Origin of the sequence: uncultured Methanobrevibacter sp. (assembly GCF_902801725.1) — an archaeon.
Lineage (GTDB): Archaea > Methanobacteriota > Methanobacteria > Methanobacteriales > Methanobacteriaceae > Methanocatella.
The window spans coordinates 1-57,671 of record NZ_CADCJB010000005.1; the positions used below are offsets into that span (position 1 = coordinate 1).

Sequence of the window (57,671 nt, forward strand, 5' to 3'; positions counted from 1 at the left end):
TTGCATTATTTCCGAAGATTTTAATATTTTTATCTGTATAAATAGAAATATTTTCATAAACTGCATTTTTAGTAAAGCTCAATGAATCTCCATCGTTCATTCCATCAATCATTTTTTGAATGTCTGCACTGGAAGTTCCTTCAGGTACAGTCCATTCAGTTCCGGTTTTAGCCAAAATGGTATCGTAATCAATTTGGATGTCTTTAGGTGCATCAATGCCAGTGTATGCAACATAATTTGGGGAATTTGTAGAACTGTCACTGTGGGTTCCCATTATGTCTTCAGGGCTTTGGTAATCTGATTTTGATTCAGCAACATAATAAACGAATGTTGGAGGGTAAGGCAAGTTATCTAAAGCAAAAGTATTTTCACCAACGGTAATGTTGGCATATCCTCCACCTAATAATAGGCCGATTCTTGATTTTTGCATTTTATTGCCTTTTATGTTTATATTTGATGATCCGTAACATGAAATTGAACTAATTGTACAGTTAATTAGTGTATTATTGGCAGCTGTGTGTCCTTTGGAATGCATTAAATAAATACCTTCTTTAGAACCGATTACTGTATTGTTTATTACTTTAACATTAGGTCCAGACCCATGTCTCACATCAATACCGTGGTTTACAGCATTAATTACTTTATTATTTTCTATTGTAGTCCTTGCAGAACCAAAATTTAAAAATCCAGTTACAGCTTGATTTTTAATTGTATTTTCCTTTACAATTCCGTCAGCACATAATTGGAAATATAATCCCCAAGAAGATCCGTCAAGAACGTTGTTTTTAAATGTTAAATTATTTGCATTCATGGCATAGACTAATGCGTTAGAATAAGCGTTTGTACTGTTTTCTCCACCGATTATTGTTAATCCATTAATGGTTACTCCAGTAGCTTTTACAACATATAATGTTGCAAGATTTCCAATTGCATATCCTCCCTCTGCAGTATCTTTCCATATTATTTCAGGTGTGTTGTTTTGTGAAGGATTGTCGTATCCAATTAATTTCGCACCATTTCCGTTGATTGTAATGCTTTTATTTACATAAATACATATGTCTTTATATTCTCCAGCTTCAAAGTTTAAAGTATCTCCATCGTTCAAACTATTTATCTTTTCTTGGATAGTTGCACTATCTGAGCCTGCTGTAACAGTTTGTTGTGAAGAAACTATATTTTCGTCAGTTTGTGTAATTGCTATATTATCAGTCTCTTTTAATTGTGCATCTTCAGTGATTTCTTCTGCAGATACAACGCTTGTACTTAATACAATAACGAAAACTAATAAAATAGCTAATACTAAGCTCTTTTTATTCATTTTTTTCACTTTTAAATTACTTTTTTGATTGCTTAATAAAAATTAAAATTAAAAAAATTATCGATAAGCAACTAATTATATATTGTGTTTTTTATCATATTTAAATTGAAATGTCTTTATTTTTAAATATAACATTGTTAAAAATATTTGTAGGGATATTGTAGCTTTTAAATTCGGATTTTTACAAATATTTTAATAAAGTTTATATATTGGTGTTGGATAATATTTAATTATATAATCAATATTTATCTTAATTCATTTCGTTGCTTTTTAATAGCAAAAATAAGTTAATTTAAAGTTAAATTTACATCAATATTAAAATAGTTTCATATTATAGTCTTTAAGCTATTGATTATTTTAATCGTTAATTTAATGTGTTGATTATAATTGTATGTCGGGGAGAATGATATGAATAAAAAATTTTTAAATATTTTGTTCATATGTTTAATTAGTTTATTCCTCATATCTGCTGTCAATGCGGCCAATAGTTCAAAAGTCAATGAAACTATTGGTTCTGATAATACTTTTTATCAAATAAGCTCTGATTTATCAAATGATGATGTTCAGAAAATGTTTGATAATTCAAATGATGGAGATACATTCGAATTCAATGACAAGGAATATAAGAATATTTCTTTAGTTGTTGATAAAAAATTGAATATTGTCTCTAATAAAAATTCAGTAATTTATTCAGCTAACCAAATTACTGAAAAGGCTAAAGATTTGGGAATATCTAATTCTTTCGGATTTTACTTTACCTCAAAAAGTTGTGGAAGTGTTTTATCAGGAATAACTATTGTTGCTTCCAATAGTGATTATGGAATTGTTGTTGATTCTTCAGATAATTCAACAATTAAAAATGATAACATTGTTGGCGGAGGCAATGGCATTTTAGTTAAAAATGCTGATGGAATAAAAATTTTAAATAATAATATTTCAAAGGCTCAAAATAATGGTATCAGAATAGTTGATAGTAAAAATTCTATTATTTCAAAAAATGTTTTGTCTTATAATAAAAGATCAGGAATTGAAACTTCTGATATTTATTATTCACATATAACTAACAACACTATTCATCACAACAAATTCAACGGAATTTCAATGTTTAATAAATCTGTTGGTAATGTTATTAAATATAATAAGGCTTATGAAAATCCAAACGGCATTTATATTGATTCACAATCACGCAATGATGTTGTAAATGCAAATTCATTCACTTCAAATCGCCGCAATACCAATTATGAATTGGGAGCATTTGAAAGTGGTAATGGTTTATTATTTGGTGCAGACTTCAAAACATCTAAGGAAGGTGACCCTTCTCGATTGGAAGTAAAATACAATGTTTTAGCACATAATGAAGGTTATCAGGCTAAAAATAATCCTGATTTGCCTACATTTAAATTGGGCGACAACTGGTTTGATTCAACGGATGATGTTAATACATTTGTATGTCCTATGCTTCTTGCAGGAATCATGAAAATGGGAACTGTATCTTTTAAAAATGGTATTGGCCTTCAAATGTATGACACTAAAGGTAAGCCCGTAAAAGAATTCGGAACTTTTGATACTAAGGTTAATGTTAATGGGAATCAATATACTGCAAAATTTGTCAACGGTAAAGCTACAATTGATGCTAATTTAGACCCTGATACTGAATATGACCTTGAAGTCATGATTGGTGGTCAACCGGTTAAATATAAATATAAAACTGCATCTGGTGAAAAGGAGGATAATCAAGACTCTAAAACATCAGATACAACTGATGGCATGAGGGGTGCATCTGGTTCAAGTTCAAAAACTTCAACTGGTGATGTTGTCGAAGGGGTTTCTAAAGGAAATTCTCAAAATGGAAATTCTACAAGTGCACATTATTCTAGTAATAAAAATTCAGGAGTTTTTGGAATGAATGCTTCTGGAACTTATCAAGATTCTTCAGATAATGGTCAAAATGCACAGACAAATGGTGATGTTAATTCTGGAGATGCGAGCAATGGTGAAGTATCTGAAGAAGGAAAAGCATATGAAATAGTTCCTCCAAGTAAAATCTCTAATGAAGTTACGGATACTTCTGGTCTAGTAGTATTGAGTATTATTTCCATTATGGGAATGCTTGTTTATGGATACTGGAGGAGAGACGAATTTGAATAATATTTTCCTTTTCTTTTTTTTATTTATTAATGAGTTTCAACAAAATTAATTTTAATGATAATTCAAAATTCTATAAAGTTAAACTCTAGTAAAAAATTTGAAGTAATCGATATTACTTCCCAAATCAATGATTTGATCGAAATAAATGATGGGATTATCTCTATTTTTTCAAAACATTCCACTTCTGCCATTGTAGTAAATGAAAATGAGTCAGGCCTTTTGGATGATTTGGAATTCACATTAGATGTTCTGATTGATGATAAATTTTCATACCAACATGACAGGATTGACAACAATGCAAGATCACACTTGAAGTCATTTTTGCTGTCTTCAAGCGAATGTTTGCCAATCAGAAATGGAAGGCTTGGTTTGGGTACATGGCAGTCAGTTTTTTTCATAGAATTAGATGGGCCAAGAAGCTCAAGAACAATAACTTTGACAATGGTTGGTGAATAATTGCAGAAATGGACAGTAATATTAATTGTAGTAATAATTCTTTTGTTAATTTTAATAGCTATATTAAGTAATTACGATACAACTCCTGTTGCGAACAATTACTCTGAAATTGAAACACAAATGAGAAAATTGTGGTATTAAAAAAAGAAGTGGAGAATTCATTTGTTAATGAATTCTATTTCAAAGGCGATTACCGGATATTCAAGGGTAAAGTTGCTTATTACTTCAGGAGAAACCTCCCCAAAGAAACCTTTGATTGTACCTTTTTTACTTTCACCGGTAACGTCAGCCACTCTGCCTTCAATGAATGTTTTGTTTTCGCTGTCGCTTATTTCCATACTGTACCCCAAATTAGTTAAAACACTGCTAATCACGGATTTAATCTCGGTAAAGTTAGCAGTGGAATGACAAATCAATGCTGCCAGCTTTTTAGAAGATCTTGTTTTATTTTCTTTGGTATCATCAAGATATAAGACGTCCCCTATTTCAAATATTTTTTGAGGCAGGTCTTCATGTTTGTTGTCTTCTAAAAATTCCATTAGGCTGTTGATTAAACTGGTTCTAATCATTGTCCTGTCGATTGTAATAGGTCTTGCAACTTGCACATGTTCTTCTTCTGGCTGATTCATCTTTTCGTAATGGGCTTCTTCGTTTGTAAGCATGAGGCTCATAACTTCCTGGAAACCTAATCCGACCATTACTTCACGAATTGTGTTTTCTGCTTTGAACCAATCATTTTCATAAGCAACAGTATTGATTTCAGGCAATTTTGCTTCAACGGAATTTATGTGATATTGGACTGCAATATTTTCAACAACATCCACTTCATGCAAAATATCAACTCTGTAAGCAGGAATAATTGCTTTGACTTCATTGTCGTCGATGATTTCAGCATCAAAACGTGCTTTCAATAATAATTCTTTAATATCTTCTGCAGTAAGCTCGGTTCCACCAATCAATTCATTGGCAGTATTTACATGAACGTTCATTTCTTGAGGAGTTAAATCTGGAGTTTTTATTGTTTTGTCAGCATATCTGACTTCCATTGATTTGATTTTACCACCTACTTCTGCAAAGGAGCAGCAGATAATATTTAATGCCTGATTGACTGCTCTTTCATCAGTTCCGGTTACATCTACAATGATATTTTTTGTATCTTCCTTGATTTTAGTCAACTCACCGTTGATGATTGGTGGCATGGAAAGAATTTGATTATCGCAATCTAAGATTAATGGATATTTGTCAAAGTCCTGGATTAAATGAGCATAATCCTTACCTTTGTCATGTTCAGTCAAGATTTCCTCAGGTGTCATTTCACTGTCTTTTTCCAATGGGACGAATGCATTGGCATCTTTAGGGGTTGCGATATATTTGTATGGTGCATTAACAACATCTGCATTGTGAATACCAATGGCCACTTTTTTTCTGTCCCTTCCGATTACCCAATGAAGGTTTTCCTGGAAATCCATGATGTATTTGAGTTTATCGCCAGTAAAATCAACATCATCGATTTTAGCAAATCCGATATATGGTCTGATTTGAGCAACATCACTTTCCACTTCCACATATTCTCCGGATTCTTCAACTTCATAGTTCGGAAAACCGATTTCCTGACCGATAAATCCTTTAAAAGATCTGGCCACTCCTTCAACTGATAAGTTGTCAGGCCTGTTAGGGAAGAACTCAACTTTAATTTCCTCATCATCAAAGTCTTCAATATCACTGGACATCATTGGCAATGTGTCTATTAGTTCATCTTTTTCCATATCTATTCCCAAATCTTTTAAATCTTGATATTTAAATGTAATAACTGGCATTTGATAACTCCATTAATTATTTTTTATAATCCAAAAATTAGAATGAAAAATAGAGATTCAATAACAAAATGAAGAGCTCTATGTTCTAGTACGCCCATATTGCGTATAAATACAGTATGGCTTACATCAATTACGAAATGAATAAGGGCTGCTAGAATTCCGATAATAGGATTCAAGAAAACTATTGATAAAACGATAAAATGAAATCCTGCTTCCATTGTTTCATGCGCTAACCATGTTTGCCATGTTGTTTTAGTGGTTTGTTGAATTAAACCGCCTAATATGATGTAGAAGTTATTTAAAACCTTCCACATTAGTTCGGTATGTAATACGTCACTTATAGCCAATACGATTGCAACATAAAACCATATCAAGTTCATTTTTACACAGTCCTTTTTTTTTAGATTTATAATATTAATAATTTGAATTTATTATATAATATATTTATCTATAATGTTGTATTTTACTTAATATTTTTAAATAATAAACAACATATTTAATAATATTATTTTTACTTAATTATTTTAGGAGAAAATATATGTCAAACGAAGAGATTCCTAAAGACTATGATTTCAAAAAAGAAAAAGTATGGGAGCAGAAATGGGAAGATGAAAACATCTACAAGTACATTGGAGATGGGTCTCGTCCTAGATATATTATCGACACTCCCCCGCCATACCCAACAGGAGCTATTCATTTAGGCCATGTCCTCAATTGGGTTTATATTGATATGAATGCAAGATACAGAAGACAAAAAGGATTTGATGTCTTATTCCCACAGGGATGGGATTGTCATGGTCTTCCTACTGAAGTGAAAGTGGAAGAGACTCACAACATTAAGAAAAATGATGTTTCAAGAACACAGTTCAGACAATATTGTATTGATTTAACCACCAAAAACATTGCAAGCATGAAAAAAGACATGAAAGCAATGGGTTACTCACAGGATTGGACTCGTGAATTCGTTACAATGAATCCTGAGTACATGAAAAGGACTCAATATTCATTTTTAAAAATGTATGAGGATGGTTTAATCTATCAGGGAAAACACCCTGTAAACTGGTGTCCTCGCTGTCAAACAGCTATTGCATTTGCGGAAGTTGAATACTCAGACAATACTACCTTTTTAAACTATGTTAACTTCCCTCCTGCAGTTGATGATTCTTATGAAAATATCGTATCATCACAGGCATCCGGAAAGCAGGCCGACCCTTCTGAGGAAGGTATTCTGATTGCAACTACACGTCCGGAATTAATGTCCGCTTGTGTGGCTGTTGTAATTCACCCTGAAGATGAAAGATACACCCATCTTTTAGGAAAATATGTTGAAGTGCCTTTATCACATCAAAAAGTAAAAATCATTGCAGATGAAGAAGTGGACCCTGAATTCGGTACCGGTGCAGTAATGATTTGTACATTTGGGGATAAAACTGATGTAAGTTGGGTTCAAAAATATGATTTAGATGTCATTGACGTTATTGATGATGCAGGCAAATTGACAGCTGCTGCTGGAAGATATGAGGGAATGGACCTGCAAACCTGTAAAAAACAAACAATTGAAGATTTGGAAAGTGAGGGATATCTGTTAAAAAAAGAACAGGTAGACCAGAATGTAGGTCAATGCTGGAGATGTAAGACTCCTGTAGAAATTCTTCTTAAGGAGCAATGGTTTGTTGCAGTAAGAGATTTAATTGAAAAAACCAAAGTCGCAGCAGATGAAATGAACTGGGTACCTGAACACATGAAATCCCGTATGGTAAACTGGGCGGATTCCATGGAATGGGACTGGTGTATCTCAAGACAAAGGATATTTGCAACCCCTATTCCTGTATGGTACTGTAAGGACTGTGGAAAAGTTATTCTTCCTGATGTTGAAGACTTGCCTATTGACCCTACAGTCGATAAGCCTAAACATGCATGCGAATGCGGTTGCGAAGAGTTCGTACCTGAAGTGGACGTTCTGGACACCTGGATGGATTCATCAATTTCTCCGTTATCCATTGCAGGATGGCCTGATGAAGATTATATCAATCATTTCCCATCAAATATCCGTCCGCAAGGACATGATATCATTCGTACCTGGGCATTTTACACTACTCTACGCTGTATAGCTTTAACAGGTCAAAAACCGTTCGATGATATTGTAATAAATGGAATGGTATTCGGTGAAGATGGAAACAAAATGAGTAAATCAAGACCTGAATTTGTAGTTGGACCGGAAGAAGTTATTGAAAAATACGGTGCAGACCCATTAAGAACATGGGCCGCTAACAGCGTACCTGGATCTGATGTAATATTCGATTGGAAAGACATCAAGCACGGATACAGATTCTTAAGAAAATTCTGGAATGCATTCAGATTCATCAGCATGCAGATCTTTGATGAAGAAGTTTCCTATGATGAAGTTAAGGATAATCTCGGACCGATAGACTTATGGATATTGTCAAAGCTCAACAACTTAAATAAGAAAGTGGATGCTGCATTTGCAGACTATAACTTTGCAGACACAATAACATCCATTGAAAGATTCTTCTGGCATGATTTCTGTGATGAATACATTGAAGCTGTAAAATACAGATTATACACAGATGTTTCAGATGAATCACGTAAAGCTGCAAAATACACTTTAAAGACTGTTGTAGAAACTTCTTTAAAATTATTAGCTCCAATTGCACCATTCTTCACAGAAGAGGTATACCAATACTTCTCTGATGAATCAATACATACCACACTCTGGCCTGAAGTATATGAAGAATTAATCAGTGAAGATATGGAAACAAAAGGTGAAACTACTGTTGAGTTGATTGATGAAGTAAGAAGATTCAAATCAGCTTCTAAAATCCCATTAAATGCGGAACTTGCTGAAGTAAACGTTTACACTTCTGATGATTCATTAGTTGAAGTATTCAATGAGTTTGATGCAGACATTAAAGGAACTTTAAAAATCAGTAATTTGGCAATCAGTTCCGGAAAACCTGAAGTCCATGAAAAAATCATTGAAGTGGAACCGGACATGTCTCAAATCGGACCTACATTCAAAGGCGATGCAGGCAAAATCATCGGTTACTTAAAATCAACTGATATTGATGAAATCGGTTCTGTTTTAGATGAAAATCATGAACTTTCAATCGGCGATATTGTAGTTCCAGAAAGCATGTTGAATATCAAAAAAGAGATTGTTGGTGCGTCAGGTAAGAAAGTTGACATCCTGCAATCTGAAAACTTAGACATGATTGTTGAAGTAATTAGATAATTACTTCTTAAATTTTCTTTTTTTTAAACCCCGTAAAAGTTTTTGTTTCAATTCAATATCCCATTTTTATCGTTTCATTTTTTTTTAATAATGCGTAAAGGCATTGTATGGCTATGGAAAATATTTGATTTTACTTAACTATTTTTTTAAATAAATCCTGAAAGAATTTTTAGGTTTTTGCAGTCTGAAAAATCGATAAAAACAAGTTTAACATGATGTCAATCAAATCATTGGATTTAAACATTATTCTGCTTTTTTTCTTAGATATTGTAATAACTATTGGAGATATTTTATTTAAATATTGAACAATATGCTTATATGGCAATAGTTATAAATATAATTGTATAATGACTTATGAGGTTAAAACTAATGAAAATTAAGCATGTGGTAATCTTATTAATATTGGCATGTTTTTTGATTTCGCTTTCAAACGTATCGGCGAATGATGATCTGAACATGAAAAATATTAGTACGGTTGATGAAAAAATTGATTTGGAAGTTTCAAAGGATATTGAAACTATTGACGATTTGGACAGAGAAATTCAAAACGCAAAGCCCAATTCAACAATTAAGCTAGAAAATGACATAATGGTCAATCAGGATACAAAATGTAAAGGTCTTGAAATATCAGAAAGGATAACTCTCGACGGTCAGGGCCATAAGATTGACGGAAATTCATCCAATATGGACTTTTTATTAAGGGTTCACGCTGATGGTGTTTCCTTAAAGAATGTTGTTTTTACCAATTGGGACTTGACATATTCGTTCAATCTCATCGAATGGATAGGAGCCAATGGTGAGATGAAAAATTGTACTTTTATCAATAACACTGCACTTTATGGTGGTGCTGTTGACTGGACAGGAATAAACGGTTTTTTAATCAATTCTACATTTATAAACAATACTGCTGAAAATGGAGGCGGATTGTACTGGTATGGTATAGAAGGAACTATAGCCAATTGTATCTTTTTCAACAATACTGCTGAAATTGGTGGTGCAGTATACATTACCGGAAGGGATACAAAATTGGACGCTTCCAAATTTAGAATTAATTCTGCTAATGATATGGGCGGAGCAGTATATGCTGAAGGACTTAACTTTGTTTTGTCAAAATGTGATTTTGCAAACAATACTGCAATTAATGGTGGTGCTTTTTATTCAATTGCCTATCCTAATCTGATTGATTCATGCAATTTCACAGATAACAGTGCTGATGAAACTGCAGGTGCTATTTATCTGGCATCAGACAATAATACCGTAAAAAATTCAATATTTAGAAATAACTCTGCTGCTAGCAATGGTGGAGCAATATACAGTGATGTAAACGATGAATTATTTGTATTGAACTCAAAATTCAATAATAATTCAGCTGAGGAATTTGGTGGAGCCATAATGGTGGATTCCTATGCAAATATTGTCAATTCAACATTTGATGGTAATAATGCAACAACTGGTGGTGCAGTATATTCTGATAGTGAAACAGAATTTACAAATTCAACATTTTCAAACAATCGTGCTGAAAATGGTGGTGCAATGGCTGTCAATGATGGTTCTATTGTCAACACAGCATTTGTTAAAAACTTTGCAAATCAAACTGGTGGAGCTATCTATGTTTCAGGCGATTTTAATCTAGATAAAGTTTATTTCAACAATAATACTGCAGGCAATGGATCAGAAAATATTTATTTGGATGATGCACATGTTACCATGGTCATGAACATGACAATTGGCATTAAAAACATTACTTTTGGTGATACTCTAAATGTTAAGGTTACATTGCCAAAGGATATAACAAAAGGAATGATTAAGGTTAATGTAAATGGTAAGATATATAAGACTAACTTAACAAGTAATCAGGCAACAGTAAATGTTGCTAACTTGAACAGCGGGTCTTATAGTGTTTTGGTGTTTTATGAAGGCAGTGAATTTAACTCCACTACATTTGATTATGAAGTGGATGTTTTCCAAAGACCGGTTGTAATAAGTGCAGCTAAAAAAAGCTTTGTAATCAATTATGCAGGTAAGTATTCCGTTGTGGTTAAAGGTAAAAACGGAAAAGTTATTGCTGGTCAAAAAGTGTCATTTTACATCAACAATAAAAAAATCAAAACAGTCACTACCAGCAAGAAAGGTGTTGCAGCTATTACACTTGCCGCAGGTAAGTTGAGATCACTCAAGGCAGGCTACAAGACTTTGAAGGTTACCATGTCAAGTAATTTCAATCCGAATTCAAAATCAGTTAAAATAACTATCAAAAAGGAAAGGACAAAGGTTGTTGCCAATAAGAAAACATTCAAAAAGTCACTCAGGATTAAAAAGTACACAATCCAATTGAAAAACAGCAAAAATAAGGTCATTAAGAAAGCTGTGGTATACTTGAAAGTAAAAGGTAAAACTTACAAAGCAAAAACCAATTCAAAAGGAAAAGCAACCTTTAAGATTACTAAACTTTACAAAAAAGGTAAGTTTACAGCTAAAATTACCTTTAAAACTAATAAATATTACATGGGTGTAAGTAAAAAGGTTAGATTAACTATTAGATGAGGTCATTAATATGAAAGGAAAATTGGTGGTTATTTGTTTGTTGTTATTTATTTTATGCTCAATTTCAACAGTTTGTGCTGAAGATACTAATGACACTCAAATAATGAGGGAAAGCGATGCGATTGATAATTTGGAAGTCTCCAATGATGCAGTACTGACAGACTCTTCAGGTGATCTTCAAAAGATTATCAGTTCAGCATCTCAAGGTTCAACAGTAAAATTAAACAGTAGTTATTCTCCGGCAAGTAATATAGACATTGATAAATCATTGACTATTGACGGAGCAGGAAATACAATACATTGTAACAAAGGTTCAATTAAGTCATCAAGCGGTTATATCACATTGAAGAACTTGAAGTTTGTAGATGGAAATACACACGACGGTGGGGCTGTATACATTACAGGTTCCGCTAAATTTACTATTATTAACTGTACATTCATAAACAATAAAGCAAGCAGTTATGGCGGTGCAATTTATAATAATGTCCTTGATACTTTAACTATCAAAGATTGTAAATTCACAGGAAACGAGGCAGGAGTCTCAGGAGGCGCAATTTACTCAAAAGGAATTGTTGAAGTTGATAAATCAGTCTTTGAAAAGAATCATGTAAGAGTTGATGGTGGAGCTATTAAAAGTGAAAAAACAGTTGACATATCAAATTCAGTATTTAATTTAAATTATGTTTCTCTTAAAGATGCTCCAGCATATGGTGGTGCTATTAATGCTAAAAAAGATACTTTCATTGATAATTGTACATTTAATGGAAATTCTGCAAATACTGGTGGTGCAATTTTTTCATATGGTGATTTGATAATTGAAAATTCACAATTCATTAATAACACAGCTAAAAAAGGAGGTGCTGTCAAAGTATCCAGTGACAGTTATGTCTATATTGAAAAATCAACCTTCAAAAAGAATATTGCTACAGATGATTGTGGAGGAGCAGTATATTCAAACAAAGGAGTGCATATTGGAAATTCCGTTTTTGAGCTCAACACAGCAAAAGCAAAAGGTGGAGCTATTCAAACTGAATACGTCCAGTTCTCCGGAAAAAACACATTTACAAACAACTCTGCAAAAGACCATGGTGGTGCAGTCTACACAGATAAAATAGGAACCACCAACAGCAACTTAATTTTCAGCGGCAATCATGCAGACAGTGATTTTGGTGGTGCAATATACATTAACAAGAAATCAGGTGATGTAAGATTTTATTCATCCGTATTTAAAAACAACCATGCAAATGCCGGTGATGGTGGAGCTATACACTCAGACAGCGGTTCAACCAATCTTTTCTTTACCAATTGTACTTTCACATCAAACTATGCAAATGGAGGTAAAGAAAAACGTTATGGGGGAGCAGTACGTTCCAAAGGCAGTATTAATGTAAATAACTGTACATTTAAAGATAATTGGGCTGAAAACCATGGTGGAGCAATATATACAGAAACACTAAGTGAAATTAAAAATTCAGTATTTATATCAAATCAGGTTAAAAAAGAAAAAGGAGGCGCAGTATATATAAACAATGCATGCACCATGACAATTTCCGGTAATTACTTTGAAAAGAATGGTGGAGCTGCATCACGTGGAGGAGCCATCTATACTGATTCTATAAATGCACATCTAAAATTGACCAACAATGCATTCATTGAAAACTCAGCTGGCGACCAAGGACGTTCAGTTTTCAACTCTGGTTATTATGATGACGTATCAAATAACTGGTGGGGTTTAAATGGAGTTGGAATTGGAAATCAGCTAAAAGAATATCACAGGATTGGAAAAAATACTGATAGAGGTGACTCCAAACCTCTCACAGTTTCCATAGTTGCAGACAAAGATGTTTACAGTGGTGTCAAAACTACAATTAAGGTTTCATTTACAGGTCCTGTAACATATTATGTTTTAGACACATTGAAATATTCATCAAACAAAAAAGGCGAGTTCATAACCAAGAAAATCAATGCAAACTCACTTGATTTGATTTATGTTCCGAATGAAACAGGAACTCATAAGTTTGATTTTACAATCAACTCCCAGAAACTGTCCTTTAATATGAATGTTAAATACATCAGCGTATATGGTTATGATATCACAAAGACTTTCGGTGATGACCAGTTGTATTCAGCTGTATTCAAGGATAAAAACGGAAAATACCTTGCAAAAGGAACAAAGGTCACATTCATTGTAAACAATGCCAAGTACATAAGTACTGTCGGTGATGACGGAGCTGCAATCCTTTATACTACATTTGAACCAGGCACATACACTGTAAAAGCAGTGAACGATGCAACTGGTGAATCATTCACAAACAAGATTACTGTGACAAAAAGGAATGTGACATATAACATCAATGATCCTTACATAATTAAGGTCAACGCTTCAGCAAATCAGACTGTAACATTCAAAATTGGAAGCAAAACATTCACAGACAAAACTTCAGAGATGGGAATAGCTTGCTTCGCTTTGAATGTGACTGCAGGTAATTACATGGTTGAAACAACATTTGCCGGTAAAACCATCAAAGATTATATTACTGTAGCAAACAAATATTCCGTCATTGATTTGGGTCTTAATGGCACAACATACGGTGCACTGCTACCGATATATTCAAATGAAACATTTAAAATGATTTCGGATGGTGCAATGTATTCCGTTCTTGGAAAAGATACCTACAGATATGTTATGGGAAACGGTGAAGCATTCATTCTATACAACGTCACTGTTTCAAATTCACAGGAACTAACAGAAGTATTTAGAAAAATGGTACGCACAGACTATAAAGTCGACGTCACAATCATAAACTTCAAGAAAAACACATATAAGGTTACAGAGAACTTCTGGAGGGATACTGAATGGTATTATCTTAGCCATCTCACACACGGTTCATTAATCATTCACGGTAACGGTTCAACACTTGTGGATGACTACAAGCACAATTTCATAGGTATGGAACCGGGTTCAAACCTCATGGTGGACAATCTCGAATTCAAGAAATTCTACAGAGTGTTTGCAAATAGCGGAGAAGTGTACTGTGAAAACTGTACATTCACAGAAAACAATGCAAAATTCTGGTCAACAGCAACCCCAGGTTCTGTAATCTACAACAAGAACAAGGCAACATTCAAGAACTGCATATTCAATAAGAACGACAACAGTGGAAGTGGTAGCGGTAAACTTGGAGGCGTTTTATATGCCGATAAGAATTCCCTAACAAACTTCATCAAATGTAGCTTCAAAACCGACGACGATAACATTAGAGCAAAAGCAAAAAGTATGGTTGTCATTTATGACGATGTATGGGACACCTATAATCATCTCGTAGAAAACAGTTACTTTGACGAGAACTCCAGCGTATCCGTCAGATCAATATACTCTTTAAAAAATAATGCAACCAAAAATTTCTACATAAAAAATATGAGTGATTTGAATGAGTTTAACAGATGGGTAGAGGGTATAAACAATGTGACATTATTCAACGTTACTTTAAGTAAAGGAGAATATATCTTGTCTGCCGATGATATTAAAGAATATAGGAAAAGTACTGAATGGCGTGGAGCATCGATGGATAATATGGTAATATGGAATATTATATGGGACAAGGCATTTTTAGATCTCAAATCAAAACCAGTAATAATCAACGGTAACGGAGCTACCATAAAACTTACAGGAAATGGCATTTCTGATGATTATCACTTTGCATACGTTCCGAACTACGGGTCTCTCACATTGATAAATCTTACATTATCTGGATTCAATACAGCAATCCTGAATTATGGTACATTCACAGCAATTAACTGCACATTTAAAGACAACAAAATCAAATATGCAATGAAAAATGGTGATTTCGGTGGTGCAATTAGAAACTTTGGTAATGTATACTGCTACAATTCAGTGTTCAAGGACAATGCAGCCAATAAAGGTGCTGCATACTACAGTGATGGAAAAGGTACAAATGGAGTATTCTTCAACTGTGAATTTACAGGAAACTTAATTAAGTCCAATTTGGTATGGAAAAACAATAACAAAAATGATTTTGAAATCGATAAATTGTCAGTAGTCAAATTGGTAAACTGCAAAGGATGCTCCCCATCTACAATAAACACTGAAGATGGAGGAATTTATCTCGTTAGGGAAAATTTAAACAATGCTGTCTATAATGCTGTTGTAGATAATATGGCTTCATTAATGAAAGTTACAAAAATCGTTAACGGAAACACAAAATATGATGTCATAAACATTACAATGCTTAAAGGTGATTACGGTGTTATGCCTAATTCCAAAAGTCTCTTCAAGGCGGATTATGGATTACTCATCATCAATGGTGGAGGCGCAAGAATATTCGTTCAGAATCAACATGATGATGATACAACACAGTTCCTCGCCCTAGCTCTCCGTGGAAATGTACATCTCAATAATCTGATTATTGAAGGATTCAATATCGCTATTGACAATTTAGGAAAAGTGACAATACTCAACTCTGTATTCAACAATAATAAGGTAGACTACAAATTCAAGGATGATTATGGCGGTGCAATTGTAAACAAAGGTATCTTGAATGTTTTTAATTCCACATTTACAAACAATTATGCTAAATATGGTGGAGCTATTTTCAACAAAGGAACTGCCAAAGTCATAAAGTCAATCTTTTCGGATAATACTGGTTATTCATCAGTTAAAAATCTAGGCAATAAAATCGACATCTACAATGATGACGGTTCTCTTGAAGATGTTATCATATTTGGAAAAGACCATAGAAACTTTGAAAAACATCCGATGGCATCCTGGAGAAAGGATTTGCTTGAAAGTAGTTTTGTTGTACTTACCGCAGCAATTTCTGCCGGTGCAGGATGGGGTATTGCAGCAACAGGGCATGCCCTTGCTCCATTAATATCAATGGGTGTTAATGCAATAATAGGTGGTATTTTAGGCGGAGCTTATGGTGCAATATATGCAAATGATCATCATGATTACAGCACCTTCTGGAGTGATGTATTGAAAGGTGTCGGAAGAGGACTGCAATTTTCACCATTTGGTGGTGCAATTAATGGTATTGCAAAAGGAGGAGCCATGAAAGTGGCAGTAGTCCAGTTATTTGGAAAAACAGCTGCTAAACTTGATAAAAAAGCAATCTCTATTGTGAACAACAATCAAAAACAGAATAAAATCGTGTACTTTACTTAAATGAATGTCTCGCCTTTAAACAGGCGAGCAATTCATTACTTTTTTTTATTTTTGGATTTAGTCAAATATAGCTTTAAAATCAACTACTTTTTAATATAGTATTATTGTGCATGCATCATCACTTTTAACATGGGTGATTCATTGCATTGCTGACAGTAATTTAGTTGCATTTAGGCATGTGCATTTAACATTTATCAGTTTCAACTGTTTGAATGCATTGTCCTAAAACCAGTTAAATTAAATTAAAGGAGATATATTATGAAAATGATATTTGCAATATTGATGTTTGCAGTAGTATTCGGACTTCTCATTGGTGGAGTTTCTGCTGAAGTGGAACTTGTGGAACTACCAACTATGATATGGACACAGTTGTAAATATGGTAAATTCAGTGAAAGACTAAATTGTTTGAATGTAACTTTTTTGTGAATTTTTTGGTCGCATCAGGTGGTGTGGTCGGCACTATTTTTTTAGATATAATTTTTTACATAGTATTTATGCTTTTTTTTTAAAAGTTGTTTATCCTTATTTTTGATATATTTTACATAAGTGCGGTTTTCTTTAATGTTTATGCATTATTATTTAAATCTAATTCAATGAAATTTTGGATTTAAAATTTAACAATTAAATATGTGAATTTATAAATTATACTTATGGATGTTTTTTTGATTATTTATGAATTCGTCATTGCAATTTTAATATTTGGAGTATTATTTATTGCTGGAAAATTTATTTCTAAAAAATTAAAAGCCAGTAACAGTAGGATTTTAAATCCACTTGAATACTTTCCAGAAGAAGAAGTTCAAACATTAAAACAAGTTTTTTACTTGGTAATGATGTTAATCTTCTTTGTTTTCATAATATATATAATTGTAGTACGAGGAAATGATTTTATAGGTGTTGCTGTTGTACAGCTGATTGTGTCATTATATATTGCATTCACTTTAGATTACAGTTCCTTGAAGAATAAAATATTATTCTTCCTGTTAATACCATATGAAGCTATAGCACTCTTTGTTTTTAATGAATCTCTTGTATTCTTGCCAATTTATATAATGCATGTTCTTGTTTATGCATATTTGATAAAGGTATATTTCGATAAATTTAGGAAGTATACAGAGACAAATAGTCTTGGAATTACTATTATACTTTTATTCTCAATTATTTTTGTTACTTTCCTTGTAACATGCATTGCAGAAAGTGTTGATCCTTTAAGTTCATTGGTCATGGTTTCAAATGCATTTACAAGTAATGGTTATGCAATACTTGGAAGCACAGGTGTTGGTAAATTGACTGCATTGATTTTAGTTTGGAGTGGATACACTATATCTGGTGTAGGTACTGCAACATTAACTGCCGCAATTTTAATAAGACATCATAAAAAACGTGAAAATGAATTAAACAAACGTTTGGATGAATTAGAATCATTAATTAAAAATAATAAATAATAAGAAATGGATTATACTAATATCCATGTCTTATTGTATTCTTTGATATTTTTTGAAGTTATGTCTGAATTATTTTTTTAATTCAGCTAAGTTTTCTTTTAATAGTTTATAAATGTTTTCTGCACCAATAATCTCATCATCACTGACATTCCAGCTTGAAGGGTACAATATGAATGGTTTAGATTGGTCTCCACCGGCTCCGCCGTGGCTTCCAACCAATTCCTCAAAGGCACATACTTCATCAGCTTCCTGGTCATAAAAACTGTTGACAAGAATATCTGGAGTGTGTTCAAATGAACTGGTTCTTTTTAAATGTCTAACAATGTTGTCTCCAAATCCTTCAAGAGGGTTTTCTCCTTCAATTTCACCGCTGTCCAAGTAATAGGTTCCGTTTTTTCCAATAGCCATATCACCGTGTTCTTGTGATTTAACTAAAATAAATCCTACATATTCATTGTTTATGATGCCCGGTATCAATTTAGGGAAATAGTTATTAAGTTCCTCGTATGTTAATCTTTGGCTCCATTGAGTCAAATAAATCATTGCAAGATTGCCTGATGCCAATACGATTACTTCAGAGTCACTTAATTCCTGTTGTTCTTCTTTTTCTTTTTTAATTTTTTTCTTGTCTCTTGAAAATGGAGAAGATCCTGCAAAGTGGTCCTCATTTGAATTCAGTTTTGCAAACATGGTCATGTCTTCAGGAAGTAATGATTTGACAAAATCCTCAAATGTTTTACCATATCGTTGGGTAAATGTAGCCCCGTTTGTCTGACCATGGTCTGATTGAATGACAAACTGATAGTCTCTAGGACAATATTTGTTCGCATCAGTTAAATGCTTAATTTGTTTGTCCATTTCTCTTAAGGCAAACCATGCGTCATTGTCCCGAACTCCTGAGTGGTGGGCAATTTCATCATAACCCAGATATGTTGAGTATGCAACATCAACATCTCCAATCATCATATCTCCGATTAATGTTGAAGTATTAATTTCCCTCATAAATACGTTGGTGGCTGCCCTTGTTGGAATGTATACTATTCCACGTTTTATTCTTGGTCTGATGTTTTTCACTGAGTGTACAATCTGTGACCAGATTTCACGTATTATGTCTGCAAGAAACAAAGCAATTATACGTGCAAAATTACTTGGATTGGAAAATACGGAGTACCATGCCTTATTGTATAATTTTTTAAAGTCCATTATCTTACTGAAAGTAAATATTACATTGTCGGTATCTCCTGAAAATAAATTTGATCTGCTTGCTCCATTATCAACAAGCAATCCATTTCCATCTGAAATCCTTTTTTCTAATTCGGGTACTTTACTGATTCCTGAACACTGCATCATCTGATTGCCATTGTTCTTTTCTATCCATCTGAATGCAACAATGTCTTCATTATTTCCATGAAGGATTCCTGCTTGACTGGCACCAGTTTGAGAAGACAGGTCAGTTTCCCACATTCTAAGCTTGTAATGACCACTGTCAATCATTTTTTTGATATGGGGCATATCTCCTCTTTCAACTGCTTCACATAAGACTTCGTAGGCAAGCCCATCAATTTCAACGATTATTACTCCTGGATAATCTTTAATTTCAGTTTTTCTTTTCTTTTCAGCATCTCTTAATACAGACCGGTAATATGAACTGTCGTCTTCGATTGTTATTAATGCTGAAAGTATGGTTGTAACGGCAGCCATACCCAATGGGGCAAGAATAATTGCACCACCATTAATTTCTATTCCAAAAATTGGTGCGAAAATCTGAAGTAGGAGTCCGTTTAATATCAGTGTTCCGAAACCGAAAGTTATAACTAAAAAAGGCATTGCTATTCTTGTTAAAATAGGCCAGAGTATTGCATTTATTAAACTGATAAATAGCACTAAAAGGATTATGTTATCAAATTCACTAGCTTCAACTCCTAATCCTAAAAAACTTATCAGATATATCCCTAAGACATTTCCAATAAATACAATTAAACTTCTTTTAAAATTTCTTTTTGGGGTTTGTTTTTGGTCAATAATTTCCATAGTAATCCCTTGTTCCTTATTTATATCTAATATTTTCAAAAATTTTCATTCAGTTCATATTGGTAGCTTTCCAGTGTAGTGCTCTATTGTATTTTGAGCATCATCTAATTTAACTCCTGTTTTCTCTTCTAGTGTGGATTTGACATTGCTTAAATTAGCATTATCTGTATAATTCTTTGCTTTTGACTGTAAATCTCCACTTAGATTTCCTACGGTATTCATTGCCTTATCTAACTCAGTGGTGTCTGAAAAAACCTTTTTGTACTGTACTGATTTGGCCATGTGAATTGCCATGTCCTTGTCATTGCAGCAGATTACGATATTGTCGTAGGTGGTTTCATTAGATAATGGAATGCAGTAAAATTTGCCGTTATAGTTTATTTTAATAATATCAAATATGTGGATTTCCAATATTTTATCGGCATTTATCACATAACATGTATAACCGTCAATATTTTGCTTTTCTCCACTTGTTATTACCTTATTCAGGGCATTAAAGCCTAGTTCACTTACTTTGATAATATCTTTGTCCTCGTGGTTGTTGTATGTGACTAATATTCCGTTGTTCCAGTGCCATATTTTGGTGCCCTGGACTTTCCCGTCATATTTAGTTTGATTGGCCGGAACTTCTATGGTTGTTCCATTTGGAGTAATATCGATTCTATCATAATGTACTGTAGTCAGCATTATTATAACAACGCCCGCAACAATGATTAAAATTATCATGCTAATTATAATTATTTTTTTTTTATTATCCATTAGTAATACTCTCCTTGTTTTTAGCGAGTAATAAGTTATTTTTTCTAAACCAACATTCAGCCGATTTCATGTTAAAACCATTAAAAACATGAATAAAACAATCATTAATGTTAATTAAAGTTTGTATTTCATTGCATATAAAAATTAATGTAGATAACTAAATTTAAAAAATATTCATTAAACTAAAAACAATTTATAAATATTACTTTTTAAATAAATAATTAATATCTCTTTAAGGGATTCAATAAATTTTGTTAAATGGTGTTAATATGGATGTAATAGATATAATTAAGGATTCTTTCATATTCCCATCAAAAGACATGAAAACATTGTTAATTTATGTTTTACTGTCCCTCATTGCAGGAGCATTTTCTTTAGTTGGAATCTTAGTATATATACTGGGATTCATTCAACCTGAATGTTTCATGTGGGGTGGTATGGCTATCGTTGTTTCAATGTTAATTGGATGGGTAATGTATGGTTATTCGGTCAGTGTTATCAAATCTGGAATTGATCTTTCTGATGAAGTTCCTAAGTTTGAATGGTGGGAAAATTTCATCATAGGTTTTGATAATTTTATTGTCACAATCGTTTACTTTTTAATTCCTGCTTTTATCACTTTAATTGTAGGATATATGGCGAATATTTATGATAATTTATTTATAGTTAGCAGAGAAATTTATTTACAGACTCACTATGCTTATATGGGATCTTCCAGTGCTGTTGCATTTAATACAATATCTCAGGCATTGGCCAATTTAGTGGTTTCTTTAGCTATCACTCTTACTGCTGCTTTGGTTGTATTTGTAATCTTTTCATTTCTCCAAACTATGGCTGAAGCAAGATTGGCAAATACTGGTAGTTTAAGTGAAGCTTTAAATGTATTTGAAGCGGCAAAAGACATAGGAAGAATTGGTATAGGTAAAGTAATAATTGTAATCATATTAGTTATTGTGGTTACTGGTGTTGTTGAGATGGTTTTTTCAGCTTTATTTAATATTGTGCCGATTTTATCAATTCTTTCAATTATAGTAACTCCGTACTTACTATTCTTTGCTCAAAGGGCTGTTGGATTATTATATTCTGATATAGCTTAATATTTTAAGCTATAACTTTTTCTTTTTTTTTTGAAAATATTAAATCAAGGATTATTGGGAAGTTTGAATTCCATATTGTACATGCCTCTTTTTAAAAAAGATTTTTTATTATAAACTTTAAATCCTAATCTTTCATATAATGTCTTTGCTTTTTGATTTCTGAAATCAGCATCCAAAATAACTCTTTTATAACCCTTTTTTTGAGCATAATCAATAACATCTTTAATGACTTTTGTTCCATAACCATTTGACCTTTGTTTTTCATCAATGGCTATTTCTGCGATATAAACATCATCCTTTTTAATGTCACAAATAACAAAATAGTCCCATATTTCAACAATTAACAGTTTAAGTGGGTTAAAATGGGTTTTAGGCTGTTTATCATGAGTATATGCGACTAATATTCCAATTATATTTCCGTTATCATAAATTACTTTGATGCATTCATCATTTTTTAAATTTTTTTCAAGAGCAGCAATGGCTTTTTCTTTTGAACTGAAAAGCTTATCGTAGGTTCTGAAGTCTACAGTATATTTTAGTGTTGCAATTTTATTTATATCATGAATTTGAGGGTCGAAATTTACATATTCCATTGTTATCTCCTGTTAATTTCACATAATCATTAGGGCAACTGATAGTTAATATGTCTAAACAGAGTTAAAAATTTGCTCTTTTTAAATTAAAATTCAAGCAGCTTTGATTGAAGATTCTTTCAATTGTCAAAAATAATATAGTCTTTTAATTAAAACAGTTAAAATAAAAAAAATAAAAATAGAAGCAATCAAAAGATTGCTTATTAAGTTCTATTCCATATACATTCTTATTCCTTGGATGATTAAAGCTACACCTATAAGAACCGCAGCAAAAATTGGTTGACCTAGTGAGAATCCTCCAAGAGCAAATGATATTATACCTAAAATTATCATCAATAATGAAGCAATCTTTGACATTTGTGAATCTGAAATCAGACCTATAATACCTGCTAAAATCATTATAATACCGATGATGTAGAATTGTAATCCTAAAAGGAATGATAATGCATCAATGTTAAATGTGAACAGCAATCCGAATATAATCGCCAGAATACCAATAACAATATTGATTGCTGAAAATCCGGCAAGTATTAATGCTATACCAAAGAATACTAAACTTATTCCTATAAGAATAGATACTAGTCCAGAACTGAAAATAGGGAATATTATAAAGATTAATCCTAAAATAACAGATAATATTCCGGATATTTTATTGGGTTCCATATTTTTTCCTCCAAAAATTTGTTATATTCACTTTTCAAGTGAAAAATATAAAAACTTAAAAAGCAAGAAGCTCTTTAAAGTATATTATCTGTTTTACACTATTTAATTATTATTGATTTTCCAAAAATTTAATTAATTGTCTGATATAAAATATGTAATAAGAAAATATTGAGTGGAAAATCACAAGCACTATATCTTTTTGGTTAGATAAAATGATTCTTAAGGTAAAAAATATTTCAGAAATTGGTGGTGTTGTAAAGGCACCTCCTTCAAAAAGTTATTCTCATAGGGCAGTAATTTTAGCTTCTCTTGCAAAAGGCACTTCTAAACTTTATGACATGTTATTTTCAGAAGATACTTTAGCTTCAATAAGAGTTTGTAAGGCGCTGGGTGCTGAAATAAACGAAAAAGATGATTATTTGGAAGTGATAGGGACAGGGGGCAAACTTCATAATTCTTTAAGTGAAGCGATTGATTTGGCAAACTCCGGAACTACCTTGAGATTAATGACATCTGTTTCCGCATTGTCCAACAATGAAGTCATTTTGACCGGAGATGAATCGCTGCAGACACGTCCGATGGGCTTGCTGATGGATGCTCTACATCCTTTGGGTGTTGAAACTAGATCATTAAATGATAATGAAAAGGCACCTATATTAATCAAACCTGGTTATTCTGGTGGTGAGACCAATATTATGGGAAGCGTCAGTTCCCAATTTATTTCATCTATTTTAATTTCATCACCCTTGTCTGAACATGGTGTGGCGTTGTATGTGTTACCTGAATTCAAATCAAAGCCTTATGTTAATATGACTTTGGATATCATGAGGAAATTCGGTGTTAAGGTACTGAAAGGATATTATCTGAAGCATGAGAGTTGTGATAAGGAACATCAAAGTTGCCGAATTGATGAATTTAAAGTTAAAAAGCAGTGTTATTCAGCTTGTGATTACACTGTTGAAGGTGATTATTCATCAGCATCTTATCTTTTAGCGTTAATTGCCATTAATGGAGGTAAAGCCAAAATTATGAATTTGTTTAGGGATTCGAAACAAGGTGATAAATATATTTTGGACATCCTGCAAAAGATGGGCGCTACAATTGTCCGTGGTGATGATTATGTTGAAATTGCATCTACAGGTGTTTTGAAGGCTATTGATGTTGATCTGTCAAATGCTCCTGATTTGTTGATAACTGTGGCAGTGCTTGCTGCTATGGCTGAAGGTACAAGCAGGATTACTGGTGTGGCTCATGCAAGAGTAAAAGAAACTGACAGAATTGATACAACTTGCCGTGAACTTGAAAAATTAGGCTGTCAACTAAAGGAATATGAAGATGGAATGAGCATAACTGGTGGCGTTTCACCGGGTGTTGTTGATTCCCATGGAGACCACAGACTGGCCATGGCATTTTCTTTAATAGGTCTTAAACAGGATATAGAAATTACCAACGGAGAAGTATTTGATGTGTCTTTTCCAAACTTCATTGAAAGCATGGCAGAACTTGGGTTTGAATTGGAGTTGGTTGAATGAATAAGGAAGAGAGAGTAATTCAATTAGTTGAAGATTTGGAGACTACTTTTGAGATAAGAACATTTTTGGACCATGATCCCTATAAGGTACTGATTAGAACCATTCTATCTCAAAGAACAAGGGATGAAAATACTGATCAGGCTACAAATAACTTATTTGCCAAATATCCTGATATCTATGCTGTTGTTGATGCTCCGATTGATGATGTTAAAGAGTTAATAAGGCCGGCTGGCTTTTATAATGTTAAAGCGGCAAGAATACAGGAAGTTTCTCAAATTTTAATTGACCAGTATGGAGGGGAAGTTCCAAATACCGTTGAAGAAATGATTAAGCTTCCTGGTGTTGGCAGAAAAACAGCAAATTGCGTAATGGTTTTTGCTTTTGAGCTTCCGGCAATCCCTGTTGATACTCATGTTCACAGAATTTCAAATCGTTTGGGTTTGGTTGATACAAAGGACCCTGAAGATACGGAAGTCGAGCTATGTAAAATCGCTCCTGAGGATTTGTGGATTAAACTGAATGATTTGATGGTTCAGTTCGGTCAAAATATCTGCAAACCGATTGGTCCTCAGTGTGAGATTTGCCCATGCACTGAAATCTGTGATTATTTTAAGGAAAATGTTTAATATTTTCAGATTATTTTTTTAGTCATACCAAAACATTTATTAAGTAAAACAGTGTTATATAACAATAGTTATTATAACTTATGTTATATTAACTTTTAAGATAACCCTTTTAATATACCATTAAAAACAATTAATAATAAAGGAGAATTAAATCATGGCAAATATACCAGAATTAAAAAGAGGAGTCCTAGACAGTATCACTGATGCTATCGGAAACACTCCAATTGTAAAATTGAATAATTTAACTGAAGGATTGGAAGCAGAAGTTGATGTAAAAATCGAATCATTCAACCCAACCGGTAGTGTAAAAGACCGTGTTGCTGTTGCAATGATTGAAGATGCAGAAGAAAAAGGTTTACTCAAGCCAGGTGCAACTATAATTGAGCCAACCAGTGGAAACACCGGTATCGGTCTTGCATTTGCTGCTGCTGCAAAAGGTTACAAATTAATTTTAACCATGCCGGACACAATGTCCATTGAAAGAAGAAAGTTCTTAAGCGTTTTGGGAGCTGAACTTGTTTTAACTCCAGGTGCTGATGGAATGGGTGGAGCTATTGCAAAAGCAAAAGAACTCAACGAAGAAACTGAAGGATCAATCATTTTAGGTCAATTTGACAATCCTGCTAACGTTAAAATCCATTCTGAAACAACTGCTCAGGAAATCCTGAGGGATACTGAAGGCAAAGTTGACATTGTTATTGGCGGTGTAGGTACTGGTGGAACAATTACTGGAATTGGTAAAGTTTTAAAAGAAGCTGTTCCTGATGTTAAAATTGTTGCAGTTGAACCAAAAGACTCACAAACATTAGGTAAAGGCGAAAAAGGACCTCACAAAATTCAAGGAATCGGTGCAGGATTTGTACCTTCAATTTATGATGCAAGTGTAATCGATGAAATTATTCCTGTTGAAAATGAGGATGCTGGAAACACTTTACTTGCCCTTGCTAAAAAAGAGGGTATATTTTCAGGTATTTCATCTGGAGCTGCAACTTGGGCGGCATTGGATTTAGCTAAAAAAGAAGAAAATAAAGGTAAAAGAATAATTGCTATTTTACCGGACAACGGTGAAAGATATCTCTCTGTAGATTGGTTATTTGATTAAGAATAACTATTTATACTATATGTTATATTATATATTAATATAAAATTTGGAGATTTCAAATGTTCGATGGTTTAAGAAGTGAAATTCAAGCTGTTAAAGATAAGGATCCTGCAGCACGTTCCACATTGGAAATATTTTTGTGCTATCCGGGTTTTTATGCCTTACTTTTCCATAGGGTAAGTCACTGGTTATGGATACACTCTCTTAAATTACTTGCTCGTATGAATTCCAATTTGGCCAGATTTATTACTGGAATTGAAATTCATCCTGGCGCAACATTTGGAAAAAGAGTTTTCATTGACCATGGTATGGGTGTTGTTGTTGGTGAAACAGCAATTGTTGGTGATGATGTACTCATATATCAAGGTGTAATCCTTGGAGGTACCAGTACTGAAAAAACAAAAAGACATCCGACCATTGAAGATGGGGTGATTATTGGTGCCGGTGCTAAGGTAATGGGTAACATTACAATTGGAAAATATTCCAAAATTGGTACTGGTGCGGTTGTCCTGAAAGATGTCCCTCCCGAATCCACATGTGTGGGAGTTCCTGGTCGCATAGTTAAGCATAAAGGCGTACGCAAGAAAGTTGACCTTGACCACGATAAACTTCCAGACCCTGTGGCCGATGCATTGAGGACACTTGAAAAACATCTTCAAGACAATGATAAACGCTTTGAGATTTTATTTGAAAAACATGGAATTTGTTTAACTGAAGATATCAGAGATGAACAAGAAGATCTAGAGGATCTGTTTAAAAAATAGAAGGGATTTTTATGAAACCGCCTTGTGAAATTGTAGTATGGTATGTAATACCAGCAATTAGATCTGAATTAGCAAAAGAACTTTTAAACTTGGGAATGAAACAAAAGGATGTTTCTGAGCTTATGGACATAACCCAACCGGCAGTATCTCAATACATTACTGATAAAAGGGGTAGTGGAATTAAGCTTGATGATAATGTTAGGGGCATGATTCATGAATTTGCTCGCCAATTGTCTGAAGGAGAAGCCACTAAAGCTGATTTAATTCCAAGAACTTGTAAAATTTGTAAAAATGTGAGAACTGTTGATGTATTGCAGCAGCTGGATATTGATAAATCTGAGCTGGGTGATGATTGCAAAAGTTGTATCGGTTCTGAACTTGAAGCTAAGTAAATATGTAAAATATTGGAAAAAATAGTAAACTTTATAAACTATTACTTACCAATATTTTATTATCCTATTAATTTTATGGCAAGTTTACCGAGTGGCTTAGGTGTGTGGCTGCAGACCATAATACGGGGGTTCAAATCCCTCACTTGCCTTTTTAAATGCTATTTTTTGAGGTTATTTTTTATGGACGTCTATTCAACTTTAACTCGTAGTAAAGAGAATTTTGTAACAATTAATGATAACAGAGTTAACTTATTTGTTTGTGGTCCAACTGTATATGATGATGCACATATTGGACACGGAAGGACATACATTTCATTTGATACAATAAAAAGATATTTGGAATACAGCGGATATGCAGTATTCTACATTCAAAACATTACTGACATTGATGATAAAATCATTAACAGATCAAAAGAAAGTGGAATTCCTGCAAATGAGTTAGCCAGAAAATTTGAAAAAAGATATATTGAAGACATGAATAAATTAAATGTCAATGGCGTTAATTTATTTGCAAGAGCAACTGACCATGTTGCAGAAATATTGGATCAGATTCAAAGATTAATTGATAAAGGTTTTGCTTATGAAACCGAAGATGGGGTTTACTTCGAAATTGAAAAATTCCCTGAATTCGGTAAGTTATCCAACAGAAATATTGAAGAGTTGGAATCCCACAGGGACTTAGCAGATACAACCAAGAAAAATCCGCAGGACTTTGCGCTTTGGAAAAAACGTGATGGTGTAGATGAACCTACCTGGCCGTCTCCATGGGGAGATGGAAGGCCTGGATGGCACATTGAAGATACTGCAATTACTGAATACTACTTTGGACCACAGTATGATGCACACGGTGGAGGACTGGATTTAATATTCCCTCACCACGAGGCAGAAATTACTCAAATGGAAGCGGTTTCAGGAAAAGCTCCAATGGTTAAATTCTGGTTGCATACTGGATTTTTAAATGTTAATGGAGAAAAAATGTCAAAATCACTCAATAATTTCATTACTATCCGTGAATTATTGAAAGACTATGCTCCGGAAACATTCAGATTCTTTGTCCTTTCAACTCACTACAGAAGCCCAATTGACTTTTCAAAGGATTCACTTCACCAATCAGAAAAAAGCTTGGATAGAATCAGGAAATACTATGAGCTTTTAGATGTTGAAGTAGCGGAAGAGTTCAGCAGTGACTATGAAGTTTTAGACAAATGGAGTAAAGAATTCTTTGACAGTATGGATGATGATTTCAACACTCCAAAAGCTATTGCAGCAATTTTTGGATTAATCAATGATTCCAAAAATGATTTGGATAATTTATCTGATGATGATAAAATAGCTATCAAAGCATTCCTTGATGATGCTGCTCATATTTTTGGTGTCAGCTTTGAACTTCAGGATGTAAATGCAGGATCTGATGATTTGCTTGATTTGATTTCAGAAGTGAGATCTGAACTAAGAGCTAACAAGCAATATGATTTATCAGATAAAATCCGTGACAGTTTACAGTCTTTAGGCTATGAAATTAATGATTAGGGATATTTTTTCCCTTTTTTTTCAAAGCATAATGTAAATTATTTTTAACATTTTTTCAGGTTAAAATAATATTTTTTTTAATTTTGACTGTTTTCGTTAGTTATAATTAATTCATATAACTGAAAAAATAATACTTTTTAATAGCGTATCTGTTATAAATGAAGTGTTTAATTGATATTAATTAATACATATTCGCATTTTGCTTCGTTTCTCATAGGCCATCCCCATCCGGTTAAACCAGATGATACGATTTGTTTCATATCTCCAATTTCATACTCTCCATAATTTAAACGACCTGATAAATTGTATAGTGTTCCATAAGGAAATACTTGTCCTCCATGTGTATGGCCTGAAAGTTGCAAATCAACATGCTCTTGGGAATTCTTTTCATATTCAACAGGTTGGTGGTCCAATACTACAATATATTTGGACAAATCACTTTCATTAAGAATTTCATTTACATCAGTTCTATTGATTGAATCTTCCCATTCGGCATCACTTCTTCCAGCTAAAACAATGTCATTATTGATAATAATTTTGTCATCATTCAATATTTTAATTCTATTTTTCTCAATGGATTGATTTAGGTCACTGTCTGTGAATGTCCTATTTCCGTTTTCATAGTCTGTTGTATATGGTTGTCGGTCATGGTTTCCAAAGATGTAATATGTTCCATATGTTGAGTTGATTTTTCCTAATTCCTTAAATATTTCTTGCATGTCCTCTTTGGTAGTTCTTTCATCAACAATATCTCCACCCAAAACAACAATGTCTGGTTTTAAATTATTCATTTTTAAAATGCTGTCCTTGACTAATTGAGTATTCTGAACAGTTCCATAATGAACATCACTAATGAAAAGAATGGAATAGGATTCATTGTCAATTTTATCTGTTGTCAAATTATATTCGGTTAGTTCAATATGGTTCATTCCATAAACACTGCCAGAGATAATGACTGTAAAGATAATATGGCTAGCAATCCCTTTTTATGAATATTTGGAATAAAATTCATGTGTTTTTCTTTAATTAAATATTTTTGAATTATTCTTATTAAATCAGCTATTAAAGATGAAATAAATAAATAAAATATTGAACTTAATAAACAAAAAACTGAAAATTAATTTGGCAATTAAATTTTAAAAATTAAAAAGAAAAATGGGATATGTCATACAAGTATAGTAATTTTGGTTTTTGGAAATGATGATGTTTTGTTTAATGGAATAATTTTTGTAAAAATATAACAACGTTTATATACTAAAATAACATATGTTATAATTGTATAACATCAGTTATAATTATTTTTTTAGGTTTACCAAAACATTTATATATAAAAAATAACTATTGTTATATAGTGAATATAACACGTGATATATTTTACTGAAATTCAATAATTAAGGTGATTATTAATGACAAATAATAAAGATTACGGATTAGCAACATTAGGTGTACGTGCAGGACAAACTCCAGACCCCGCAACTGGGGCTCAGGCAGTTCCAATTTATCAGACTACTTCATATGTATTTAAAGATTCAGATGAAGCTGCAAGAAGATTCGCCCTTCAAGAGTTTGGTCAAATTTATTCCAGACTCACCAACCCTACCAGTGATGTATTTGAAGCAAGAATTGCTGCTATCGAAGGCGGTAACTCAGGTCTTTCAACATCAAGTGGTCTTGCAGCAATTTCATATGCAATATTAAATGTGACTGAACCTGGAGACAATATTGTATCTGCAGACAACCTTTACGGTGGAACTTACCAGTTATTCAACTACACTTTCAAAGACTTGGCAAGGGATGTTAAGTTTGTAAACTCACAGGACTTGCAGGCTTTTGAAGATGCAATCGATGAAAAAACAAAAGCAATCTATGTTGAATCAATCGGAAACCCAAAATTGGATGTTCCTGATTTCGAAGCACTTGCGGAAATTGCTCATTCACATGATATTCCATTGATTGTGGACAATACTGTTGGTGTAGGACTTGTCAGGCCATTGGCACATGGTGCTGATGTTATTGCAGCATCTGCAACCAAATATGTTGGAGGTCATGGTACTGCAGTTGGAGGATACATTGTGGACTCAGGTAAATTCAATTGGGGAAACGGCAAATTTGCAAACTTCACAAAACCTGATCCAAGTTACCATGGATTGGTCTTCTGGGATGCATTCGGTGATGTTCCTGAACTTGGAAACATTGCATTTACTGTAAGGGCAAGAGCAAGACTTTTAAGAGATCTTGGAGCAACTCAAGCACCCGTACACAGCTTCATATTCCTGCAAGGATTAGAAAGCCTTGATGTACGTGTAAAAAGGCACTCTGAAAATGCTCTAAAAGTAGCTAAATTTTTAGAATCACATCCTAAAGTTAAATGGGTAAATTACCCGGGACTTGAATCTCATCCTACCTATGAAATCAACAAAAAATACTTGAAAGACAATTTTGCAGGTATTTTAGGATTTGGTGTTGAAGGTGGAGAAGAAGCAGGAAGAAAAGTAATTGAAAAATTGGAATTATTCTCAATACTTGCAAATATCGGTGATGCAAAAAGCTTAGCGATTCACCCTGCAAGCACAACACATCAGCAATTGACTCCTGAAGAACAGGAAGCAACCGGCGTAACACCGGACTTCATAAGACTTTCCATTGGTTTGGAAGATGCTGATGATTTGATTGAAGATTTAAGTCAGGCGTTAGATAGTATCTAGTTACTATCTAATCACTTAAAACATATATACTTAAAAATTTTTATTAAATAAAAAAGACAATTGGGAGATAATGAAATGTATTTAGATAACTCAGCAACTACTCAAGTTAGTGAGGAAGTATTTGAAGAAATGAAACCATTTTTCATAGAAGAGTTTGGAAACCCTTCAACTCTTTATGGGATTGGTCGTGAATCAAAAAAAGCATTGGATTTGGCTCGTCAGAGAGTGGCTGATGCCATTAATGCAAAACCTGAAGAAATAATTTTCACAAGCGGAGGATCAGAATCCGATAATCTTGCCATTAAGGGAATAGCTTTTAAATTATCTAAAAAAGGTAAACATATTATTACTACCAATATTGAACATCCTGCAGTAAAAAATACTTTAGGATTTTTAGAATCCCTTGACTTTAAAGTAACTTATTTGCCTGTAAATGAAGAAGGTATCATCAGTGTTGAAGACTTAAAAGAAGCAATAACTGATGAAACAATCTTGATTACAATTATGCATGCAAATAATGAATTGGGTACTATTCAACCAATCGAAGAAATTGGTAAAATCGCTCGTGAAAAAGGTATTAAATTCCACACTGATGCCGTACAAAGTTTCGGTAAAATTGAAGTTGATGTTGAGAAATTAAATGTAGATTTACTTTCTTTATCTTCTCATAAAATTAACGGTCCAAAAGGTGTTGGAGCTTTATATATTAAAAAAGGAACTCGTGTTGTTCCGCTCATCCATGGCGGAGGTCAGGAAAAAGGAATTAGGTCCGGAACTGAAAATGTTCCTGGAATTGTTGGATTTGGTAAAGCATGCCAATTAGCAGCAGAAAACCTCGATGCACATTACGAAAAGTTATCTTCAATTCGTGATGAACTTATTGAAAAAGTACTAACAACCATTCCTGAAGCTTACTTAAACGGATCTAAAGAAGCTAGATTACCTAATTTGGTTAATTTCAGATTCAAAGCTATTGAAGGTGAATCTTTAATTCTTTTATTGGATGCTAAAGGTTATCAGGCATCTACTGGATCTGCATGTTCATCCAATACTTTGGAAGCATCTCCAGTATTGACTGCATTAGGTCTCGACCCAGTTGATGTACATGGGTCTTTAAGAATATCTTTAGCACCTGAAAGCGATACTTTTGATGTTGATGAATTTGTTGATACAATTGCAGAAGCTGTAGAAAGATTAAGACAGATGTCACCATTATGGAATCAGGAATTGGATTATGATGGTGTAATGTGTAAAAAAGATCATGATGACTGTAGGAGATGTTAATTATGGATTATTCAGAAAAAGTAATGGACCACTTTGCAAACCCAAGAAACTGTAGACTGATGGAAGATGCTAATGGAGTTGGAACTGTTGGAAACCCAACATGCGGAGACTTAATGACCATTTACATTAAAGTTAATGATGATGAGGTTATTGAAGATATTTCATTCCAGACTTTCGGTTGTGGAGCAGCTATTGCAACAAGCAGTATGATTACTGAAATTGCAGTAGGAAAAACAATAGATGAAGCATTGCAAATTTCAAGAAATGATGTTGCAGAAGAATTGGATGGTCTTCCACCAATTAAAATGCACTGTTCAAATCTTGCAGCTGACGGACTTCAGGCAGCAATTGAAAACTATAAGGAAAATAATCAATAATAATATATACTTTGTTAAATAAACTATCTTTAAATTATATAAAGGAGATGTTTAATATGGCAAAAATATTAAAATGTGACGACTGTGGAAGCATAATCCAAGTTTTAGTTGAAGATGACGGTGATGCATGCGATTCACACATGCTTGCAATCCCAGTACAAACCGAAGGAGATAAATCTCCAAAACACAAACCTGTAGTTGAAATCGATGGTGACAAAGTAACCGTTAAAGTCGGTGAAGCAGCACACCCAATGGATGATGACCATTACATTCAATTTTTAGTTGTTGAAGCTGGTGCTGAACAATATGCAAAATGCTTCAAACCTGGTGACGTTGCAGAAGCAACTTTTACTGTAAACTCAACTGATGATATTAAAGCATTAGCGTTCTGTAACTTGCACGGACTTTGGTCCAGTGAATAAACTTAAAAAAGGGAGTATCACTGATGCTCTCAATTTATATCTTTTTTTCGAAATTCAATTATTTGAAAGTTTAAGGGCATTTCTTTCATAACAAATTTTAATAATGTCTTATTATATAATTTATAATGTGTCTAGTTATATCAAATTGATAATTTTTATTTTAGCTTTGCTTATTATTTCAGCAGCTGTTGTGTTAATTGATAGTTCTGTGGATAATATTAATAAAACCATGCCAGAAATAAGTGATTCCATTGTCAATGGAGATAAGGAGTATAATGAAGCAGTCACATTGGTTAATGAAAAAAGCTTTTATGAGGGAATGGGCAAAGTGGAATCGGCAGGAAAAAATTATAATGATAGTCTGGAAAAGATTCAAAGTATTAAAAATAGGTTTTCCAAGGATTTGAATGAGGTTCAAAACAAATACTTTGACACTATCATTAAAGAATTGGACTTGAAAATACAGGCTGTCGATAAATTCAAAGAAGCTATAGATTGCTTTGAAGTAAATTCAAATTACACCGGGTCCAATTATGCTTTTGAAGCTAATGATTTAATGTATAATGCTACTCAGTATCAGCATGAACGTGATGAGATGGTTAGAGATAATCCAAAATTATTTAAATAAGAGAGGTTTTGATCTTGAAAACTAAATGTCCAAAATGTAAAGGAATTGGTTCTGTAGTTGTGGACTATAAGGAATGTGATGCTTGCGGAGGAACAGGATATGAAGATGATGCATTTGATGTAGGTAATCATTTTAAAAGTGTTAACAATAATGCAAGAGCTAAATTTGATTTAGGCGGTGAGCAGGATATCCCCTGCGAAGCATGTAATGGAAAAGGCCAGGTGGAGGTTTATGAAGACTGCCCCCACTGTAAGGGTACAGGCGAAATTAATGTTTGCCGTGACTGTGGAAAATTAATAGATGAAAAATATGACGTATGTTCTGATTGTCAGGAAAAAAGGAAGGCTAAGAAAATGAAGCATGATGAATATGTAGCTCGTGAAAATCAAGTTAGGAATGTTTATATCCTTGATTCTTTATGTAAAATGAGCGATATCGACAAAGATAAATTATACAAAGGAAAAATTACTAGAATTGAGCGTTATGGTGCTTTTGTCACTTTAAACAATAATGTTTGGGGATTGATGAGAGGCGATGTCTCTGAATATAATGTTGGAGATGATGTTATCGTATTTATAACAGCAATCAAATCAAGAGAAGGAAAAATTGATTTGGCTCCTGCATATGTTAATAAGTATAAGCTGATAAAACTAACAAAATCATTCCCAAGAACTCTCATTAGTCAATTAGAAGCTAAAAAAGGAAAAATGGTTCGTATTGATGGTGAAGTTCAGCAAATCCAACAGACTTCCGGACCTACTATTTTTACAATTAATGATGAGTCCGGCGTGAGTGAAGTGGCCGCATTTGATAAGGCCGGAGAAAGGGCATATCCTGAAGTGGAAGTTGGGGATGCTGTCCAGGTTTTAGGGGATGTTAACGAACATGGTGGAAAAACACAAATAGAGTCATCTTCAATAACAAAATTAAGTCCACAACAAACTGAGAAGCTACATGCTTTGATAGATGATGCATTAAACAAAAGAGCTGAACCGAATGATGTTGATTTCTTGGTCAAAAGTGATGTTTTAAATAGGCTTAAACCTAAGATGAGAGAAGCTGCCCGCAAAATAAGAAGGGCAATTCTTGACGGAAGAACAATTTTGCTTAGACACCACAATGATGCAGATGGAATTTGTGCAGGTGTTGCTATGGAAAAGGCATTGATTCCACTGATTGAATATGCAAATCCAAGCAATGATGCTCAATATTATTACTTTAAAAGATCTCCAAGTAAAGCTCCATTTTATGAACTTGAAGATGTCGTTAAAGATTTGTCATTTGCATTGGAAGACCAGGAAAGGCATGGTCAAAAACTGCCTCTTATAGTTCTTTTGGACAACGGTTCTACTGAAGAGGATATTGTCGCTTTGATGCAGGCCAAGATTTATGACATTGAAGTCGTCGTAATAGACCACCATTCTCCAGGAGAGCTGTTAACCACTGAGGAAAGGGATGGTGAGATAATTGGAGCAACAGTTGCCGTTGATGAATATGTTGATACTCATGTAAACCCATATCTTGTTGGTGGAGATTCACAATTGACTGCAGGAGCATTGGCAACAGAAGTCGCACATATCATAAATCCTGAGATAAGGGATGTAATTAAACATCTTCCTGCTGTTGCGGCATTGGGAGATCATGCAGAATGTGGTGAAGTTTACCAATATCTGCAGTTGGCCAGTGAAAAAGGATTCACCAAAGAACATTTGGCTAAGATTGCCGAATGTGTTGATTTTGAAGCTTATTTTTTAAGATTCATGAATGGTAGAGGAATAATGGACACTATTTTGGCTGTTGATAATTTGGATAAGCATGAAAAGATGATTGATGCTTTATATAAGGAATATCTAAAAAGAGTCGATACACAGCTTAAGGCAGCACTTCCGAATATTAATAAAACTCAATTTGAAAACGGTATATATTTCAATATTATAGATGTTGAAAAGTATGCGCATAAGTTCACATTCCCTGCCCCTGGGAAAACCTGTGGATTTGTCCATGATAGGGTTATCAAGGAATTAGGCGAAGATAAGCCTATTGTTACATTAGGTCACGGTCCTGATTTCGGTGTATTTAGGGCAACTGATGCCGTAAATGAACAATATGGATTCAATGTAAATGATATTGTTTCAGTACTTGCTGAAAGAGTCCCTTCAGCAGGAATTGATGGTGGAGGCCATGAGTGTGCAGGTTCCATTAAATATATTGAGGGGCTTAGTGAAGATGTTTTATCAGAGTTGATTAAAGAAATTAAGGCCATGACTAAAAACTAATGTGCAGATTCAGATATCATGATTTTGGGAAATTATTGTAAGGATTGCGGTCATAGAATACGTATTAACGAACCGTTCTGTCCAAATTGTGGCTGCAAAACAGGTTATTCAAAAAAGGATGATTTGTTAGTATTTTCACCGCCTGTTCATGATATTGGTTTTTTTGATTTCAGCATTGATTTTTCACCGTATATCGAAAGCGCTCGAAAAGATTTTCAATATGAAATTTGCTCTTGCGGATATTTGAATGAGGCTGATAATGAATATTGCTATATGTGCGGTGCCAAAAGGTCTCAAAGTAGGTTATCTAAATTATTAAAAAATAAATCTAAGCCTAAATTCAAATTTGGGAATATGCTGTGTGAATGTGGACATGTAAATCCAAAGGATAATCTATACTGTGAAATGTGCGGAAAGCAGATTCGTCATAATCCAAATCAAAGTTATGATAACTATAGTAATTTTAATTTGGAATTTGAAGATTCAATATTCTGTTTTTGTGGTGAAGAAAATGAGAAGTTTTCACAATTCTGCAAAAATTGCGGTCTGCCTCTGATAAACTATGGTCCATCAAAAGACATCTCAATTTTATGCACATGTTCCACAATTAATGAAATCACATCAGATTACTGTATAGAATGCGGTTCGAGTTTAAAGAATGAAAATTCTATTTTTATATGTATATGTGGTCATAAAAATAAGGGCGGAGCCAAATTTTGTGAAGTGTGTGAAAGACCTTTAAATCCCCAAAGGGTAATCAAGTCTAAATTGATATGCTCCTGTGGTGAAATTCTAGATTGGAATACTGATTTTTGCCATAATTGTGGAAAAAATATCAGAAGGACAATCATTGCTAAAACTTCAATCAATAAAACAGTAAAGAACATAAAATCTATTTTGAGGTAATGTTTCATGAAATCCTGTGACATATGTGGTACCTTGAATTTTAAGGAAAATAATTATTGTATTCACTGCGGCAATAAGTTAATTCTCGAACATATCTGCCCTCATTGCGGGGAAGATAATCCTGATGCTGCAAATTACTGCATAAGCTGCGGCAATCAGATTAATCCTATTGTAATAGATGATTTTGATATACTGTTCAGCGATTATAATAAAAAACTTCTGCTGAATGCTGAAATCAGCAATAGGGAATATGCCAGAATGCTGTCCAATATTTTTGCAAGAGCTGAATATTCCACTATTTATGGAAATAGTGTCAAAGATAAAATTTTAAGTTTGGCTAGTGTTTTTACACAATGCAAACCAAAGTCACGTGGAATTGAAAGAGGATACATTTTTTTAGGAAATTGCATATATTATGATGACCGCTTAGATGATTCCGTTCAAATTGCAACTTTAATTCATGAATTGGCTCATTATCTGTTATTTGATATTATAGAGCAGTTGCTGTGTCGAATTTTCAGAGTAAAAACTTCATCTACACTGCAGAGTTTTGTCTGGTTTTTCCTAACCCTTCCAGAATTTAAAATAATGAATGAATATTGCGCACATACTGTTGAGGGAAGATTTATTCCATATGGTTATCAAAATTACGGGTCTTTCAACAGTTTAATTGGGCAGAATAATTTTGATAAAAATTCTTTGGATGATATGGTTGTTTTTGGAAATACTTTCGCCAATGAAATAATAGTCTATCTGGAAAAGTATATTGATGCCAATTTAAGGGAAGAAATTAAATTGCAATACAAAAAGGATATGAAGAAACCGGCATATGATTCTCTTCAAATTGAAACAAATGATTGCTTATCATTGTCTATTAAAAACAGAGTTCTGCTAAAATTATTGTACGATATTTTAAAATTAGCATCGAATGATGATGTTCGTGAAGAGTTGGAAGATATAAAAAGAGGGATTGAGTTGGATTAGTCTTTTTCTTTGTCTTCTTTATCTTTGATGGTATCTAATACTTCTTTACCGGTGTCTGTTAACCTGTATAATCTACCTTTTCGGGCTTCTTCATTTATACATTCAACAATTTCTTTACTTTTTAACTCACTTAAAACCTTGGAGATATGGTTAGTCCTGATACCACTATCTTTTGCAATGTTTGTTGGAATTTTAACATCGTCTCCAATTGATTTCAATGTTTTTTCCCGATATTTAGAAATTTGAACATATGAAGTCAATTTCAAAAGTTCATCATTATCCTTTGACATAATAAAATATATTATATTTTATGTTATAAAAGTTTTATAACATATTACTAATTTTATATAACTATTTTAAACACCTATTGGATTTACATATCCTATTTTATGGGCTGTTAAGTTTTGTTTGTCAAAATAAGTAAATTAATATATATCTTGTGTTAAAAATAATAGTAACTAAAATAAATTTTGTTGTTTAAAATGAAATGTGAAAAATGTGGTTTTGAAAACAAGGACAATGCTAAATTCTGCACAAAATGCGGTGAAAAGTTAGGTTTGGATAAATCAGGTTCTCAAGTTCAAAGTTCTGGCAATTCCAAATATGTCATTGGATTATTGGTTGTTATAATAGTTATTCTTGTTGCTGTAATCGGGTTTTATGCATTTGGTATGAATTCCAGTTCAACAGGTGATGTTGCAAGCGATTCATCCAATGCAACTCAAAGTGACAGTTCAAGTGGATCAAGTGAAACTACTCAGGAGGAATCTTCTTCCAAAACAAAATCCTGGGAGTCTATTGGCAGTTATTCAGGTTCAGGAACAGGTTCGAAGACTGTAAGCGTTCCATCGGGTAAGATTATGGTAAAATTTTCATCATTCCCAATTAAAAATTATGCAGATAATCATTTGCATGTATCAGGTTCAAATGGTGCATCCGGCGGTGTCGATTGGGGACCAACCAGTGATGTGGAAACAAGGTCTGATTCATTTGAGTATACTTCTTCAAGTTCTGAGACTTTTACAATCGATTATTATGAAACAGTTAGTTGGGAAGTTGAATTCTACCGCTACCAATAAATTATTAATATGCTAAATAATAAACTATTTAGTATGTTTTTTGATTTAAACATTAAAGGAAGTAGCTTGGAGAATAACTTGATATTAGCGGAGCAAGCTTCTCAATATGGATGGAACCATATTAACTTTTCATATAGTCAGGATGATTTTTCCAATGCATTGAAGTTCAAAAAAGAATTGTTGAATGAATTGGAAGATAAATTATCCTTTGATTATACATTGGAGATTAAATCAAATAATCCAAATGAAATAAGAAAGATTACCAATAAATTCAGAAAAAAATCTTCATGTATTTCAGTTGTAGGTGGGGATTTGAAAGTGAATAGGGCCACTTTAGAAAATATAAAGATAGATGTTTTGTCAAGGCCCTATCTGCGACGTTTTGATAGTGGAATTAATCATGTACTTTCCCGTGAAGCTGCAGATAATAATGTAGCTATTGAATTGTGTTTTAAGGATGTTTTGAAAAGTTATCTCTCATACAGATCCAAAGTGATTTCTAATTTTAAAGATATTTATACATTATACAGAAAATTCGATTTTCCGTTGATTCTTTCATCAAGAGCGGAATCTGTTTTTGATATTAAGACTACTCATGACTTTATTGCGTTTTTTAAACAGACTGGATTGAATGATGAGGAAATAGAAAGATCATTCACTGCTGCTTCAGATATTTTGGAATATAATGGAAATCGAGATAATCTAATTTTTAAAGGAGTAAGGAGGGTTGACGATGGGTCTTAAGGTTCTTCCACCAACCCTTAGGAAAAACAACAGGTATCTGGCAGTGGATATCAAGATTGATTCTCCGATTGCTAAGGATGATTTCGTTTCAATAGTTTGGGATGCATGCGTTAAGTTTCAGGGAGAACTTAATGCGTCCAATTTCAATTTATGGGTCATGCGCTTCTATGAATCCGAAAGATGGGATGGTTATTATACGTATAAAGCGATTGTCAGATGTCAAAGGGATTACGTCGAAGAGGTAAGGTCATCTTTGGCTTTGGCAAACAGATATAAAAACGGCAGAATTTCAATTTCAACAATCGGTCTTTCCGGAACAGTCAAAGCTTCACATAAATTTATTTAATAACTTTTTGTTATTTTAAAATAGAAAACTTTATTAATAATATATATTATATATATCAATTGAATTTATGGAAAATGTGTAAAAAAGTATTTTAATAAACTACTTCGTAGTGATTAAAAGTAATTGCCATTCATGGAGATTGGTTTTATTTTTTATGTTGTTGAATTTAAAAGTTAATTTTTATTAAAATATTTATAGAAAATATGAGGTATTAATATGCAACCTTTACAAAATGCAGGATATGATAGGGCTATTACTGTATTTAGCCCAGATGGAAGACTTTTCCAAGTAGAATATGCAAGAGAAGCTGTTAAAAGAGGAACTACATCAATAGGTGTAAAAAGTTCCGAAGGTATTGTTTTAGCTGTAGACAAAAGAACTACTTCTAATTTGGTTGAAGCTTCATCTATTGAAAAAATATTTAAGATAGATGAACATATTGGAGCAGCTACTTCTGGTCTTGTAGCAGATGCAAGAGCTTTAGTTGAAAGAGCAAGAGTAGAGGCTCAAATCAACAAGATTACATATAGTGAACCTATTAGAGTAGAAAGCTTATCTAAAAAATTATGTGATATGCTACAGTTATATACTCAAAATGGTGGAGTAAGGCCGTTCGGTTCTGCTTTAATCATAGGTGGAGTATATGATGATAAATGTAAATTATTCGAAACAGATCCTAGTGGAGCATTAATTGAATACAAAGCAACTGCTATTGGTTCTGGCAGAGCTGCTGCTATGGATATTTTCGAAGAGGAATATGTTGATGATATCACTTTGGATGGTGCTGTAAGACTAGCTATTAACGCTATTCATGAAGCTACTGACCATGAAACTACTTCAAATAATGTTGAAATTGCTGTTATCAAAAAAGAAGACGGCAAATATAAAAAGCTTTCTCATGAAGATGTACAAAAATACATAGATGAACTGTTAGCTGAAGAAGAGGAAGCTGAAGATGAAGTGGTTGAATCCGAAGAAGATTCAGAAGAAGACGAAGAATAAATTTTATAATTAGTTAGGGGATGTTTCAATGGTAAATGTTGATGAAGCTATTATCGCTAAATACGAATACTGTGGTGAACATTTTGAAATATTGGTTGACCCTGATTTAGCAGCTGATTATAGAAATCCTGATGGCCCTGATGTTGCCATTGAAGATCTTTTAGCTGTTGAAGAAATTTTTAAAGACTCCAAAAAAGGAGACAAAGCTTCCGATGAAGCTATGAATAAAATTTTTGAAACTACTGATCCTATTGAAGTTTCTAAAATTATACTTGAAAAGGGAACTGTTCAATTAACTGCAGATCAAAAAAGAAAGATGCAGGAAGATAAGCGTAAGTTAGTTATTAGTAAAATTACTAGAGAAGCTATCAATCCTCAAACTGGTTTACCTCATCCTGCCCAAAGAATTGAAAATGCTATTGATGAGGCAAAAGTTAAATTTGATCCTTTTACTTCAGTTGATCAACAGGTTCAATCTGCTTTAAAAGCTATCAAACCACTTATTCCAATTAGGTTTGAGAAAGTTAAAGTTGCAGTAAGGCTTCCAGGTTCCGCCGCAGGAGGTGCTTATTCCGTTATTCACGGATTTGGTGAAATCATAAATGAAGAATGGCAACAAGACGGTTCTTGGATAGGCATTGTTGAAATGCCTGGTGGTCTTCAGGACTCATTTGCTGCAAAGATGGCGGAAATTTCAGGTGGAGAAGCAGAAACTAGAACTATTAAATAATAAATTAATTTCAACTTTATGGGATTATTATGATATATGTGGAAAATAAAGATTTGGTTATTCCTGGACAAGTGTTGTCCGATGACGAATACTATTCAGGAAGGGGTACCTTTAAAGAGAATGGTAAAGTTTGTTCTTCTTTAATGGGACTTGTTTCTTTAAGGAATAAGAAGATTAGGGTTATTCCTCTCAAAAGTAAATATGTTCCTAAGAAAGGAGATGTTGTAATTGGTAAAATTAATGACGTTAGATTCTCAATGTGGGATGTAAATATTAATTCACCTTATTCCGGAATTTTACCTGCTTTTGAAGTGTTTGGTCGTGAGAAAAAAGAACTCAACAAGGTATATGATGTTGGGGATGTACTATTTTTAAGGGTTGTCGATGTTGATGAAATCAAAAAGGCGAAACTTGGTTTAAAAGGAAGAGGAATGGGTAAATTTAAAGGAGGAATCATTGTAGATATTGCTCCAACTAAAGTTCCTAGATTGATTGGTAAAAAAGGTTCAATGATTAACATGATCAAGGATAAGACTAACTGTAAAATTGTCGTTGGTCAAAATGGTCTTGTTTGGGTCAAAGGTGACGAAGACATGGAACAACTTACCAAGGAGATTATTCATTTAATTGAGGCTGAAGCTCACACTTCCGGTTTAACAAATAAAATCAAAAACAAATTATATTTAGCTATTGATGGTGAATTGCCACCTGAAGAAGTTGAAGAAACTGAAGAGGAATTTGTTTTGGAAAAACCTAAACTTCAAAATTTTAAAGAAGAGTTAGAGGAAGAAGAAAAAGAAGCTGAAGAAAATAAAAAAGAAAAAGAAGATAAACCTAATATTGCTGAGGTAATTGAAGAATTAAAGAGAAAAAATAAGAAGGACAACACTTTATCTTATGGTGACAACTCAAATAATTCTTTTATCTTAAATAATAAATGATGATTATTGGTTCTTCGTATATTTATTGAGGTTGATATGATGTCAGAAATGATAAGAAAAGATGGTAGGAAGTTTGATGAATTACGTCCTATAAAAATTGAAGCAGGAGTTCTTGAACGTGCAGACGGTTCAGCTTATTTGGAAGTTGGAGGAAACAAAATTTTAGTTGCTGTTTATGGACCAAGAGAATCATATATCAGAAGATTATTAGAGCCTAATACTGGTGTAATTAGAGTTAGATACAATATGGCTCCATTTTCAGTAGATGATAGAAAAAGACCAGGACCTGATAGAAGGTCATCAGAGATTTCTAAAATTACTGCTGATGCATTAAGGCCAGCATTAATGTTGGAAAATTATCCTCGTTCAATGATTGATATTTATATAGAAGTAATTGAAGCTGAAGGAGGAACCCGTTGTGCAGGAATTACCGCAGCTTCCGTTGCTTTGGTTGATGCAGGAATACCTATGAAAGATATTGTTGTAGGTTGTGCTGCAGGTAAGGTAAATGATGAAGTTGTTCTAGATTTATCTGAATATGAAGATAAAGAAGGTCAGGCTGATGTTCCATTAGCTATCATGCCAAGAACCGGTGAAATTACATTATTACAAAGTGATGGTAATTTAACCGAAGAAGAATTTGCAAAAGCGATTGACTTAGCTATGGAAGGATGTCTTGAAGTAAGCAAGCTTCAAAAAGAAGCTTTAATGAAAAAATATTCTACAGAATAGTGGGTGGATAATATGGATATAGTACCAGAAATTACAAGACAAAGTATTACTAACCTTGTCAAAAATGATAAAAGAGAAGATGGCAGGGAATTAAATGAATATAGGGATATTTCTATTGAAACTAATGTTATCTCTAAAGCTGAAGGTTCTGCTCGTGTAAAAATTGGTGGAACTCAAGTTATCGTAGGTATTAAACCACAACTTGGAAGCCCATTTCCAGATACTCCTGATCTTGGAGTTTTAATGACTAATTGTGAAATGTTGCCTATGGCTGATCCTAATTTTGAACCAGGACCACCTAGCGATGATTCAATTGAACTCGCACGTGTAGTTGACAGGGGTATTCGTGAAAGTGAATTGGTAGAATTGGATAAATTATGTGTTGAAGAAGGAAAACACGTTTGGATGCTGTTCATTGATTTGCACATCATCGATAACTGCGGAAACCTTTTCGATGCATGTGAATTGGCTGTTATGGCAGCTCTTAAATCCACTAAATTGCCTGTTGCATCTATCGTTGATGAAGAAGTAGTTCTCAGTGAAGAAGAAACCTTTGATTTACCAATTAACAACGAATTAGCTTTATGTACTTTTGTTAAAATTGGTGACAAGATGGTTTTAGACCCAACATTGGATGAAGAAAGAGTAGCTAGTGCTCGCTTAAATGTTGGTGTTACTAAAGATGGAAGAATCTGTTCCATGCAAAAAGGCGGTTCTCAACCATTGAACAAAGAAGAACTTCTTTCTGCTGTTAATGTAGCAGTTTCAAAAACAAAAGAATTAATAGAACATCTTTAAATGTCTTCTGGACGATTTAGATTTCTAAATTCTTTTTTTAATATTTTTTTATTATCAATTAAAACAAATTTTGTTGTTATTTTTTCTATTAGTCCTTTGATGTGAAGTGTATCTTCACTTATTAATTTTTCAATTTCAGAAATTATGTTCTTATTATATATTGAATGCAATGGTTCTGAAGTTTTTAGCTTGTTTTCATTGTCGTGATAGGGGACAATGGCCTGATAACCTTCAGTTATTTCATTAAAAATAGTTTTGATATATTTTTTTGTAACATACGGACTGTCACAAGGTAAGATTAACGAGTATTGGCTTGAAATATTTTCAAGTCCTGTCATTATTCCTGGCATAGGACCCTTGTTTTTTATCTTGTCCTCAACAAATTTTATCCTGTAGTCGTAATCTTCTGGGTTTATGAATTGATTATATTTGTCAATTCTATTTTTGTCATTTAAAACGATTACAGCTTCATTGATTTCGTGGTTTAAAGTAGAAAGAATATGTTTAATCATAGGTTTCTTTTGAATAATCATCGAACCTTTATCTTGACCCATTCTCCTACTTTGTCCTCCACATAAAATAATGCAAGATTTAATATTTTCACTTTTTTTAATTTCACTACTCATATTAAATCTCTCCCAAATGTCTATTTTACATATACGTCTGCGTCTTCATCAAATGGATTTGTACGTATAATCAATGCAATCATGTAAGGGTAATGTTTATTGAGGTATCTTAAGTAATAAACCCATTCATAAACGAGTTTGTTGTATACCCTTTGCATATCTCCATTCAAATGTGCAAAATCAGTATCTGTAACTAAACTTAAGTCTTTTCTGTGTTCTAATTCTTCATCTAAATGAAGAATAGCATTGATTAATCCGGTAAATTCCTCTTTTTCAAGTAGATTTGGATTGTTTATCAAATTGATAATAAACTCTCTTTTGTTGGAAATGAGGTCTCTCAAGTTTTCCAAAAATTCTTCTCTGTTTTCCGGAGAAATTTCTGCCTGAAAATCAAGACTGGTGCTCTTAAGTTCTTTTAGTTTGTTTTCATAGTCTTTATCATCCCAATTTTTGATGGATTTTAAATTTTCAGTATTTGCCTTATATTTGTTGGCATGGCTGAGCTGGCTTATCAGGTCATTTCCAACCTCAGAAAAGAATGTGCTCATGAGCATATCCAATTTTTCAAGTATTGCTTCTTTTTCTTTCTTTTCGATAATTTCATCAAGTACGAACGCAACAATTAGAATATCCACCGGAATGAAACCTAAATGAGTCCAAACATAGGATATAATGTGTTCACCATCACCCAATACCAGATAGTTTGATCCATATATTATAATAATTAGGATAACCATCAGTATGGAAAATTTGATTTTCCATTTTTTATGTGAATCCATATTTTAATCTCCAATTTATCTTTTTTTGGCGGTTATTATCGCTATCGGATTTTCGCTTATCATCATTACCCCACGGTCAAGGACTCTTCCATTTGAAATATTGACTTCCATGATTTTAGGGTTATAGTTAAGTTCTTTAAGCTTATTTACAGCTTCAATTTTGGTGTCAACTAAAATTGCCGTAATAATAACTCTGCCTTCTGAATTAAGTTTTGAATCAATGATATCCAAGATATTTTCAAGTTCTCTACCACTACCTCCCACAATAGCGATATCAATATTGTCAATATCTTTCAGGGCATTTGCCCCATTATCATTTATTAATGTGACATTGTCTCCAAGTCCAAACTTTTCAAGATTTTTTTTAGTAATTTCAATAGCTTCGGGATTTGTGTCGATTGAAATCACTTCTTCTGCTCTTTGTGAAAACTCGCAGGTAATCCCTCCGGTTCCACATCCGCAGTCAACAACCTTGTCAGTATGTGAAACTTCAGATTTGTATAATATTATAGCTCTTATAGCTTCTTTTGTAGGTCCTGGAACATCACAGGATTTGATAAAATCCATATCTTCTAACATTTACTCCCACCTTTTGAATAGTTCATTTTCGATTTTCAAAGAATCCAATATCTTTCCAACAATAAAATTGACCTGGTCGTCAACCGTATCATGCGCCGAATAAAATCCAGGCATTGCCGGTAGGATAACGGCTCCTTCTTGTGATAATGTTAGCATATTTTGTAAATGAATGCTTCTAAGCGGAGTTTCACGTGGTACAATAACGGTTGGCCGTCTTTCTTTTAAACTAACGTCAGCCACTCTTGTAATGGTATTGTCTCCATATCCGTTAGCTATTGATGATAAGGTTTTCATTGAACATGGAACAATAGCTAAAGCGTCTGCCTTAAATGAACCGCTGTTGATTGAAGCAGTCAAGTCATTGAAATTATAGTAATTATCAGCGATAGCTATAATGTCTCCCACTTTATATTCGGTTTCTGATTCGATGACCGTTTTTGCAGCATCGCTTATTACTAAACCACTTTCAATTTCTAATTCTTTTAAGGCTTTAAGTAATCTTATTCCGTATATTACTCCGCTTGCTCCGGTAATTGCAACAACTATCATGATATCTCCTAGAATAGTTTAATCTGATCATAATGAATTCCATGGAATTTTTCTTTATCGATTTCCGGTAAATCCATGTATTGTTCTAGTTTAAATTTCTCAAATTTTGGTTTTTCTGATTCTGGAACATAAACGCTGATGTCTGGAATATTGAATCTTGCCTTGCTCAATGCTGAAATGATATTTGATATTTCTGTTAATGGATATAGCTTGCCGTCCAAATCGACCTGTGTTTTCATTTCATCAAAACGGGGATATGCTGCAATGTTGATGAACACATAATCCTTGTCAATATCATAGTCTTCAGCAATTTCCTCTTCAGCTTTTCTAAGTTCTTCGTTTTTGATTTTATACATTTTTTCTGGAATTTTAAAGTTATCCAATCTGATGGTTTTAACTCTTTTTAGCAGTTTCCTATTGTCCAATCTTGACATTATTTCATTTGTAAATTCATTGTCGCAGTTTCTAAATATTGATACAATGTCATTATCGTCATATTTGTAGATGTCCTTTTCAAGGATTATTCCATCATCAATTACTTTTTTAAGGCTTCTTCTAAACATGGAGTTAACAATTCTGGTAGTGTGGTGCTGGTATACGCTTGGATACATGAAATATCGTGATACCAATGCTCCTTCAGCAGCCTGCACTCCTTTGATGTTTAGTATTAAACCGTCCTCTAATTTCAGATTGGATATTATTCTTTCATAGTCGATAACTCCGTAAGCCACTCCGGTATTGTGGGAATCCCTTAAAAGGTAGTCCATTCTGTCTACGTCAAGCTCTCCGGATACAATGGGGCCAAGGTGTCCTTTTCCATTCACGATGTCGACTATATCATTGACATCAAATCTTTCTTCAAGCAAATCTCTCATTGATGTTTGGGTAACCACATACTTTGTTAATTCTTCATGCGGCATTGAAAGCACTCCTTCTGAAACATGTGAAAACGGACCGTGTCCTATGTCATGTAAAAGTGCTGAAACTCTAATAAGTTCAATTTCATCGTCGTCAAGGCCAAGTTCTGTTGCCAACTTTGATCCAAGATACATGGTTCCGATGGAATGTTCAAATCTTGTATGGTTGGCTCCGGGATAAATCAAACTGATTAAACCAAGCTGTTTTATTCTCCTTAACCGTTGAAATTGTGGCATATCCATTATCTGCTCTTCAAATTTTGTTAGGCTGATGTCTCCATATACACTGTCCCTGATAAATTTTTTCTTTTCGCCCATCTTATCATTGCTCCACATAAGTTTCTACAAAGTAGTTGTTTGAATAATCCAGATATGAATTGGTATGATTTGTATAATTATCATAGCTGTAAGTGTTATTTGTCGTATTAGTGGTATTTGTGGTATTTTTAATTTCGATTATGGTTGGCACTTCTTCGATATTGTTTGGTTCAAATGAATCGTTTTCAATCGGAATTAATTTATATGAGTCAGTTTCTTCTTTGATTGTTAAATTTGCAAAAGAACTGCTGATGCTAAATGAAACAATAGCAATTATTAAAAATACTATTAAATTAGCTTTTACTGAGTCTTTCATAATAACACTTTTTTTGTTTTTTCAATTAATCCGTTATAAATATGTTAATTTATACTATTATTATTTTTCTTTGTATGTGATATTTAATACTTGTTAAAAAGTCTTTGTTTTTGTTTTATTTTTCGTTCAAATTTTTTTGGGAAAACGTTTTTGAACATTGTTTATGTTTTTTTAATTTTTTCAAAAATTTTGTTTTTGATTTAATTGTTTGGTATTTTTTCCATAACATTTATATATCATGGTGATAAATAATCATATGTCGGAACAATACTTCCGACATATTACTTCCGACTAAATGGAGTAATTTTTTTAAATTAATAAATTATGTATGAGTAATGATATAATGGTAGTTTTTAATGCTGGTGATACAGCTTGGGTTCTTGTTTGTACAGTTCTTGTATTGTTAATGAGTATTCCTGCTGTTGCATTCTTTTATGGAGGATTAAGTAAACGTAAAAATGTTTTAAATACAATTTTTTTAAGTTTCATTGCATTTTCAATTGTAAGTGTTATTTGGGTTTCATTTGGTTATCAGTTTGCATTTGGTAGTGACATAAGCGGACTTATAGGAGCACCAACCCATTTCTTCTTGCAGGGAATTGCATTGGATGATTTGAATGGAACAATTCCGACATTATTGTTTGTAATGTTTCAATGTGCTTTTGCAGGTCTGACTGTAGCTCTTATTTCAGGAGCACTGGTCGGAAGGATGAAAACAAAAGCATGGGTAATATTTACTATAGTATGGGCTTGTTTAGTATATGTCCCTGTAGCCCACTGGGTATGGGGAGGAGGATGGTTGATGCAGATGGGTGCACTTGACTTCGCAGGAGGTGCTGTAGTTCATATGAACTCAGGTGCTGCCGCATTGGCTGTCGCTTTGGTACTTGGAAAAAGAAAAGATACATCATTAATTCCACACAACCTAGGTTATGCGGTCTTAGGTGCTGCTTTGTTATGGTTTGGATGGATGGGATTCAATGGAGGATCCGGTCTAGCAGCAGATGGCCTTGCAGCAAATGCAATAATAGTATCAAATTTAGCAGCTGCAGTAGGTTTGATAGTTTGGACAGCATTGGATACTTATGTAGTCGGAAAACCGACAGTACTAGGTGCCATATCCGGTGCAGTAGCAGGTTTAGTTGCAATTACTCCGGCAGCAGGATTTGTTGATGTTCCTGGTGCTTTAGTAATTGGTGCAATAGCCCCATTTGTTTCATACTTTGCAATCTATCGTTTAAAAGCAAAACTTGGATACGACGATGCATTGGATGTTTGGGGAATACACGGAATGTCTGGTATTTGGGGTGCAATCGCTACAGGAATTTTTGCAGTTCCTTCAATAGGGGGAGTTGCAGGATTAATTGCAGGAAACCCTGGACAGGTACTAATTCAGATTATTAGTGTTGTTGCCACATTGGCATATTCATTTGTAATAAGTTTTATACTTGCTAAAGTTCTAGATAAAGCTATGAGTGGTATTAGAGTAGATGAATCCAAAGAAGTTGGCGGTCTTGACACCAATCTTCACGAGGAATCTGCATATAATTTTAATTAGGTGTTAATATGAAAAGTGTTGTTGCAATTATTAGGCAGGAAAAATATTCTGATGTAAAAAATGCCCTTCTTGAAGTTGGATGTGAGGGGATGAATGTTTCTGAAGTTAAAGGAAGAGGAAGTCAAAGAGGCATTAAAGAATCCTATAGGGGATCCAGTTACTGCATAGATTTGATTCCTAAAACACGTATTGAAATTGTTGTCAAGGATGAAGGCGTTGACCTTATTGTTGATGCAATTAAAAAAGCCGCATACACAGGAAATATAGGGGATGGAAAAATATTCATTTACCCTATGGATAATGTAATCAGAATCAGAACAGGCGAAGAGGGGGATAGTGCAGTGTAGTAGTCCCCTTTACGTATGGCATAATGGAAAATGATGCATTTTCTGCATTATTTTCCCTAAATTATATTTCTTTTTTTTTTCAATAGTCAATGATTACTCCGTTAATATCAGAGATGTTGACCCATGTTGTTATACCTTTGAGTTCATATAACGTATCGTTTATGAATTCGTAGTTTATATTCTTGTTATCGCTTTCCAGATAAACTCGATCTCCTTCGATATCGCCGACTCTTTTTATAATTCCGCCGTATTCATCGGAGTTTGCTACAACTATGTCTCCAACGTGAATGTTTTTTGTCTTATTTAAAAGCAATTTTTGTCCGTCCTGCAGTGTTGGAAGCATTGAAGTTCCGCTGACTTCGACAACAACGGGGATTTGGTCTTTTCCAATGCTTGAATCAATGTTTATTTCAGGATTTTTGAAGTTGTGCTTTAGACATATTTCTCTAATTCCATTTTTAAGAGTGGTGATATTGGATGTCGTATCGTTCATGACTTCAAGGGTATAGTTGCAGATTTCTGAATTTAAGCTTTTTGAGTTTGAATTGCTTAATGTGTGGGTTGTTACAGTGATGTTTTCACCGTCTATAAAAACGTCTACGGAATCTTTGGATATATAATTCAGTGCAAAAATAGAAATTAAAATGATAAATATAACAGCTAAAAGAATCTTTTTAGCCATTTTAATCACTCATCCATTATGTTTAAATCCATATTAAGCAATGCTTTCATTGTCTCGATATCAATTTGTCCTGGAGCGGTAACATCAGTTCCCGCAGCAAATGTGATTGGTGAGTTGAATTTGGATGCCATAACTCTGGTGTAGCTTCCTAAATCACCCATGGAGATGGCAATTGTGTCTTCACAATGTGAAAGAACAGCAAGAATTGTAATGGTGTCCTCTAAATTCTGAGGCATAAAAGCGACTTTTGCAATGTCTCCAAGTTCCTGCTCTTTTTCAACGATATATGTTATTTCACTTAGCTTTGGAGTTTTTTCAAAGTCATGGTAAGACACGATGGTTTTTACGCCGGTGTCATGAATCTTTTTAATATATTCATCATTGCTTTGCAGTTCAATGTCTACATAATCGACTAAATCGGCGCATTGGTATAGAATATTAAATCGCTCCTCTTCGGAACCCTTAAATGACCCGCCTTCAGTATTTATCCTATTGGTTGCAATCATGGGAAAATTAATTTCGTTGATTGTATCTTTGATTTCATTAATGTCGGGATTTTTAAGTCCGTCGATCCTAAATTCCAATACGTCGGCACCCTTTTTGATACAGTCATTAGCCACTTCAATAACGCTTTTGCAATCTTTTTGAAAAATGGGGATTGCAATTTTTGTTTGAGAATACATTAATATAATGTTTTATATTTTGTCATTATTAAATTTTCTTTAAAAAATTATTAATATTTATATAAATTAAGAGACAAAATATATACCAATAAAATATTTATATTTTATTTGTTTATCCAATAAATTATGCAAGGTGTTAATTTGAAAATTACGGCTATTGGTGCGGATATATCAAAAAATGATGTGTCTTGTAGCGCCAAGCTAGTAGAAACTATTGAAAAAAATCTTCAAAGCGTTAATGAGTTAGGTGCAAGGAATGTTGCATTAACCAATGTCACAGGTGATGATGTTGTTATTAGCGCATTTGTAGAAGATGACTTGCTTGAAACTGTCAACAAAGGTTTGGTTGATGTTTTAAAAATGAGTGCAGAAAACTTTGGTGACTTATCCGGAATTTCCGATAATCCTGAGGAGGCAGGTGAAGGAATATCCTATGCCGAAGCAGCAATAAGGAAAGACCGGTATCCTGATGCTATTGTTTTAGGTTTTGATACATATGGTGGAGAACCATTTGTGGGTGATGTTGCAAATTCTGCAATTGATGCCGCAAGAGGTATGAAAAATTGCACAGATGTGTCTGATTATATAGAACCGAAAACAAGGAAAATACCTGGAGTAGGTTATGTTTCACCAGAAACCGATGATCCAGTTGTTGTTGCAACTGTTGAAGATATAGAATCTGTTGGTGTAATCGCAGGTGCTATGATTGGAGCTGCGCTTGGAAATAAAAATGTTTATTTAGTTAAAAGAGGAACAACTTGTAATGTATTGCCGGGTAGTGTAATATTTTCCGCTACTGCTTTTATGAATGGAAATGTAATTGATTTGGCAGTTCCATTTGAAAATAAAACAAGAATATTGAGATAGGAGACATATTATGATTTTATTAAATGAAGATACAAAATGTTTAGTTCAAGGGATAACCGGTAAACAAGGTTCATTCCATACAGAACAAATGTTAAAATATAATACAAATATTGTTGCAGGACTTACTCCTGGAAAAGGTGGTCAAAAGTTCTTGGATAAAGTTCCGATTTTTAATTCATTTGAAGAAGCCAAAGAAGACGTGGACATCAATTCTTCAATAATTTTTGTTCCTGCAAAATTTGCAAAGGATGCTGCTTTTGAAGCAATTAGACATGTGGATTTGGTTATCATTATCTCTGAACATATTCCTGTTCACGACAGTATGAAAATCATGGCATATGCTAAAGAAATGGACACTACAGTTATTGGTCCGAATACTCCTGGAATTATCTCTCCGGGTGTTGGTAAGTTAGGTATCATGCCAACCCATATATTTAAAGAAGGTAATGTTGGTGTTATTTCAAGAAGCGGTACATTAACTTATGAAATTGCAAGCGAACTTACCAATGCTGGAATTGGTCAAAGTACTGCAGTTGGAATTGGTGGAGACCCAGTAACAGGAAACAATTATGTTGACATTTTAAAAAGATTCGAAAAAGATGATGATACTGATGCAGTTGTATTGATTGGTGAAATCGGAGGAACTGCAGAAGAAAGGGCAGCTAAATTCATTCAGGAAGAAATGACAAAACCTGTCGTATCTTATATTGCAGGAAGAACCGCACCTCCGGGCAAAAGAATGGGGCATGCTGGAGCTATTATCCAAGGAAATTCCGGTACTGTTGCAAGTAAAACCAAAGCATTAAATGATGCTGGTGTGGAAGTGGCTATAAAACCATCTGAAATTGTAAATCTACTTAAAAAGGTTATGTAATGTCAAATCAAGAAATTATCGATAAATTATTAAAAGGCGAAATGAAGCTGTACCAGGTTGATGGTGAAGTTTCCGCTAAAGATGCGACTGATATTAGAAGAGAATTTTTAGAACAGAAATATGGAATAGAGCTATCTAATATCTCTAATTTTACTTTAGACATGGAAAGGGCATCTGCCCGTAACATTGAAAACTCAATTGGAGTTTTGCAGCTTCCTATGGGTATTGCAGGTCCTTTAAAAATCAATGGTGAAAACTGTCAAAGAGAAGTGTTTATTCCCCTTGCAACTTCTGAAGGTGCACTTGTGGCATCAATTAACAGAGGTGCTTCAACAATCACTGCCTCCGGGGGTGTTAATGCAAGAGTTATTTCTGATATTATGACAAGAGCACCGGCAATCAAATGTGAAAATGCGGTCGATGCTTTAAAAATCAGGCAATGGTTTATTGATAATTTTGATGAGTTAAAAGAGATTGCAGAAAGCACAACTTCTCATGGTAAATTAATAAAAATAGACCCTATCTTAATTGTTGGAAGCTATGTATATCCAAGATTTGTTTTCTCAACTGGGGACAGTATGGGGATGAATATGGTAACAATAGCTTCTGAAAAAATCTTGGAAAAACTTGCAGAGGAAACCACCGCCACTCATTTAGCATTAAGCGGTAATGTTTGTGTTGATAAAAAACCAGCAGCAATTAATATTGTTGAAGGAAGAGGAAAAAGCGTTGTAGCAGACATATTAATTCCAAAGGATATTGTCGCTAAGAAACTTAAAACCACTGCAGAAGCAATTGTTGAAGTTAATATTGCTAAAAATCTAATTGGTTCAGCAGCTTCTGGCAGTATGGCTTATAACGCTCATTATGCTAATATGGTTGCAGCCATATTTTTAGCTACTGGTCAGGATGCCGCTCATGTTGTGGAAGGTTCTCTTGGTATTACCACAGCTGAAAGTCGTGATGGCGATTTGTATTTTTCAATCAACTTGCCTGACTTGCCTGTTGCTACTGTTGGTGGAGGAACCAGTTTGGAAGTGGCTCATGAAGGTTTGGAAATATTGGGTGTAGCTGGATCAGGTAAAGCTCGCGAATTTGCAGAAATAGTTGCAAGTACAGTTTTAGCCGGTGAATTGTCTCTTCTAGGAGCTTTGGCTGCAGGACACTTGGCAAGGGCTCATCAGGAACTTGGAAGAGGATAATATGGATGATTTTCTAGATGAATTATATCCTGAGCTAACCCTTGAAACCGATGATATTGTAATGACTTTATCAATAAAAAAAGACTATTCTAAAATAAAGAATTTTGATAAAAGAAAAGAAGAGTTCATCAATGATTTGAATGAGTTTATAAAAGAATTTTCTCAAACTCCCGAATCTGATGATTTTATTAGATATTACGATTAGTATTTGGAATCTATTTTTTCAAATACTTTTTTAACATTTACTTTTGTTTCGAAACATCCTGTTTTTTCAAGTAAAACTCCTTGAGGGCAAAAATCGGAAAGCAACATCATCATTTGGTTTAAATCCTCGTGACATGCTACGCCGAGCACTGCCTTAAATTTATTTTCCATAACTATTTTTTTAACAAAGCTTGATCCTGGAACAATGTATAGTTTGTATCCTAATGGCTCAGCTTTTTTCTTAATTGCTCCAATTGAACATAATCCGCATTCAATGCAATTCAAACCTTCTTTCTGAAGTGTTGCAGGACAGTCTCTATGCCTCAAACAATGAGGTAGGAATATCAATGTCTTCTCGGCAGGAATTTCCTTAAATCTTTCTTTATTGATGTCATCTCTGACTTTAATGGCAATGTCATCAATGAGATGGTCATCCAGTTTTAAAAAATGCGCTATTGTTTTAAATGGGGAGTATAACAGGTCAACAATATATAACAGGAATCTGGGAAACCTTATCTGATTTTTACGAGCTATCAGATAACCTAATATTAGCACAACTATGAATAAAATTAGGATTAGGACGGCCAGAAACACTACTAATTGGCCTACAAACATATAGAACGAATCAATGAATAACATTTTTTAACCTAAAATTCCTCAATTGTATAATTTTCAAAGTCCCTATTTAATTTAACACCAGTAGGTGTTTTAACTATTTCAAGTCCGGATAAGCTATCGCATGAACATAAAATATTTTGTTCAGGGTGTGTTCCAGGAGTGATGTTGCAATTTAGGTTAACTCCATCCCCAATGGATATGACAGTTTCCAAGCGTTTTGTTGATGGATGGTCTTTGTTTAAGATTATTAATGGTGAGGACTCTTCACGACTTAAATAAGCTTGAGCGCGTATTGCCCTTTTGTCTTTTTTAAAGTTGGATACAGCAATTATATCATCTGATTCTAAAAACTGAACTATTTCTTCGTTGTCCTGTGTTGCTATAAATAACATTTTATTATCGTAGGCCACTTTGATAATTCCCACAGTTCCGGTTTCTCCTTCAAGAAATAGTATTTCATCATTTTTAAAATCAATATTCATAATAACCACTTAAAAAATAAAAAAAAGAGAGTAATGTATTTACTCTGCTAGTTCAACATTGTCACTTTGACAAGATGGACAAACTACCTTTTTTCCAAGTCCTTTAAAGGTATTTCCACAGTCTTTGCAACGGTATTTTTTTGTTTTCAATTTTTTCAAATCAATATCGGCCATTGGCCCTCCACTAGAACACATGTTAAATCACCTTGTTATATTACTATATATTATATATTATATTAATATATTTTGAATGTTTTCCATTTTTTCAAGAGTTGCATTATCTTTTGTAATTTCATATTTGAGTTTTAAAAAGTACAATGTCTGATTATATAGTTTGTTGGTTTCAAATTCTTCAATCAGCATGTCTAATGTTTTTAAAATGAATGGATTGATTCCAATCTGTATATTCTTGTCCTTGAGAATTTTTATGCATTCTGGAAGTGACAAGTCGATTTCTGAATTTTTGGATTTGATATAATTGATTTCGGAGTATGCCATAGGGTTCAATTCAAATTCCATACTATATTTGAATAGTGCAAATGCAGTTTCCATTTGATTTTCTTCAATATAGTAATCTCCGAGGGTTCTATAACTTCTGGCTATATCCTGAGGGTAATATGCATATTTGAGTGCATCCGATGCATACATGAAACACTTGGTATAGGTGTATGTGTGTATTTTGTAGATTTCACATAATTCCAGTATTATTCTTGAAGATACGGGATTTATCTTTATTGCCTTTTTAAGATAGGTTTCCGCCTTTTCGTATTGTTGAGTTTCCAAAAGCAAGAATCCGTAAATGTAATACAAATCCAATAGTGGTTCATTGTCCGGAATGTATCTGAGTATTTTTTCGGTGC

At 33.5% G+C, this 57,671-nt stretch carries 56 protein-coding genes and 1 tRNA gene (1 of these 57 running past the window's edge); 36 read left to right on the top strand and 21 right to left on the bottom strand.

The window, feature by feature from the left end; translation table 11 throughout:
- A partial coding sequence (locus QZV68_RS01555; RefSeq protein ID WP_296877930.1) for a nitrous oxide reductase family maturation protein NosD occupies positions 1-1,318 on the bottom strand: 1,318 nt, incomplete at its 3' end.
- A gap of 408 nt (positions 1,319-1,726) precedes the next feature.
- On the opposite strand from QZV68_RS01555, the gene QZV68_RS01560 reads away from it, so the two are divergent.
- The gene (locus QZV68_RS01560; RefSeq protein ID WP_296877932.1) at positions 1,727-3,466 is read left to right on the top strand and encodes a nitrous oxide reductase family maturation protein NosD; all 1,740 of its coding nucleotides are present in this window, start codon (positions 1,727-1,729) and stop codon (positions 3,464-3,466) included.
- Between the two features lie 54 nt (positions 3,467-3,520).
- Complete coding sequence (locus QZV68_RS01565; protein ID WP_296877934.1) at positions 3,521-3,922, top strand: secondary thiamine-phosphate synthase enzyme YjbQ; 402 nt, start codon at positions 3,521-3,523, stop codon at positions 3,920-3,922.
- A gap of 158 nt (positions 3,923-4,080) precedes the next feature.
- On the opposite strand, the gene pheT is transcribed toward QZV68_RS01565, so the two are convergent.
- Positions 4,081-5,739 carry a phenylalanine--tRNA ligase subunit beta gene (gene pheT, locus QZV68_RS01570; RefSeq protein ID WP_296877936.1) on the bottom strand — a complete coding sequence of 553 codons (1,659 nt, stop codon included), beginning with the start codon at positions 5,737-5,739 and terminating at the stop codon, positions 4,081-4,083.
- A 23-nt stretch (positions 5,740-5,762) separates the two neighbouring features.
- Positions 5,763-6,119: a hypothetical protein gene (locus QZV68_RS01575; protein WP_296877938.1), complete on the bottom strand. Its 357-nt coding sequence runs from the start codon at positions 6,117-6,119 to the stop codon at positions 5,763-5,765.
- A 158-nt stretch (positions 6,120-6,277) separates the two neighbouring features.
- Here QZV68_RS01575 and QZV68_RS01580 point away from each other — a divergent pair, with 158 nt between their 5' ends.
- The 4 genes from QZV68_RS01580 to QZV68_RS01595 all read left to right on the top strand — a co-directional run bounded on the left by QZV68_RS01580 (position 6,278) and on the right by QZV68_RS01595 (position 18,167).
- A complete protein-coding gene (locus QZV68_RS01580) occupies positions 6,278-8,992 on the top strand; it encodes a valine--tRNA ligase (RefSeq protein WP_296877940.1) in 2,715 nt (904 codons plus the stop codon).
- Positions 8,993-9,361: 369 nt separating this feature from the next.
- Positions 9,362-11,536, top strand: coding sequence for a hypothetical protein (locus QZV68_RS01585; RefSeq protein ID WP_296877942.1), 2,175 nt, complete (start codon positions 9,362-9,364; stop codon positions 11,534-11,536).
- Positions 11,537-11,573: 37 nt separating this feature from the next.
- The gene (locus QZV68_RS01590; protein ID WP_296877943.1) at positions 11,574-16,721 is read left to right on the top strand and encodes a right-handed parallel beta-helix repeat-containing protein; all 5,148 of its coding nucleotides are present in this window, start codon (positions 11,574-11,576) and stop codon (positions 16,719-16,721) included.
- A gap of 651 nt (positions 16,722-17,372) precedes the next feature.
- A complete protein-coding gene (locus QZV68_RS01595; protein WP_296877945.1) occupies positions 17,373-18,167 on the top strand; it encodes a hypothetical protein in 795 nt (264 codons plus the stop codon).
- 69 nt (positions 18,168-18,236) lie between these two features.
- Here the strand turns inward: QZV68_RS01595 and QZV68_RS01600 are convergent, their stop codons facing one another.
- Positions 18,237-20,198 (bottom strand): phage holin family protein, encoded by a 1,962-nt coding sequence (locus QZV68_RS01600; protein ID WP_296877947.1) that lies wholly within the window; start codon positions 20,196-20,198, stop codon positions 18,237-18,239.
- A gap of 54 nt (positions 20,199-20,252) precedes the next feature.
- On the bottom strand, positions 20,253-20,957 hold the full coding sequence (locus QZV68_RS01605) for a hypothetical protein (RefSeq protein WP_296877949.1): 705 nt from the start codon (positions 20,955-20,957) through the stop codon (positions 20,253-20,255).
- Positions 20,958-21,226: 269 nt separating this feature from the next.
- On the opposite strand from QZV68_RS01605, the gene QZV68_RS01610 reads away from it, so the two are divergent.
- Entirely contained in the window at positions 21,227-22,054 is an 828-nt protein-coding gene (locus QZV68_RS01610; protein ID WP_296877951.1) for a DUF4013 domain-containing protein, read from the top strand.
- Positions 22,055-22,098: 44 nt separating this feature from the next.
- Here the strand turns inward: QZV68_RS01610 and QZV68_RS01615 are convergent, their stop codons facing one another.
- Positions 22,099-22,647, bottom strand: a complete 549-nt coding sequence (locus QZV68_RS01615; RefSeq protein WP_296877953.1) for an N-acetyltransferase — start codon at positions 22,645-22,647, stop codon at positions 22,099-22,101.
- 210 nt (positions 22,648-22,857) lie between these two features.
- Positions 22,858-23,310, bottom strand: a complete 453-nt coding sequence (locus QZV68_RS01620; RefSeq protein ID WP_296877955.1) for a DUF308 domain-containing protein — start codon at positions 23,308-23,310, stop codon at positions 22,858-22,860.
- A 212-nt stretch (positions 23,311-23,522) separates the two neighbouring features.
- Between QZV68_RS01620 and aroA the strand changes: the two genes are divergently transcribed.
- The 7 genes from aroA (at position 23,523) to cysS (ending at position 29,256) form a co-directional block, all read left to right on the top strand.
- On the top strand, positions 23,523-24,842 hold the full coding sequence (gene aroA, locus QZV68_RS01625; protein WP_296877957.1) for a 3-phosphoshikimate 1-carboxyvinyltransferase: 1,320 nt from the start codon (positions 23,523-23,525) through the stop codon (positions 24,840-24,842).
- Positions 24,839-25,468 (top strand): endonuclease III, encoded by a 630-nt coding sequence (nth, locus tag QZV68_RS01630; RefSeq protein ID WP_296877959.1) that lies wholly within the window; start codon positions 24,839-24,841, stop codon positions 25,466-25,468. The genes aroA and nth overlap by 4 nt, the downstream gene beginning before the upstream one ends.
- A 154-nt stretch (positions 25,469-25,622) precedes the next feature.
- Entirely contained in the window at positions 25,623-26,570 is a 948-nt protein-coding gene (gene cysK, locus QZV68_RS01635) for a cysteine synthase A (RefSeq protein ID WP_296877961.1), read from the top strand.
- A 59-nt stretch (positions 26,571-26,629) separates the two neighbouring features.
- A complete protein-coding gene (gene cysE, locus QZV68_RS01640) occupies positions 26,630-27,334 on the top strand; it encodes a serine O-acetyltransferase (RefSeq protein WP_296877963.1) in 705 nt (234 codons plus the stop codon).
- A gap of 11 nt (positions 27,335-27,345) precedes the next feature.
- Positions 27,346-27,726: a transcriptional regulator gene (locus tag QZV68_RS01645; RefSeq protein WP_296877965.1), complete on the top strand. Its 381-nt coding sequence runs from the start codon at positions 27,346-27,348 to the stop codon at positions 27,724-27,726.
- A gap of 77 nt (positions 27,727-27,803) precedes the next feature.
- Positions 27,804-27,875, top strand: a tRNA-Cys gene (locus QZV68_RS01650).
- A 31-nt stretch (positions 27,876-27,906) separates the two neighbouring features.
- Entirely contained in the window at positions 27,907-29,256 is a 1,350-nt protein-coding gene (cysS, locus tag QZV68_RS01655) for a cysteine--tRNA ligase (protein WP_296877967.1), read from the top strand.
- Between the two features lie 167 nt (positions 29,257-29,423).
- On the opposite strand, the gene QZV68_RS01660 is transcribed toward cysS, so the two are convergent.
- Positions 29,424-30,185, bottom strand: a complete 762-nt coding sequence (locus QZV68_RS01660; protein ID WP_296877969.1) for a metallophosphoesterase — start codon at positions 30,183-30,185, stop codon at positions 29,424-29,426.
- A gap of 477 nt (positions 30,186-30,662) precedes the next feature.
- Here QZV68_RS01660 and QZV68_RS01665 point away from each other — a divergent pair, with 477 nt between their 5' ends.
- The 8 genes from QZV68_RS01665 (at position 30,663) to QZV68_RS01700 (ending at position 38,838) form a co-directional block, all read left to right on the top strand.
- Positions 30,663-31,961 carry an O-acetylhomoserine aminocarboxypropyltransferase/cysteine synthase family protein gene (locus tag QZV68_RS01665; protein WP_296877971.1) on the top strand — a complete coding sequence of 433 codons (1,299 nt, stop codon included), beginning with the start codon at positions 30,663-30,665 and terminating at the stop codon, positions 31,959-31,961.
- A 75-nt stretch (positions 31,962-32,036) separates the two neighbouring features.
- Positions 32,037-33,245 carry a cysteine desulfurase NifS gene (gene nifS / locus QZV68_RS01670; RefSeq protein WP_296877973.1) on the top strand — a complete coding sequence of 403 codons (1,209 nt, stop codon included), beginning with the start codon at positions 32,037-32,039 and terminating at the stop codon, positions 33,243-33,245.
- A 2-nt stretch (positions 33,246-33,247) separates the two neighbouring features.
- Positions 33,248-33,622, top strand: coding sequence for a Fe-S cluster assembly scaffold protein NifU (nifU, locus tag QZV68_RS01675; RefSeq protein WP_296803829.1), 375 nt, complete (start codon positions 33,248-33,250; stop codon positions 33,620-33,622).
- A 56-nt stretch (positions 33,623-33,678) separates the two neighbouring features.
- Positions 33,679-34,044: a desulfoferrodoxin family protein gene (locus QZV68_RS01680; RefSeq protein WP_296877975.1), complete on the top strand. Its 366-nt coding sequence runs from the start codon at positions 33,679-33,681 to the stop codon at positions 34,042-34,044.
- 229 nt (positions 34,045-34,273) lie between these two features.
- A complete protein-coding gene (locus tag QZV68_RS01685; protein WP_296877977.1) occupies positions 34,274-34,672 on the top strand; it encodes a hypothetical protein in 399 nt (132 codons plus the stop codon).
- A 14-nt stretch (positions 34,673-34,686) separates the two neighbouring features.
- On the top strand, positions 34,687-36,948 hold the full coding sequence (locus QZV68_RS01690) for a DHH family phosphoesterase (RefSeq protein ID WP_296877979.1): 2,262 nt from the start codon (positions 34,687-34,689) through the stop codon (positions 36,946-36,948).
- An 18-nt stretch (positions 36,949-36,966) separates the two neighbouring features.
- The gene (locus QZV68_RS01695) at positions 36,967-37,854 is read left to right on the top strand and encodes a zinc ribbon domain-containing protein (protein ID WP_296877981.1); all 888 of its coding nucleotides are present in this window, start codon (positions 36,967-36,969) and stop codon (positions 37,852-37,854) included.
- Between the two features lie 6 nt (positions 37,855-37,860).
- Positions 37,861-38,838: a zinc ribbon domain-containing protein gene (locus QZV68_RS01700; protein WP_296877983.1), complete on the top strand. Its 978-nt coding sequence runs from the start codon at positions 37,861-37,863 to the stop codon at positions 38,836-38,838.
- On the opposite strand, the gene QZV68_RS01705 is transcribed toward QZV68_RS01700, so the two are convergent.
- Positions 38,835-39,128 carry a winged helix-turn-helix domain-containing protein gene (locus QZV68_RS01705; protein ID WP_296877985.1) on the bottom strand — a complete coding sequence of 98 codons (294 nt, stop codon included), beginning with the start codon at positions 39,126-39,128 and terminating at the stop codon, positions 38,835-38,837. The two genes, QZV68_RS01700 and QZV68_RS01705, sit on opposite strands and share 4 nt — an antisense overlap.
- A gap of 192 nt (positions 39,129-39,320) precedes the next feature.
- On the opposite strand from QZV68_RS01705, the gene QZV68_RS01710 reads away from it, so the two are divergent.
- From QZV68_RS01710 to rrp42, 8 genes are all read left to right on the top strand, one after another.
- Entirely contained in the window at positions 39,321-39,917 is a 597-nt protein-coding gene (locus QZV68_RS01710; protein WP_296877987.1) for a zinc ribbon domain-containing protein, read from the top strand.
- A gap of 33 nt (positions 39,918-39,950) precedes the next feature.
- The gene (gene rnp3 / locus QZV68_RS01715) at positions 39,951-40,661 is read left to right on the top strand and encodes a ribonuclease P protein component 3 (protein ID WP_296877989.1); all 711 of its coding nucleotides are present in this window, start codon (positions 39,951-39,953) and stop codon (positions 40,659-40,661) included.
- Complete coding sequence (locus QZV68_RS01720) at positions 40,651-41,007, top strand: Rpp14/Pop5 family protein (RefSeq protein ID WP_296877991.1); 357 nt, start codon at positions 40,651-40,653, stop codon at positions 41,005-41,007. The genes rnp3 and QZV68_RS01720 overlap by 11 nt, the downstream gene beginning before the upstream one ends.
- 216 nt (positions 41,008-41,223) lie before the next feature.
- Positions 41,224-42,009, top strand: coding sequence for an archaeal proteasome endopeptidase complex subunit alpha (gene psmA / locus QZV68_RS01725; protein ID WP_296877992.1), 786 nt, complete (start codon positions 41,224-41,226; stop codon positions 42,007-42,009).
- 28 nt (positions 42,010-42,037) lie between these two features.
- Positions 42,038-42,739 (top strand): ribosome assembly factor SBDS, encoded by a 702-nt coding sequence (locus QZV68_RS01730; RefSeq protein WP_296877994.1) that lies wholly within the window; start codon positions 42,038-42,040, stop codon positions 42,737-42,739.
- Between the two features lie 29 nt (positions 42,740-42,768).
- Entirely contained in the window at positions 42,769-43,680 is a 912-nt protein-coding gene (rrp4, locus tag QZV68_RS01735; protein WP_296877996.1) for an exosome complex RNA-binding protein Rrp4, read from the top strand.
- A gap of 36 nt (positions 43,681-43,716) precedes the next feature.
- Complete coding sequence (rrp41, locus tag QZV68_RS01740; RefSeq protein WP_296877997.1) at positions 43,717-44,412, top strand: exosome complex exonuclease Rrp41; 696 nt, start codon at positions 43,717-43,719, stop codon at positions 44,410-44,412.
- A gap of 12 nt (positions 44,413-44,424) precedes the next feature.
- Positions 44,425-45,210: an exosome complex protein Rrp42 gene (gene rrp42, locus QZV68_RS01745; RefSeq protein ID WP_296877999.1), complete on the top strand. Its 786-nt coding sequence runs from the start codon at positions 44,425-44,427 to the stop codon at positions 45,208-45,210.
- Here the strand turns inward: rrp42 and QZV68_RS01750 are convergent.
- The 6 genes from QZV68_RS01750 to QZV68_RS01775 are packed head-to-tail and all read right to left on the bottom strand — an operon-like array spanning position 45,207 to position 49,294.
- Entirely contained in the window at positions 45,207-45,836 is a 630-nt protein-coding gene (locus QZV68_RS01750; protein WP_296878001.1) for a molybdenum cofactor guanylyltransferase, read from the bottom strand. The two genes, rrp42 and QZV68_RS01750, sit on opposite strands and share 4 nt — an antisense overlap.
- 20 nt (positions 45,837-45,856) lie before the next feature.
- Positions 45,857-46,615, bottom strand: a complete 759-nt coding sequence (locus QZV68_RS01755; protein ID WP_296878003.1) for a hypothetical protein — start codon at positions 46,613-46,615, stop codon at positions 45,857-45,859.
- A 15-nt stretch (positions 46,616-46,630) separates the two neighbouring features.
- Positions 46,631-47,194: a precorrin-6Y C5,15-methyltransferase (decarboxylating) subunit CbiT gene (cbiT, locus tag QZV68_RS01760; protein ID WP_296878004.1), complete on the bottom strand. Its 564-nt coding sequence runs from the start codon at positions 47,192-47,194 to the stop codon at positions 46,631-46,633.
- Positions 47,195-47,743, bottom strand: coding sequence for a UbiX family flavin prenyltransferase (locus QZV68_RS01765; protein WP_296878006.1), 549 nt, complete (start codon positions 47,741-47,743; stop codon positions 47,195-47,197).
- An 8-nt stretch (positions 47,744-47,751) separates the two neighbouring features.
- On the bottom strand, positions 47,752-48,978 hold the full coding sequence (locus tag QZV68_RS01770) for an HD domain-containing protein (RefSeq protein WP_296878008.1): 1,227 nt from the start codon (positions 48,976-48,978) through the stop codon (positions 47,752-47,754).
- A gap of 4 nt (positions 48,979-48,982) precedes the next feature.
- The gene (locus tag QZV68_RS01775; protein WP_296878009.1) at positions 48,983-49,294 is read right to left on the bottom strand and encodes a hypothetical protein; all 312 of its coding nucleotides are present in this window, start codon (positions 49,292-49,294) and stop codon (positions 48,983-48,985) included.
- A gap of 343 nt (positions 49,295-49,637) precedes the next feature.
- Here QZV68_RS01775 and QZV68_RS01780 point away from each other — a divergent pair, with 343 nt between their 5' ends.
- Positions 49,638-50,852, top strand: a complete 1,215-nt coding sequence (locus tag QZV68_RS01780) for an ammonium transporter (protein ID WP_296878011.1) — start codon at positions 49,638-49,640, stop codon at positions 50,850-50,852.
- An 8-nt stretch (positions 50,853-50,860) separates the two neighbouring features.
- Positions 50,861-51,199 (top strand): P-II family nitrogen regulator, encoded by a 339-nt coding sequence (locus QZV68_RS01785; protein WP_296878013.1) that lies wholly within the window; start codon positions 50,861-50,863, stop codon positions 51,197-51,199.
- A 79-nt stretch (positions 51,200-51,278) separates the two neighbouring features.
- On the opposite strand, the gene QZV68_RS01790 is transcribed toward QZV68_RS01785, so the two are convergent.
- Together QZV68_RS01790 and aroD are read right to left on the bottom strand one after the other, a co-directional pair.
- Complete coding sequence (locus QZV68_RS01790) at positions 51,279-51,881, bottom strand: S24/S26 family peptidase (RefSeq protein WP_296878015.1); 603 nt, start codon at positions 51,879-51,881, stop codon at positions 51,279-51,281.
- A 5-nt stretch (positions 51,882-51,886) separates the two neighbouring features.
- Complete coding sequence (aroD, locus tag QZV68_RS01795; RefSeq protein WP_296878016.1) at positions 51,887-52,564, bottom strand: type I 3-dehydroquinate dehydratase; 678 nt, start codon at positions 52,562-52,564, stop codon at positions 51,887-51,889.
- Between the two features lie 141 nt (positions 52,565-52,705).
- Here aroD and QZV68_RS01800 point away from each other — a divergent pair, with 141 nt between their 5' ends.
- The 4 genes from QZV68_RS01800 to QZV68_RS01815 are packed head-to-tail and all read left to right on the top strand — an operon-like array spanning position 52,706 to position 55,712.
- A complete protein-coding gene (locus tag QZV68_RS01800; protein WP_296878018.1) occupies positions 52,706-53,431 on the top strand; it encodes a hypothetical protein in 726 nt (241 codons plus the stop codon).
- 10 nt (positions 53,432-53,441) lie between these two features.
- Positions 53,442-54,305, top strand: a complete 864-nt coding sequence (gene sucD / locus QZV68_RS01805; protein WP_296878020.1) for a succinate--CoA ligase subunit alpha — start codon at positions 53,442-53,444, stop codon at positions 54,303-54,305.
- Complete coding sequence (hmgA, locus tag QZV68_RS01810; protein WP_296878022.1) at positions 54,305-55,507, top strand: hydroxymethylglutaryl-CoA reductase (NADPH); 1,203 nt, start codon at positions 54,305-54,307, stop codon at positions 55,505-55,507. Before sucD ends, hmgA begins: the two co-directional genes overlap by 1 nt.
- A 1-nt stretch (position 55,508) precedes the next feature.
- Entirely contained in the window at positions 55,509-55,712 is a 204-nt protein-coding gene (locus QZV68_RS01815) for a hypothetical protein (protein ID WP_296878024.1), read from the top strand.
- Here the strand turns inward: QZV68_RS01815 and QZV68_RS01820 are convergent.
- The 4 genes in view from QZV68_RS01820 to QZV68_RS01835 are tightly spaced (at most 39 nt apart) and all read right to left on the bottom strand, a layout consistent with a single transcriptional unit that may run on beyond the window.
- Entirely contained in the window at positions 55,709-56,350 is a 642-nt protein-coding gene (locus QZV68_RS01820) for a DUF116 domain-containing protein (RefSeq protein ID WP_296878026.1), read from the bottom strand. The genes QZV68_RS01815 and QZV68_RS01820 overlap by 4 nt on opposite strands.
- A gap of 8 nt (positions 56,351-56,358) precedes the next feature.
- Positions 56,359-56,811 carry a hypothetical protein gene (locus tag QZV68_RS01825; protein ID WP_296878028.1) on the bottom strand — a complete coding sequence of 151 codons (453 nt, stop codon included), beginning with the start codon at positions 56,809-56,811 and terminating at the stop codon, positions 56,359-56,361.
- 39 nt (positions 56,812-56,850) lie between these two features.
- Positions 56,851-57,006: a hypothetical protein gene (locus QZV68_RS01830; protein WP_295115512.1), complete on the bottom strand. Its 156-nt coding sequence runs from the start codon at positions 57,004-57,006 to the stop codon at positions 56,851-56,853.
- Positions 57,007-57,042: 36 nt separating this feature from the next.
- Positions 57,043-57,671, bottom strand: partial view of a lipopolysaccharide assembly protein LapB gene (locus tag QZV68_RS01835; protein WP_296878031.1) — the 3' portion only. It continues 385 nt past the right edge of the window; 629 of the gene's 1,014 nt are visible here — the last part of the coding sequence; the start codon falls outside the window, past its right edge; the stop codon is at positions 57,043-57,045.

Coding starts and splice junctions, on each gene's coding strand:
- QZV68_RS01560 (WP_296877932.1), top strand. CDS start 1,727: ATGAATAAAAAATTTTTAAATATTTTGTTCATATGTTTAATTAGTTTA.
- QZV68_RS01565 (WP_296877934.1), top strand. CDS start 3,521: ATGATAATTCAAAATTCTATAAAGTTAAACTCTAGTAAAAAATTTGAA.
- pheT (WP_296877936.1), bottom strand. CDS start 5,739: ATGCCAGTTATTACATTTAAATATCAAGATTTAAAAGATTTGGGAATA.
- QZV68_RS01575 (WP_296877938.1), bottom strand. CDS start 6,119: ATGAACTTGATATGGTTTTATGTTGCAATCGTATTGGCTATAAGTGAC.
- QZV68_RS01580 (WP_296877940.1), top strand. CDS start 6,278: ATGTCAAACGAAGAGATTCCTAAAGACTATGATTTCAAAAAAGAAAAA.
- QZV68_RS01585 (WP_296877942.1), top strand. CDS start 9,362: ATGAAAATTAAGCATGTGGTAATCTTATTAATATTGGCATGTTTTTTG.
- QZV68_RS01595 (WP_296877945.1), top strand. CDS start 17,373: ATGGATGTTTTTTTGATTATTTATGAATTCGTCATTGCAATTTTAATA.
- QZV68_RS01600 (WP_296877947.1), bottom strand. CDS start 20,198: ATGGAAATTATTGACCAAAAACAAACCCCAAAAAGAAATTTTAAAAGA.
- QZV68_RS01605 (WP_296877949.1), bottom strand. CDS start 20,957: ATGGATAATAAAAAAAAAATAATTATAATTAGCATGATAATTTTAATC.
- QZV68_RS01610 (WP_296877951.1), top strand. CDS start 21,227: ATGGATGTAATAGATATAATTAAGGATTCTTTCATATTCCCATCAAAA.
- QZV68_RS01615 (WP_296877953.1), bottom strand. CDS start 22,647: ATGGAATATGTAAATTTCGACCCTCAAATTCATGATATAAATAAAATT.
- QZV68_RS01620 (WP_296877955.1), bottom strand. CDS start 23,310: ATGGAACCCAATAAAATATCCGGAATATTATCTGTTATTTTAGGATTA.
- aroA (WP_296877957.1), top strand. CDS start 23,523: ATGATTCTTAAGGTAAAAAATATTTCAGAAATTGGTGGTGTTGTAAAG.
- nth (WP_296877959.1), top strand. CDS start 24,839: ATGAATAAGGAAGAGAGAGTAATTCAATTAGTTGAAGATTTGGAGACT.
- cysK (WP_296877961.1), top strand. CDS start 25,623: ATGGCAAATATACCAGAATTAAAAAGAGGAGTCCTAGACAGTATCACT.
- cysE (WP_296877963.1), top strand. CDS start 26,630: ATGTTCGATGGTTTAAGAAGTGAAATTCAAGCTGTTAAAGATAAGGAT.
- QZV68_RS01645 (WP_296877965.1), top strand. CDS start 27,346: ATGAAACCGCCTTGTGAAATTGTAGTATGGTATGTAATACCAGCAATT.
- cysS (WP_296877967.1), top strand. CDS start 27,907: ATGGACGTCTATTCAACTTTAACTCGTAGTAAAGAGAATTTTGTAACA.
- QZV68_RS01660 (WP_296877969.1), bottom strand. CDS start 30,185: ATGAACCATATTGAACTAACCGAATATAATTTGACAACAGATAAAATT.
- QZV68_RS01665 (WP_296877971.1), top strand. CDS start 30,663: ATGACAAATAATAAAGATTACGGATTAGCAACATTAGGTGTACGTGCA.
- nifS (WP_296877973.1), top strand. CDS start 32,037: ATGTATTTAGATAACTCAGCAACTACTCAAGTTAGTGAGGAAGTATTT.
- nifU (WP_296803829.1), top strand. CDS start 33,248: ATGGATTATTCAGAAAAAGTAATGGACCACTTTGCAAACCCAAGAAAC.
- QZV68_RS01680 (WP_296877975.1), top strand. CDS start 33,679: ATGGCAAAAATATTAAAATGTGACGACTGTGGAAGCATAATCCAAGTT.
- QZV68_RS01685 (WP_296877977.1), top strand. CDS start 34,274: ATGCCAGAAATAAGTGATTCCATTGTCAATGGAGATAAGGAGTATAAT.
- QZV68_RS01695 (WP_296877981.1), top strand. CDS start 36,967: ATGATTTTGGGAAATTATTGTAAGGATTGCGGTCATAGAATACGTATT.
- QZV68_RS01700 (WP_296877983.1), top strand. CDS start 37,861: ATGAAATCCTGTGACATATGTGGTACCTTGAATTTTAAGGAAAATAAT.
- QZV68_RS01705 (WP_296877985.1), bottom strand. CDS start 39,128: ATGTCAAAGGATAATGATGAACTTTTGAAATTGACTTCATATGTTCAA.
- QZV68_RS01710 (WP_296877987.1), top strand. CDS start 39,321: ATGAAATGTGAAAAATGTGGTTTTGAAAACAAGGACAATGCTAAATTC.
- rnp3 (WP_296877989.1), top strand. CDS start 39,951: ATGTTTTTTGATTTAAACATTAAAGGAAGTAGCTTGGAGAATAACTTG.
- QZV68_RS01720 (WP_296877991.1), top strand. CDS start 40,651: ATGGGTCTTAAGGTTCTTCCACCAACCCTTAGGAAAAACAACAGGTAT.
- psmA (WP_296877992.1), top strand. CDS start 41,224: ATGCAACCTTTACAAAATGCAGGATATGATAGGGCTATTACTGTATTT.
- QZV68_RS01730 (WP_296877994.1), top strand. CDS start 42,038: ATGGTAAATGTTGATGAAGCTATTATCGCTAAATACGAATACTGTGGT.
- rrp4 (WP_296877996.1), top strand. CDS start 42,769: ATGATATATGTGGAAAATAAAGATTTGGTTATTCCTGGACAAGTGTTG.
- rrp41 (WP_296877997.1), top strand. CDS start 43,717: ATGATGTCAGAAATGATAAGAAAAGATGGTAGGAAGTTTGATGAATTA.
- rrp42 (WP_296877999.1), top strand. CDS start 44,425: ATGGATATAGTACCAGAAATTACAAGACAAAGTATTACTAACCTTGTC.
- QZV68_RS01750 (WP_296878001.1), bottom strand. CDS start 45,836: ATGAGTAGTGAAATTAAAAAAAGTGAAAATATTAAATCTTGCATTATT.
- QZV68_RS01755 (WP_296878003.1), bottom strand. CDS start 46,615: ATGGATTCACATAAAAAATGGAAAATCAAATTTTCCATACTGATGGTT.
- cbiT (WP_296878004.1), bottom strand. CDS start 47,194: ATGTTAGAAGATATGGATTTTATCAAATCCTGTGATGTTCCAGGACCT.
- QZV68_RS01765 (WP_296878006.1), bottom strand. CDS start 47,743: ATGATAGTTGTTGCAATTACCGGAGCAAGCGGAGTAATATACGGAATA.
- QZV68_RS01770 (WP_296878008.1), bottom strand. CDS start 48,978: ATGGGCGAAAAGAAAAAATTTATCAGGGACAGTGTATATGGAGACATC.
- QZV68_RS01775 (WP_296878009.1), bottom strand. CDS start 49,294: ATGAAAGACTCAGTAAAAGCTAATTTAATAGTATTTTTAATAATTGCT.
- QZV68_RS01780 (WP_296878011.1), top strand. CDS start 49,638: ATGGTAGTTTTTAATGCTGGTGATACAGCTTGGGTTCTTGTTTGTACA.
- QZV68_RS01785 (WP_296878013.1), top strand. CDS start 50,861: ATGAAAAGTGTTGTTGCAATTATTAGGCAGGAAAAATATTCTGATGTA.
- QZV68_RS01790 (WP_296878015.1), bottom strand. CDS start 51,881: ATGGCTAAAAAGATTCTTTTAGCTGTTATATTTATCATTTTAATTTCT.
- aroD (WP_296878016.1), bottom strand. CDS start 52,564: ATGTATTCTCAAACAAAAATTGCAATCCCCATTTTTCAAAAAGATTGC.
- sucD (WP_296878020.1), top strand. CDS start 53,442: ATGATTTTATTAAATGAAGATACAAAATGTTTAGTTCAAGGGATAACC.
- hmgA (WP_296878022.1), top strand. CDS start 54,305: ATGTCAAATCAAGAAATTATCGATAAATTATTAAAAGGCGAAATGAAG.
- QZV68_RS01815 (WP_296878024.1), top strand. CDS start 55,509: ATGGATGATTTTCTAGATGAATTATATCCTGAGCTAACCCTTGAAACC.
- QZV68_RS01820 (WP_296878026.1), bottom strand. CDS start 56,350: ATGTTATTCATTGATTCGTTCTATATGTTTGTAGGCCAATTAGTAGTG.
- QZV68_RS01825 (WP_296878028.1), bottom strand. CDS start 56,811: ATGAATATTGATTTTAAAAATGATGAAATACTATTTCTTGAAGGAGAA.
- QZV68_RS01830 (WP_295115512.1), bottom strand. CDS start 57,006: ATGTGTTCTAGTGGAGGGCCAATGGCCGATATTGATTTGAAAAAATTG.